The 57,671-nt window shown below is 34.2% G+C and carries 49 protein-coding genes (1 of these 49 only partly in view); 32 read left to right on the top strand and 17 right to left on the bottom strand.

The genetic code is table 11. The features are described from left to right. Window positions 1-618 precede the first annotated feature (618 nt). From ACGH6P_RS07980 to ACGH6P_RS07990, 3 genes are all read right to left on the bottom strand, one after another. A complete protein-coding gene (locus tag ACGH6P_RS07980; RefSeq protein WP_411597209.1) occupies window positions 619-1,245 on the bottom strand; it encodes a LysE/ArgO family amino acid transporter in 627 nt (208 codons plus the stop codon). A 102-nt stretch (window positions 1,246-1,347) separates the two neighbouring features. Continuing rightward, window positions 1,348-2,703, bottom strand: a complete 1,356-nt coding sequence (locus tag ACGH6P_RS07985; protein ID WP_411597210.1) for an APC family permease — start codon at window positions 2,701-2,703, stop codon at window positions 1,348-1,350. 107 nt (window positions 2,704-2,810) lie between these two features. Next, window positions 2,811-3,230, bottom strand: a complete 420-nt coding sequence (locus ACGH6P_RS07990; protein WP_267361153.1) for an OsmC family protein — start codon at window positions 3,228-3,230, stop codon at window positions 2,811-2,813. A gap of 261 nt (window positions 3,231-3,491) precedes the next feature. Between ACGH6P_RS07990 and ACGH6P_RS07995 the strand changes: the two genes are divergently transcribed. The 13 genes from ACGH6P_RS07995 (at window position 3,492) to ACGH6P_RS08055 (ending at window position 19,703) form a co-directional block, all read left to right on the top strand. Beyond that, window positions 3,492-4,298, top strand: a complete 807-nt coding sequence (locus ACGH6P_RS07995; RefSeq protein WP_267361155.1) for a sulfite exporter TauE/SafE family protein — start codon at window positions 3,492-3,494, stop codon at window positions 4,296-4,298. 150 nt (window positions 4,299-4,448) lie between these two features. Continuing rightward, window positions 4,449-4,796: an HIT domain-containing protein gene (locus ACGH6P_RS08000; protein WP_267361157.1), complete on the top strand. Its 348-nt coding sequence runs from the start codon at window positions 4,449-4,451 to the stop codon at window positions 4,794-4,796. 6 nt (window positions 4,797-4,802) lie between these two features. Beyond that, window positions 4,803-5,426, top strand: a complete 624-nt coding sequence (locus tag ACGH6P_RS08005) for a hypothetical protein (RefSeq protein ID WP_411597211.1) — start codon at window positions 4,803-4,805, stop codon at window positions 5,424-5,426. Then, complete coding sequence (gene nagZ / locus ACGH6P_RS08010) at window positions 5,426-6,472, top strand: beta-N-acetylhexosaminidase (RefSeq protein WP_411597212.1); 1,047 nt, start codon at window positions 5,426-5,428, stop codon at window positions 6,470-6,472. The genes ACGH6P_RS08005 and nagZ overlap by 1 nt, the downstream gene beginning before the upstream one ends. Next, a complete protein-coding gene (locus tag ACGH6P_RS08015) occupies window positions 6,453-7,694 on the top strand; it encodes a sigma 54-interacting transcriptional regulator (RefSeq protein ID WP_267361163.1) in 1,242 nt (413 codons plus the stop codon). Before nagZ ends, ACGH6P_RS08015 begins: the two co-directional genes overlap by 20 nt. A 101-nt stretch (window positions 7,695-7,795) precedes the next feature. Continuing rightward, entirely contained in the window at window positions 7,796-8,911 is a 1,116-nt protein-coding gene (locus ACGH6P_RS08020; protein WP_411597213.1) for a glycosyltransferase family 9 protein, read from the top strand. Window positions 8,912-9,777: 866 nt separating this feature from the next. Next, entirely contained in the window at window positions 9,778-10,971 is a 1,194-nt protein-coding gene (locus tag ACGH6P_RS08025; protein WP_267351280.1) for a glycosyltransferase family 9 protein, read from the top strand. Window positions 10,972-11,221: 250 nt separating this feature from the next. After that, complete coding sequence (locus ACGH6P_RS08030; protein ID WP_411597214.1) at window positions 11,222-12,433, top strand: glycosyltransferase family 9 protein; 1,212 nt, start codon at window positions 11,222-11,224, stop codon at window positions 12,431-12,433. A 20-nt stretch (window positions 12,434-12,453) separates the two neighbouring features. Beyond that, window positions 12,454-13,932, top strand: coding sequence for a D-glycero-beta-D-manno-heptose-7-phosphate kinase (rfaE1, locus tag ACGH6P_RS08035; RefSeq protein ID WP_267351283.1), 1,479 nt, complete (start codon window positions 12,454-12,456; stop codon window positions 13,930-13,932). 196 nt (window positions 13,933-14,128) lie between these two features. Beyond that, window positions 14,129-15,865 carry a lipid A export permease/ATP-binding protein MsbA gene (msbA, locus tag ACGH6P_RS08040; RefSeq protein WP_267361167.1) on the top strand — a complete coding sequence of 579 codons (1,737 nt, stop codon included), beginning with the start codon at window positions 14,129-14,131 and terminating at the stop codon, window positions 15,863-15,865. Between the two features lie 28 nt (window positions 15,866-15,893). After that, the gene (msbA, locus tag ACGH6P_RS08045; protein ID WP_267351286.1) at window positions 15,894-17,663 is read left to right on the top strand and encodes a lipid A ABC transporter ATP-binding protein/permease MsbA; all 1,770 of its coding nucleotides are present in this window, start codon (window positions 15,894-15,896) and stop codon (window positions 17,661-17,663) included. A 151-nt stretch (window positions 17,664-17,814) separates the two neighbouring features. Beyond that, window positions 17,815-18,762, top strand: a complete 948-nt coding sequence (locus ACGH6P_RS08050; RefSeq protein WP_267361169.1) for a glycosyltransferase family 8 protein — start codon at window positions 17,815-17,817, stop codon at window positions 18,760-18,762. An 11-nt stretch (window positions 18,763-18,773) separates the two neighbouring features. Further along, entirely contained in the window at window positions 18,774-19,703 is a 930-nt protein-coding gene (locus ACGH6P_RS08055) for a hypothetical protein (RefSeq protein WP_267351289.1), read from the top strand. Between the two features lie 60 nt (window positions 19,704-19,763). Here the strand turns inward: ACGH6P_RS08055 and ACGH6P_RS08060 are convergent, their stop codons facing one another. Beyond that, window positions 19,764-20,771 carry a glycosyltransferase family 9 protein gene (locus ACGH6P_RS08060; RefSeq protein WP_411597215.1) on the bottom strand — a complete coding sequence of 336 codons (1,008 nt, stop codon included), beginning with the start codon at window positions 20,769-20,771 and terminating at the stop codon, window positions 19,764-19,766. A gap of 284 nt (window positions 20,772-21,055) precedes the next feature. On the opposite strand from ACGH6P_RS08060, the gene rfaD reads away from it, so the two are divergent. The 3 genes from rfaD to tsaB all read left to right on the top strand — a co-directional run bounded on the left by rfaD (window position 21,056) and on the right by tsaB (window position 24,919). Next, complete coding sequence (gene rfaD / locus ACGH6P_RS08065; protein ID WP_267351293.1) at window positions 21,056-21,982, top strand: ADP-glyceromanno-heptose 6-epimerase; 927 nt, start codon at window positions 21,056-21,058, stop codon at window positions 21,980-21,982. Window positions 21,983-22,300: 318 nt separating this feature from the next. Next, the gene (locus ACGH6P_RS08070; protein ID WP_267351295.1) at window positions 22,301-24,205 is read left to right on the top strand and encodes an ATP-dependent DNA helicase; all 1,905 of its coding nucleotides are present in this window, start codon (window positions 22,301-22,303) and stop codon (window positions 24,203-24,205) included. 30 nt (window positions 24,206-24,235) lie between these two features. Continuing rightward, window positions 24,236-24,919 carry a tRNA (adenosine(37)-N6)-threonylcarbamoyltransferase complex dimerization subunit type 1 TsaB gene (gene tsaB / locus ACGH6P_RS08075; RefSeq protein ID WP_267351297.1) on the top strand — a complete coding sequence of 228 codons (684 nt, stop codon included), beginning with the start codon at window positions 24,236-24,238 and terminating at the stop codon, window positions 24,917-24,919. Between the two features lie 60 nt (window positions 24,920-24,979). Here the strand turns inward: tsaB and ACGH6P_RS08080 are convergent, their stop codons facing one another. Further along, window positions 24,980-25,246, bottom strand: a complete 267-nt coding sequence (locus ACGH6P_RS08080; protein WP_220216757.1) for a GrxA family glutaredoxin — start codon at window positions 25,244-25,246, stop codon at window positions 24,980-24,982. 379 nt (window positions 25,247-25,625) lie between these two features. On the opposite strand from ACGH6P_RS08080, the gene ACGH6P_RS08085 reads away from it, so the two are divergent. From ACGH6P_RS08085 to ACGH6P_RS08100, 4 genes are all read left to right on the top strand, one after another. Next, the gene (locus tag ACGH6P_RS08085; RefSeq protein WP_267361175.1) at window positions 25,626-26,315 is read left to right on the top strand and encodes a DUF2884 family protein; all 690 of its coding nucleotides are present in this window, start codon (window positions 25,626-25,628) and stop codon (window positions 26,313-26,315) included. A gap of 69 nt (window positions 26,316-26,384) precedes the next feature. Next, window positions 26,385-27,236: a bifunctional methylenetetrahydrofolate dehydrogenase/methenyltetrahydrofolate cyclohydrolase FolD gene (folD, locus tag ACGH6P_RS08090; RefSeq protein WP_411597216.1), complete on the top strand. Its 852-nt coding sequence runs from the start codon at window positions 26,385-26,387 to the stop codon at window positions 27,234-27,236. 75 nt (window positions 27,237-27,311) lie between these two features. After that, on the top strand, window positions 27,312-27,803 hold the full coding sequence (ppiB, locus tag ACGH6P_RS08095) for a peptidylprolyl isomerase B (RefSeq protein ID WP_267361177.1): 492 nt from the start codon (window positions 27,312-27,314) through the stop codon (window positions 27,801-27,803). Further along, complete coding sequence (locus ACGH6P_RS08100) at window positions 27,796-28,548, top strand: UDP-2,3-diacylglucosamine diphosphatase (RefSeq protein WP_411597217.1); 753 nt, start codon at window positions 27,796-27,798, stop codon at window positions 28,546-28,548. The genes ppiB and ACGH6P_RS08100 overlap by 8 nt, the downstream gene beginning before the upstream one ends. On the opposite strand, the gene modC is transcribed toward ACGH6P_RS08100, so the two are convergent. The 3 genes from modC to modA are packed head-to-tail and all read right to left on the bottom strand — an operon-like array spanning window position 28,527 to window position 30,680. Next, entirely contained in the window at window positions 28,527-29,210 is a 684-nt protein-coding gene (modC, locus tag ACGH6P_RS08105) for a molybdenum ABC transporter ATP-binding protein (RefSeq protein WP_411597218.1), read from the bottom strand. The genes ACGH6P_RS08100 and modC overlap by 22 nt on opposite strands. Before the next feature lie 3 nt (window positions 29,211-29,213). Beyond that, window positions 29,214-29,903: a molybdate ABC transporter permease subunit gene (gene modB / locus ACGH6P_RS08110; protein ID WP_411597219.1), complete on the bottom strand. Its 690-nt coding sequence runs from the start codon at window positions 29,901-29,903 to the stop codon at window positions 29,214-29,216. Window positions 29,904-29,915: 12 nt separating this feature from the next. Beyond that, entirely contained in the window at window positions 29,916-30,680 is a 765-nt protein-coding gene (gene modA, locus ACGH6P_RS08115; protein WP_267351311.1) for a molybdate ABC transporter substrate-binding protein, read from the bottom strand. A 324-nt stretch (window positions 30,681-31,004) separates the two neighbouring features. Here modA and ACGH6P_RS08120 point away from each other — a divergent pair, with 324 nt between their 5' ends. The 9 genes from ACGH6P_RS08120 to amtB all read left to right on the top strand — a co-directional run bounded on the left by ACGH6P_RS08120 (window position 31,005) and on the right by amtB (window position 41,175). Then, window positions 31,005-31,793, top strand: a complete 789-nt coding sequence (locus ACGH6P_RS08120) for a TOBE domain-containing protein (protein WP_411597220.1) — start codon at window positions 31,005-31,007, stop codon at window positions 31,791-31,793. A 10-nt stretch (window positions 31,794-31,803) separates the two neighbouring features. Beyond that, entirely contained in the window at window positions 31,804-33,276 is a 1,473-nt protein-coding gene (modF, locus tag ACGH6P_RS08125) for a molybdate ABC transporter ATP-binding protein ModF (RefSeq protein ID WP_411597221.1), read from the top strand. A gap of 395 nt (window positions 33,277-33,671) precedes the next feature. Beyond that, a complete protein-coding gene (gene uvrB / locus ACGH6P_RS08130) occupies window positions 33,672-35,675 on the top strand; it encodes an excinuclease ABC subunit UvrB (protein WP_220216767.1) in 2,004 nt (667 codons plus the stop codon). Between the two features lie 25 nt (window positions 35,676-35,700). Continuing rightward, window positions 35,701-36,051, top strand: coding sequence for a RidA family protein (locus ACGH6P_RS08135; protein WP_411597222.1), 351 nt, complete (start codon window positions 35,701-35,703; stop codon window positions 36,049-36,051). Between the two features lie 143 nt (window positions 36,052-36,194). Next, entirely contained in the window at window positions 36,195-36,695 is a 501-nt protein-coding gene (gene purE, locus ACGH6P_RS08140) for a 5-(carboxyamino)imidazole ribonucleotide mutase (protein ID WP_267351318.1), read from the top strand. Between the two features lie 7 nt (window positions 36,696-36,702). Continuing rightward, on the top strand, window positions 36,703-37,767 hold the full coding sequence (gene purK, locus ACGH6P_RS08145; protein ID WP_411597262.1) for a 5-(carboxyamino)imidazole ribonucleotide synthase: 1,065 nt from the start codon (window positions 36,703-36,705) through the stop codon (window positions 37,765-37,767). A gap of 18 nt (window positions 37,768-37,785) precedes the next feature. Continuing rightward, window positions 37,786-39,279 carry a dGTPase gene (gene dgt, locus ACGH6P_RS08150; protein ID WP_411597223.1) on the top strand — a complete coding sequence of 498 codons (1,494 nt, stop codon included), beginning with the start codon at window positions 37,786-37,788 and terminating at the stop codon, window positions 39,277-39,279. A gap of 262 nt (window positions 39,280-39,541) precedes the next feature. Further along, entirely contained in the window at window positions 39,542-39,880 is a 339-nt protein-coding gene (gene glnK, locus ACGH6P_RS08155; RefSeq protein WP_220216771.1) for a P-II family nitrogen regulator, read from the top strand. 14 nt (window positions 39,881-39,894) lie between these two features. Next, window positions 39,895-41,175 (top strand): ammonium transporter AmtB, encoded by a 1,281-nt coding sequence (gene amtB, locus ACGH6P_RS08160; protein ID WP_267361199.1) that lies wholly within the window; start codon window positions 39,895-39,897, stop codon window positions 41,173-41,175. 106 nt (window positions 41,176-41,281) lie between these two features. Here amtB and ACGH6P_RS08165 read toward each other — a convergent pair whose 3' ends face one another. Together ACGH6P_RS08165 and ACGH6P_RS08170 are read right to left on the bottom strand one after the other, a co-directional pair. Then, window positions 41,282-41,761: a hypothetical protein gene (locus ACGH6P_RS08165; RefSeq protein WP_267351326.1), complete on the bottom strand. Its 480-nt coding sequence runs from the start codon at window positions 41,759-41,761 to the stop codon at window positions 41,282-41,284. A gap of 347 nt (window positions 41,762-42,108) precedes the next feature. Further along, complete coding sequence (locus tag ACGH6P_RS08170; RefSeq protein WP_267351328.1) at window positions 42,109-42,528, bottom strand: hypothetical protein; 420 nt, start codon at window positions 42,526-42,528, stop codon at window positions 42,109-42,111. Window positions 42,529-43,224: 696 nt separating this feature from the next. On the opposite strand from ACGH6P_RS08170, the gene dsdC reads away from it, so the two are divergent. Next, a complete protein-coding gene (gene dsdC, locus ACGH6P_RS08175; RefSeq protein WP_267361203.1) occupies window positions 43,225-44,160 on the top strand; it encodes a DNA-binding transcriptional regulator DsdC in 936 nt (311 codons plus the stop codon). 62 nt (window positions 44,161-44,222) lie between these two features. On the opposite strand, the gene ACGH6P_RS08180 is transcribed toward dsdC, so the two are convergent. The 4 genes from ACGH6P_RS08180 to fdhD all read right to left on the bottom strand — a co-directional run bounded on the left by ACGH6P_RS08180 (window position 44,223) and on the right by fdhD (window position 48,480). Next, window positions 44,223-45,128: an EamA family transporter gene (locus tag ACGH6P_RS08180; RefSeq protein WP_411597224.1), complete on the bottom strand. Its 906-nt coding sequence runs from the start codon at window positions 45,126-45,128 to the stop codon at window positions 44,223-44,225. A 184-nt stretch (window positions 45,129-45,312) separates the two neighbouring features. Further along, complete coding sequence (locus ACGH6P_RS08185) at window positions 45,313-46,554, bottom strand: nucleoside permease (RefSeq protein ID WP_411597225.1); 1,242 nt, start codon at window positions 46,552-46,554, stop codon at window positions 45,313-45,315. Between the two features lie 55 nt (window positions 46,555-46,609). Continuing rightward, complete coding sequence (locus ACGH6P_RS08190; RefSeq protein WP_411597226.1) at window positions 46,610-47,428, bottom strand: purine-nucleoside phosphorylase; 819 nt, start codon at window positions 47,426-47,428, stop codon at window positions 46,610-46,612. A gap of 245 nt (window positions 47,429-47,673) precedes the next feature. Continuing rightward, the gene (fdhD, locus tag ACGH6P_RS08195; RefSeq protein ID WP_411597227.1) at window positions 47,674-48,480 is read right to left on the bottom strand and encodes a formate dehydrogenase accessory sulfurtransferase FdhD; all 807 of its coding nucleotides are present in this window, start codon (window positions 48,478-48,480) and stop codon (window positions 47,674-47,676) included. A 207-nt stretch (window positions 48,481-48,687) separates the two neighbouring features. Between fdhD and ACGH6P_RS08200 the strand changes: the two genes are divergently transcribed. After that, window positions 48,688-49,218, top strand: coding sequence for a DedA family protein (locus ACGH6P_RS08200; protein ID WP_411597228.1), 531 nt, complete (start codon window positions 48,688-48,690; stop codon window positions 49,216-49,218). On the opposite strand, the gene mscM is transcribed toward ACGH6P_RS08200, so the two are convergent. After that, entirely contained in the window at window positions 49,215-51,818 is a 2,604-nt protein-coding gene (mscM, locus tag ACGH6P_RS08205) for a miniconductance mechanosensitive channel MscM (protein ID WP_411597229.1), read from the bottom strand. The two genes, ACGH6P_RS08200 and mscM, sit on opposite strands and share 4 nt — an antisense overlap. 10 nt (window positions 51,819-51,828) lie before the next feature. After that, complete coding sequence (asd, locus tag ACGH6P_RS08210) at window positions 51,829-52,677, bottom strand: archaetidylserine decarboxylase (protein WP_411597230.1); 849 nt, start codon at window positions 52,675-52,677, stop codon at window positions 51,829-51,831. An 895-nt stretch (window positions 52,678-53,572) separates the two neighbouring features. Between asd and ACGH6P_RS08215 the strand changes: the two genes are divergently transcribed. After that, window positions 53,573-56,119 carry an autotransporter outer membrane beta-barrel domain-containing protein gene (locus ACGH6P_RS08215; RefSeq protein WP_411597231.1) on the top strand — a complete coding sequence of 849 codons (2,547 nt, stop codon included), beginning with the start codon at window positions 53,573-53,575 and terminating at the stop codon, window positions 56,117-56,119. A gap of 379 nt (window positions 56,120-56,498) precedes the next feature. Here the strand turns inward: ACGH6P_RS08215 and ACGH6P_RS08220 are convergent, their stop codons facing one another. Continuing rightward, window positions 56,499-57,671: the end of an autotransporter outer membrane beta-barrel domain-containing protein gene (locus ACGH6P_RS08220; RefSeq protein WP_411597233.1), read on the bottom strand. 2,286 nt of this gene lie beyond the right edge of the window; 1,173 of the gene's 3,459 nt are visible here — the last part of the coding sequence; the start codon falls outside the window, past its right edge; the stop codon is at window positions 56,499-56,501.

A 57,671-nucleotide genomic window follows, 5' to 3' on the forward strand; every position in this document is an offset into this window, starting at 1 on the left:
AGTGCCGAATAATCAAGCTCACGACCCACCACTTTCTTTCCTCGTTTTTCAACATAATTAACAAGATAAATTTAAGTAAACCTAAGCGATGAGAACGCAAGCGTTCGACAAATTCGTCTGGAACGAATTTGAACAACACGAAGTGTTGGCCCCGAAGGGGTGAGGCACACGATGTGCCGAATAATCAAGCTCACGACCCACCACTTTCTTTCTTCGTTTTTCAACATAATTAACAAGATAAATTTAAGTAAATCTAAGCGATGAGAACGCAAGCGTTCGACAAATTCGTCTGGAACGAATTTGATATGCATAATATGTAAATTTCATTTGAATTTATTATCAATCCACTAATCTAAACAACAAAATAAGCTAAAGATTTTAATTTTGCAGATATTTAGGTAATAAAACGCATTAGTGCAGGTTTTCATTACAAACATAGTCATTGTTAAAAATGAAAGACCACTATGCTATAGATTAAAAAGGCTGGATTAATCAGGTGTGCTAATAAAATTTGACGAGATTTGCAAATATTTCAACTTAACTTGCAATCATTATAATGATCACAAGTGTTGAAACGATCTTGTTGGTCAATAATGGTATATTAATGGTTTAAGTCAATTAAATACCTTGGTAAACATACATAATTAATCGATAAGCAATATAAAACATTACCAAACCGACCAAGCAATCTAAAATGACCCACATTCTTTTTTGTTTGAATAGGGGGGTTAAAAGTCTGGCGCCGTAACCAATACCAAAAAACCAGATAAATGAAACACAAACAGCACCAATTAGAAATGCTATTTTCTGCTCACTGGTTAACGTGCCTGCAATTCCTCCAACAATAACAACCGTATCTAAATAAACGTGTGGATTGAGTAACGTCACAGCTAAAGTCGCAAGTACGACTTTAAGTAAACTATTGTTTTTTGTATCTTGAGATTCAATTTGCATACTACTTGTGCCTTTAATCGCACTTTTTAATGCGTTAAATCCATACCATATTAAAAAAAGTGCCCCTAAAATGGCAAGAATATTGGTAATAAAAGGATTGGCACTAATAAATGTTCCGACTCCCATGATGCCAATAGACATTAAGGTAAAATCACATATAAAACAGATAGCTGATACAAAGAATATATGATTTTTTAATAAACCTTGCTTTAGTACAAATAGATTTTGTGCGCCTATAGCAATAATAAGACTACCGGAGATCATCGCTCCCCGTAATATTTCCGCCAACATAGTGTAATAATCCCTTAAATGTATTTAATTGTTATTTTGATATATTCCATTCTATTATTCAATACACTATAGCATCGTTGATATAAATTAAAGTTGATTAGGTTATATATTCGCTTTGGTGAATGCCGTTAATTGGCATTTTCCTTGTTTAAAAATCAGAACAACAATGCCTATTGTTAACCAGATAATCCCCACTATTTTGGCTTGATTATCAATATGCAGTAATACCGGTATTAAGACCAAGATACCGATAATAGGCAAACATATATCAAATATAAAAGAAGAAATCCCATAGTTGAAATTCTGTTTTTTAAACTTGAAATAGCCGATCACTGAAAGGTGTAGCATAATAAATGCAGTGAGTGCACCAACATCAACAAATGAAATTAAAGTTGGCAATCCTTTTGGACTGATTGCGGCAATCGCTGCCAAGCCTAAATTAAAAATTGCTGCAAATAAAATTGCGATAGTAGGTACACCGCTTTGCTTACCGACCTTTGCAAACATTGCAGGTAAGCGTTTATCTCGACCCATACTAAACAGTAAACGGCTTGAAGCAGCTTGTCCGACCATGGCAGCAAATGATGCACCTATTGCTTTCATTAAACCTAACGCCCATCCAAGCCATAGACTTATCTCTTGGTTAACAATATTGTAAAAGGCTTTTCCTTGTAATTCTGTATGCGTTTGCAGATATTCGGGAGAGTAGGGACTGAGTAATGAACCGACATAAATTTGAATAACAAACAGTAACCCGGCTATGAATAAACAAGTTAGGATAGCTTGACTGACTAAATTGCGTTCACCTCGATTTTCTTCAGAAAAAGTTGCGATGGCGTCGAAACCTAAATACGATAACACGGCAATGGATACCGCTGTAAATAATTTTTCCCAAGTAAATAATTGTCCTCCTGTAAATGGTCTTAACCAGTCTCGTTCAATATCACTTGTTAATAATACCCACATTCCCACCGCTAAAATCGCTAATAAAATTAAGACTTCAAGAATTAATATAACTAAAGTGATATTAATCGATTTTTTAATCCCTATTAAATTCAGTGCTGTTGTCACAATAACCGCTAAACCCGTCCATAGCCAAACAGGAATATCAGGCATAAGAGCATTGAGGGATATTCCACTAAATAAATAAGCCACAGCTGGGATAAACAAATAATCAAGCAATAATAACCAACCGACTAAAAAACCAGCATGAGGATGAATTCCCGCTGAACAGTAAGCATAAACTGATCCGGCATGGGGTAACGCATTTGCCATTCTGGCATAAGAATATGCCGTAAACCCCATAACTAATGTCGCTACTATATACACTAACGCCGTGGCGCCATCACTCGTTGCATCTAATACCCCAAATAATCCAACTGGGGCTGCGGGTCCAATAAAAAGCAATCCAAGAATGACCAGATCTCGAAATCGCATACTCTTTGTTAACTGCGGCATAACCATTCTCATATAAAATCAAAGCCTACATTCAATATGTTAATGGATGAATGGTTATACAGCTAAGATCAACTTGTTATTTATATATAACTTTTCGATCTATACGATTAATGGTGCTCTCTTATTTCATAGGTGTAACTCATTTTTGCTGTTTTACCTAACATAATTGAGGCACTACAATATTTTTCAGATGCAAGTTTTATGGCTTTTTCGACGGCTTCGTTGTCAATATTCTTACCTGTGACGACAATATGAAAGTTAATCGAGGTGTAAACTTTAGGGGAAGAATCAGCTTGAGTTTTATCGATATCAATCCACAGATCCCGTATATCTTTTTTAGCTGTTTTTAAAATAGCGACAATATCATAAGCCATGCAACCAGCAGCACCATGCAGTAATAGTTCCATTGGACGAGCACCACGATTGCGACCGCCGTGTTCAATGCCGCCATCCATGATTAAGGCATGACCGCTTGCTGTTTCGCCCATAAAACAAAATTCATCAACCCATTTTAATCGATCTTTCATGATGTACTCCTTACCATTTTAATTTTTAGAAATTTATTTTATTCATTGATTTTCTATTAACATAAGCGATTTTTTGTCATCTGTCACTATTTGATCATGACCAAATACATTGTCATGTTAAACTTAGGTGGTCTGTCAAATATTAACCCTGTAAAACCGTACAATTTCGATGTATAACCAAATGATTATTTGAAATATTATTTAAAATCTGAATTTATGATCTCGATTTTAATGTTAGCTACTAAAACAAAAGGATGCTTTATGATACTAGAATTTATTCTGTTTCTTTGCATTGGGGCAGCAGCAGGTCTGTTAGCCGGCATGTTTGGTATCGGTGGGGGCGCTTTGATTGTGCCAGCGCTAATTTTTACACTCAATCACTTTACCGTTAATAGTGTTTGGACAAACCATATCGCTATAGCCACATCTTTAGCAACAATTATTGGGACGAGTTTGTCTTCAAGCTGGATGCATAATAAAAACCACAATATCGAGTGGTCTATTTTAAAAAGAATGGTTTTAGGTTGTATTATTGGTACTATCGGAGGATCCTACATTACGCCTTTGATACCGGGTGTTTGGTTAAAATGGATTTTTGTCATTTTCATGATTTATGTTGGTAGTCAATTTGTTTTTAAAACCCGTCAAGTTGTGCACAATCACGCTACTGAAGTGGTAAAGTTGAATACTAGTATTTATATCGCAATGGGCGGTGTTATTGGTCTTTTTGCCGCTTTAGTTGGCGTAGGTGGAGGCGTATTAGTCGTGCCTTTTCTAAAAAAATGCGGTATTGGTATGCGTAAAGCAATCGGCACATCAGCGGCTTTTACGCTACCGGTTGCCATAGCTGGCACGATAGGTTACATCATTTCTGGTTGGCATGTCATGCCTCTACCAAAATATTGCGTTGGTTTTGTTTATGTTCCTGCTGTATTAGTCATTATGCTCGCTAGTATTCCTATGGCAAAAGTGGGCCTACTAATAGCACAAAGAATTTCAGTGGATAAACTGATTAAGTTGTTTGGGATGTTCTTACTGGTATTAGCATTAAAATTAATGATTTCTTAGCGTTATACTCTGTTTTTTTGAAATGGTAAACAATTTAGTTTAGATTTTTTGTTTCTGTAAATTGTAACGTTATCTATACACTTTTATAATAAAAATATGTTATGCTTTCTCTAATTTAACTTTTATCGGGTTTTATATAAGGAAAATATAATGGCAGAAGAAACTATTTTTAGTAAAATTATCCGACATGAAATTCCTGCAGATATCGTATTTCAAGATGATAAAGTGACCGCTTTTCGAGATATCTCACCGCAAGCCCCCACTCACATTTTAATCATTCCAAACAAACTTATTCCAACTGTTAATCATGTGACTGAACAAGATGAACAGTTACTTGGACATATGATGATTGTGGCCGCTAACATTGCTAAACAAGAAGGAATTGATGAAAGTGGTTATCGATTAATCATGAATTGTAATAAAGATGCGGGACAAGAAGTCTTTCATATTCATATGCATTTATTAGGTGGAAAAAATTTGGGGCGATTAATAGGTTAATTTAATATGAGAAAAATTATAAGGTTATTAGCATTTATTGCATTTGTCAGTTTATTGGTCGGGTGTCATCTTCTTGATTCTAAAAAAACAGTCGATACTCCTCCAATTGACAATTCACCAATAGGCATTATTGAAACTCCGCCGCAAATTGTTAAAAAAACAGATTGGCGAAGTATTTTATCGCCATTTATTACTAAAATACTACAATCCTCATCAATCCCTGAAGGCAATAGAGTATTATTGATCAGTGATATACAAAATCGCACAGGTGAATTTGTCGCAAATAATCAAATTGATGAAGCGCTACACCAGTTAATGAGTAAGCAACTCATTTTTTCTGTTGTTAATAAGCAATCAATTAATCAAGCTAAACAAGCAATCGGTATTGGTTCAGATGATAAATTTGTGTCTCGAGGAAAAATGATTGGGTTAGCTAAATCAATAAATGCGCAATATGTATTGTTTACCACACTTTATCAATTACCTAATGATGATAATGGCACAGTTGCTGATCTTTCAATAGAATTACTTTCTACCCAAAATGGCGAAATTTTAGAGAGAGTAGCTTCAAAAGATTTTGCTCAGCCAAAGACGCAAACTGATAATAATCAAACTGAGGCAAATGAGTAATGGGACCGCTATTAATTGATTTTGAGGGGACGACCTTAACCAAAGAAGATCAAACGCTGTTACAAAATCCTTTAGTTGCAGGCGTCATTTTATTTAGCCGTAATTTTCAGAATGTAGAACAATTATCAGAATTAATAAAAGAGATTCGTTCAGTATCCCCAGAACGATTATTAATTTCAGTGGATCATGAAGGGGGACGAGTTCAGCGTTTTAGACAAGGTTTTACATTAATTCCCCCAGCACAATCGTATGCGTTGCTGAATGATATTGAACAAGCAAAATCCTTAGCTTTTGATGCCGGTTGGTTGTTAGCAATGGAACTAATCGCCTTTGATATTGATTTGAGTTATGCGCCCGTATTGGATTTAGGTCATGAATGTTTGGCTATCGGCTCACGTTCGTTTCATCAAGATGTCGATATCGCATACCAAATTGCATCAGCAATGATTGATGGTATGCATAGTGCTGGAATGAAAACAACTGGTAAACATTTTCCGGGGCATGGTCATGTTATTGCTGATTCTCATAAAGAAACGCCAGTTGATCATCGCAATCAATCATTAATTGAACATGATATGCAGATATTTTCCAGATTAATTGCTGATAAAAAACTTGATGCAATTATGCCTGCGCATGTTATCTATCCAGCGTTTGATGATAAACCAGCGAGCGGTTCAAGCTATTGGCTTAAAACAGTGCTTCGTCAACAATTACATTTTGGTGGTGTCATTTTCTCGGATGATTTATCGATGGAAGGTGCATCTGTCATGGGAAATTATGCTGAGCGAGCAAAAAATGCATTAGCAGCAGGTTGTGATCTGTTGTTAGCGTGTAATAACCGTCAAGGAACTTTTGCGATTTTAGAACAATTGGAAAGTTTAGATAAACAACACTCCCTTAGATCAACCAAAGCGCAATCGCTGTTAACAAAAAACAAAATTAGCTATGACGATTTAATCAAAACAGCTGATTGGCAAAATCGATATAATAATTTGATGAAACTAAACGAAAAATGGGCGGATTATAATGCAAATAGCCATCCTTGAAATTGATCATAATAAACGACTGATAGCATATAATGACAAGGCTAAAGCGTTACTTTCATCGACTTTGTTAACGTTACAACAACCTTTTGACTATCAGGCAATATTTCATCTGGATAAGACGCAAGGTGTTGATGAGCTAGATGATACCATTATTGTACTTAATGCACAGTATTATCTGTTGCAAAAAGTTAACGAAACATCAAAAACTATTTTTATCATCCAACCCATAGAATATCTTAAAAAAAGATTATCCAAAATTCATGTTGTGGCAAGTCAGGCTTTTGACATTTTTGCGACCCAAAGTAATGCCATGCAAAAATTAATTGCCCAAGCTAAAGCGTTTTCGATGCAACGTGAACCGTTATTAATTTCGGGAGAAACAGGTACTGGTAAAGATCTGCTTGCTTATGCCTGTCATCAATACAGTCCTCGAGGGGAGCAAACTTTTCTAGCGTTAAATTGTGCTGCAATGCCAGATGAAGTGGTTGAAAGCGAACTTTACGGTCATGCTGCTGGGGCTTACCCAGGGGTAATAGAAAGTAAAAAAGGTTTTTTTGAACAGGCTAATGGCGGATCGGTTCTACTTGATGGTATTGATGAAATGTCTTTTCAAATGCAGACCAAGTTATTACGTTTCATTAATGATGGCTATTTTCGTCGGGTTGGTGATGATAACGAGGTGTATGTTGATGTACGTATTATTTGTGCCACAAAAGTTGATTTAGCCGATTTAGTCGAACAAGGAAAATTTAGAAAAGATCTCTATTATCGGCTCAATGTGCTTTCATTACATCTTCCTTCATTACGCGAACGCAAAGAAGACATTGCTCCGCTAACCATGATGTTTGTCAATGAATTTGCCGATAAACAAGGCATACCTGCTCCTTATGTCGATAATGAAGTTTTTGACTATTTAGCCCGCTACTCATGGCCAGGGAATGTAAGACAACTAAAAAATATTCTGTATTGCGCTCTATCTCAGTTGACATCAACTAAATTGACCGTCAATGATATTGAGTTACCAGTGCAAACTTCATCAAGAATATCTAGCATTGATAATATCGAAAATAAGACATTAGATGAAATGACCAAACAGTTTGAAAAAGAGATTTTATTACAGTTATACGATAAATATCCAAGTTCCCGTAAACTGGCGAAACGGTTAGGCGTATCACATACGGCAATCGCCAATAAATTACGGGATTATGGTATGAATCGATGATTAATTTTGAAAAAAATCCAATTGAAAAATAACGATTGATTTGTTTTATAAGACAAAATTGTTGAACTATTTATTATGGAAAACTGACGAGACAATAAAGAATGATTGAATGCTTCAAACGCCTTAATCGATATAGAAATTTTCTAATTAAAAAGATTAAGAATAATCTTAAAACAAATCAACTTAACAAACGAAAATTAAATCAAACCGTTTTTGATGCTGAAAAATATCACTCATTATTAATAGTCATGTGCGATTTTGGTATTGGTGATGCAATCGTTGCATCTTTTCTTATTAATGAATTAAGACAGAAAAATTATCAAGTGAATGTTGTTGTGGATGAACGGTTAAGCTTTTTATTTAATGGTTTTATTGAAGTCGATAATGCTTACTTTTTTAATAAAAAAGAGATAAAAAAATTTTGCAAAACCGAAAAAAATATCAAGATAGATCTTGCCATTGATCTTTATGATGAAGGTGATAATAGTCTTAGAAGAGTTGAACTTATCTCATCTTTTGACCCGACGCATACCATAGGGTTTAATCAATCTAAATTCTTACAATATGATACTTCAATTGTTTTTAACGAGGTGAACGCTCATATCACTCAACGAAGCTGTAAAATTCTAGATCTTCTGAAAATTAGTTATAATTGTGTTCAATATCATCTCAATATTTATCATGATGAATTATTAACAGCCAAAAAGTTTATTGACGAAGTGTGTAATGGATCGGATAAATTTATTATTGTTTTTAATCCGTTTGGATCGTCTGAAACGAAAAGTTTTTCACATGAACAAATAAAAAGAATTAACGCTTTTCTATCACAACAAACAAATTGTACTACCATTATTGTTGGGGAACAGAAGCAAATTTGTGCTATTGATGAATTACCGAATATTTATCTCAATAGAAATCCATCTTTTATTGTGGCATCAGCGCTTGTTTCGCTATGTCATTTAGTCATTAGTGTGGATACATCAGTTGTGCATGTTGCATCAACTTATAATAAACCATTGATAGCCGTTTATAATAATCGTTTTAATGCGGGTTTTAATCTGAATAAAGTATGGGCACCTATCGGCACGAACGCTAAACTTTTATTTACACAACAAAACAAGATTACAAAGGCAGGTGATCCGATTGCTGAATTAGATATCCAATTGATTATCGAACAGATTAAAGAAACATTAAAAAGTTTCAGACCTTTGGTGTAATTTAAGCGTAGGATAATTTACGCTATCGATAATCGTTTAAATTTAGGTCATGTTGGTTGAAATTGTTAAGTAAATGAATCAATTTTTATACAAACGAACTTCAAAAATCAATATTTACCAACTTTCATTCCCAATTCAGTGACTAATAGTATAAACTTACCGCCATCCAATATTGAGTTTGGAATTATTAGTTAACTTTTTTATAAAAATAATGTTGACCAGTTATCAATTATTAAATATAACACTGTAATAAAATTTAAGTATTAAGAGTCAATAAAATCGTTGTGTCGTGAAATAATCTAAAAATCTTTAGTAGAGTGTGATTTCTATAGATTGGCATAAAAAAATACAGAATGTTGAATTAAGAATTATAATTGAAATAAGGCATTTTGTTTTAAATAATTGGCTATAAACTAAATAACATTAGAAAATTCCAAGTTTGGTTGTGCTTTGAAGACTGATTTTGGTGTTTAATCATGACTGATGTTATTTGACATATGATTGATAAGCTCATTTTAAACGTTATATTATAATGTTAAACGATACAGTATAGAAAAAATGGGATCAGCTTTGTGATAAATGGCACTTGTATGATCAGTATCCCTTTTTTGCGTGATTAAAATATATCAAACCTTTAACTAAAATATTAGCTAATTTTACCAAACGAATAATTGAATGTTTCAACCCAATTGCAAAATAGTACGTAATATAGTGATTAGAAAGTTAGAAAAGCAGTAAATTGTCAATGCTTTTAACGTTCTAATGTAAGCATGTAATGTAGCAACCCATTTAATTGATAGCGTTTATTAAATTACGAATTGTAATGGCTGGAAAAATTCAAATTAATACATGGGGTAATATTAATTATGAGTTATCTTAAAGAGTTACAGAGAAAAGTTAATAAATATAAAACAAAATACAAAGTTAATGATAAGAAAATTGCGCTTAAATTAATTTGGTGGAACATTGTTCAAATAATTAGTTTAAAAACCAGTAAAGATAAAATATCTAAGAAAAATCTAAATAAAATAGCCCTAATTTTATCAGGGGGTATTGGTGATATTTTAATTGGTTTTAATTACGCTTGTTATTTACGAGAATATTTAAAGCCTAACAACATTATTATCGATATTTTTGTTAATAATGCTGGTATGGTGAAATCTTTAGATGGTGGGGCTGAATTTAATATTTTTCCCGTTTTAGAGCCAATAAATGATAAATATCTGTTGAAAATAGGATTAGTTAGATACCCACAAATTTTAGAAAATAATCTCATTTATTCAAAGCATTCCAAAAATAAAAAATTGCTTAAACTTATTGACGTTTACAAAGATTTTTACAAGAAAAATACCCGTTTTTTTGATTACTTACCTTTTATGGACGGCATGACTAATCAGTTTTCGCTTATCAATGGACATAAAAGAATACAACAACCTGATATTGCTAATTTATTAAATATCAGTCGTAATTTTAAGTATACCCCTAAAATATTTCACGAAAACCGAATATTAAACAATTTAAGGCTCAAGCCAGGTAAATATATCACTATCAACAGGGGCGTTGATAATCAAGGTAATGTGATTGAGTCCACTAAACTGTGGAGCTTACACAATTATAATGCTTTAGTGAATCTTATTAAAATCAATTATCCAAATTATAAAATTGTTCAATTAGGCGCATCAACCGATCGATGTCAACTGATTGATAATGTTGATATAAACTTGGTTGGCGAAACATCATTAGACGCCCTTAAAGTATTACTTAAGCATTCTGTACTACATATTGATAGTGAAGGGGGAATGGTACATTTAAGAAAGGCTTTAAATGGAGGGGTATCTGTCGTGATTTTTGGGCCTACCTCTGCCGATTTTTATGGATATGCTGACAATATTAATATTGCTTCTAAAGCTTGCCCATTTAGTTGCGAATGGTTAAATGAAACATGGGCAAAAACTTGCATCAATAGTCTTAACAACCATATCTGCATGAAATCTATAGATACAAATTTTGTTTTTGAACAAGTCAAAAAATTTTTAAAGCATGATGAAAGTATAAATTAATTATTATCAATAGTCGCTTTATTGGAAAGGTCAAAGACTAAACTAGCATAGTTAAATAACACGATTGTTTACTCAAGTTATAAATATAATTACTTATTTATTCAGTTTTTTTGCTATAAAAATAATTTTAATTATTAGAAATTTTTCTAAAAATTTTCCTTTATTTTAGGGTATAATACCCCGCCCAAAAGCTAGGTTAATGTAAATATATTTTAATATTGAAACTATATGAGTAAATAAGAAATCAATTATGAACTATTTTGATAAATTACAGCAAAAAGTTAACAAATATAAATCACTTTATTCCAATAAGTATAAAAAAGCTGCAATCAAATTGTTGTGGTGGAATTTGTGTAAACTTTTTGACTTTAAATCAAACAAGCAAAAATTTGATCCGATTACTAATGAACCCTATGAAATTGAATATCGCTTAGATCGTTTATCTTTTTTCATTACAGGGGGAATCGGTGATATCTTAATTAATCTTAATTACTGTAGTTATCTTTTGGATTATTTGAAAGATGAAATTAAAACTATCGATATTTTCGTAAAGAATACCAAATTAGTTAAAGAATTGATTGGGGAATCAGTTTTTAATATCTATCATAAAGATGAGTGGAATCAAGATCGAGTAGCTTACTTACTTGATTTTAAAATAGATCGTTTTCCACTAATAGTTAAAAATAATTTAGTTTTACTCCCGTCAAATGTAAATTTGAAATTAAAAAAATTGGTTAAATTGTATGAAGAATTTTATCGAATAAATGGTAAAATTGTGTACGATCCACCTAAAATTGACTCATTAAGTATTCAGTATTCTATAATCAATAATCAAAATAGATTGCAACAGCCAGATATTTATGGTTTTTTAAATATTGATCGCAATAATTATAAATTTTTACCAGCACTATCTGATGATGAAAAAGTTTTAAAAGATCTAAAATTAGCCGATACAAAGTTTATTACGCTTAATCGTGGGGTGGATGGGACAAATCCTCAAAGTGAATCCACAAAATTATATCCGCTTGAATACTATGATGAATTAGTCAGGCTGATAAAAACAGCGTTTCCAGAATACAAAATTGTTCAATTAGGTGTATCGACAGATAGATGTCAGTTAATTAAAGGTACGGATTTAAACTTAGTTGGAAAAACGACGTTAAATCAGTTGAAAGCTATTTTGAAAAATTCCATGTTACATATTGACGGAGAAGGTGGAATGGTTCATTTAAGAAAGTCTTTACAAGGTGGTGTTTCAGTCGTGATTTTTGGTCCGACCTCTGCAGACTTTTATGGTTATTCAGATAATGTCAATATTTCTTCCAGTGCGTGTCCTTTAACATGCGAATGGATAAATAATAAATGGGCATCATATTGTATCAATAAAAACAACAATCATATCTGTATGAAAAGTATCAAACCAAATTCGATTTTCGAAGAAATTAAAAAAATATTGAAATAGCATAAACTGGAAATATTAATATGAATCAATTTTATTCTTACCTTGATAGATTTAGAAATACTAAAGTAACGGTCATTGGGGATATTATGTTGGATCGTTTTTTGTATGGAACGGTAGAGCGGATTTCTCCTGAAGCACCCGTACCCATTTTCAGATTGGATCATGAAGAGGTAATGTTAGGTGGGGCAGGTAATGTGGCGGCAAATTTAGCGTCTCTTGGCTGTAAACCTACTTTTTTAGGATTTGTTGGTTTAGACACAAACGGTAAGCTTGTTACTTCACTTTTAAAAAATGCAGGAAGCCATAGTCATCTTTATCGATTGAAAAATCATCCAACTATTATCAAAACACGATTCATCGCTAATCATAATCATTTACTTCGTGCTGATGCTGAAAAGCTACTTCCGTTTGTACCTGAATTACTCCCTAAATTTTCTAAGTTAGTCAAGCAAGCCATTAAGATGACCGATATTGTTTTGTTATCGGATTACAATAAAGGTATTTTTAATCAAGAAACCACTCAGATGATTATTAATCTTTGTAATAAGTTTAATATTCCAGTTATTGTTGATCCAAAAGGTAATGATTATTCTAAGTATCGTGGTGCAACATTAATTAAGCCAAATATCAAAGAATTTTTTGATGCAACAGGTATTAAACTCAATCCTGATAGTCCACAATTTGATGATGAATTGAAACAAGGTGCTGATATTTTCTTAAAACAATATGGTATTAAAAATATTATTGTGACCTTAAGTGAATATGGAATGGCTTATATTTCATGTGAAAATAAAAATTTCATTGTCAAAATACCAACAGAAGCTAAAGAAGTTTTCGATGTTTCTGGTGCAGGAGATACCTCTTTAGCCACATTAGGTATTGCTTTAGGTGCAAAAGCACCAATTGCCGAAGCGATGCAATTAGCCAATATTGCATCAGGAATTGTGGTTGGAAAATTAGGCACAGCCACTGTTTCTTTTAATGAATTAAAAGCAAAATTAACGACAAAAAAATGTGAAATTAAGTGTACTCGAACAAATAAAATTATCAGTTTATCCGATGCTAAGCCAATTATTGATGAATTAAAAAAACAAGGTAAAAAAATTGGATTTACAAATGGCTGTTTTGATTTGTTACATTTAGGGCATTTAAGTTCTTTGCAACAAGCTAAAAATGTTTGTGATATTCTCATTGTGGGAGTGAACTCAGACGATTCGATAAAAAAATATAAAGGTGCTGATAGACCTATTCAAGATCAAAACACTCGAGCCACGTTACTGGCTTCACTCGAATTTGTTGATTATGTCATCGTATTTAGTGAAGATAATGCGTGCCATATTGTGGAAGAACTTCGACCTGATGTGATTGCGAAAGAAGGCTACACCATTGATAATTGGCCTGAAGCGCAAAAAGTAGTCAGTTATGGTGGCGAGGCCATTATTCTTGAACGTATAGAAGGTTATTCAACCTCTCAGTTAGTCGCTAAATGTAAAAAATAATCGACGATTGGGTGATCTAAATGCATATCGAGTAGATATGCATTTTTTTTGATGCGAAGATTCTATTCTATTTTAAATGAACGAAGTTTTATTGTAGGAATAATTAACTAAGACTCTTTTAAGCATTTATTAAACTAACGAGACATCGTTATTTGTAGTATAATACCTATTATTTTGATAATTTTTAATTAACTTTATGTCGGACAAATATACCTCTTGGAAAACACTTAGACTGCTTTGGCCTTTTGTTGCACCATACAAAAAAGCATTAATTGCGGCCGTGTTTGGATTGCTATTAAATGCCGCTACTGATGCTACGCTAATTTCTCTTACAAAACCGTTATTGGATCATGGTTTAATGGGAAAAAATTATTCGTTATTGATGATCATTGCTGGATCGATCATTGGTTTAATACTGTTAAGAGGATTGTCAAACTACGCATCGACCTACTGTCTATCGTGGTTGTCGGGCAAAGTTGTCACCAAATTTAGGCAGTTAATCTTCAATCATCTTGTTAAAAGCCCCGTTAGCTTCCATGATAAGAGTTCTGTGGGTGACCTTGTGTCAGTTATCACATTCAATACACAACTCTTATCCAAAGCTTCATCTGATGCATTAATTATATTGGTTCGAGAAATTACCTACGCCATTGGACTTTGTTGTGTCATGTTTTATGGTAGTTGGAAATTAGCATTAGTGCTATTTATCATTGTTCCTTTAATCATTTTTATCGCACAATTTATTGCCAAAAAATTTAGAGAAACCATTAAATCGATGCAAAAAGGGATGGGTGAAATTACCACCGCTGCCGATGAAATGTTAAACGGTCATAAAGAGGTATTAATATTTAATGCCAAGGATTACGAAAAACGTAATTTTAGCCAGATAACGGATACTGTGCGACGTGGCGTATTAAAAATTGAATTTGTTTCAAGATTGTCAACACCAATCATCCAGTTGATTGCAACTTTAGGTTTAGGGGGCATCTTGTATCTGGTTGCCAGTGAAAGTTTGGATATCACGCCTGGATCTTTTACCGTTGTATTTTCTGCTATGGTTGCGGTTATGCGCCCACTTCGTGAATTAACCAGTTTACATGTTGAATTACAAAAAGGTGCGGTAGCTTGTGAATCATTATTTGGGATCTTAAATTCACCATTAGAAGAAGATGAAGGTAAAATTGAGAAAGATAAAGTTAATGGTAATATAGAGTTTAGACATGTTACCTATACTTATCCTACTCGAAATACACCCTCACTCAATGATATCAGTTTTACGATAAAAGCGGGGCAAACGGTTGCATTAGTTGGACGGTCTGGAGCCGGTAAATCTACCATAGCCAGTTTAATTCCTCGTTTTTATGATGTAACAAACGGCGAAATTCTGTTAGATTCGATTAATATAAAAGATTACACATTAAAATCATTACGAAGCCAGATTGGATATGTATCGCAACGCGTGCATTTATTCAATGGAACAATAGCCGATAATATTGCTTATGGAGAGAAAGGAAAACATTCTCAAGAAGCCATTATGCACGCTGCAAAATTAGCAAATGCTTTAGAGTTTATTGACAAATTAGAACAAGGTATTAATACTGAAATTGGTGATAACGGCGTATTGCTATCAGGAGGGCAGCGACAACGGATTGCAATTGCCAGAGTTCTGTTACGTAATAACCCGATTTTAATTTTAGATGAAGCGACTTCAGCATTAGATAATGAATCCGAACGATTGGTACAGGAAGCGATTGAAATTTTGCAAAAAAATCGTACATCTATCATTATTGCTCATCGATTATCAACCATTGAAAAAGCCGATCGAATTTTAGTTATTGATGAGGGAAAAATCGTTGAAGATGGCGATCATGAATCACTTTTAGCGCTGAATGGTATTTATTCTCAAATGCATAAAATGCAATTTAATGCGTAATATCATTAATTTATTTATGAAGAACAATATGACTAAAAAACATCAACAAGAAAAGCATGATCTCGATAAAGATTCATCAACATGGCAAACGTTTTTGAAACTGTGGCCATATATTATTGAGCATAAACTCATTTTATTTGTCTCTGTATTATTACTTTTCTTAAGTGCATTTGCCGATACATCACTCATTGCAATATTAAAACCCCTTTTAGATAGAGGGTTTAGTGATGGTGATAAAAGTTTTTTACTTATGGCTCCCCTCTATATTTTTGGGTTGGTTTTATTACGAGGTATCGCTAACTACGGCTATTCGGTTTCGTTAGCATTTATCTCTGGAAAAATTGTCATGCGGATTAGACAAAGGTTATTTAACCATTTTGTCGATGCGCCGGTTAGTTATTACGATCAAAATTCGAATGGTCGATTATTGTCTCGTATAACTTACGATACCGATCAGGTAGCCTCGTCATCATCCGATGCTTTAATTATCATTATTCGGGAATCAGCGTTTATTTGTGGATTATTTTATACGATGTTTTATAACAGTTGGCAATTATCATTGTCACTGATCATCATTACTCCCATTGTTATTGGTTTAATTACGTTTATTTCTGTGAAATTCCGACGATTAGCTAAAAATATGCAAAATTCAATGGGTAATGTCACCATGTCTGTTGAACAAATGTTAAAAGGACATCGTGAGATCATCGTATTTGGTGCACAAGACGAAGAGTCGAACAATTTTGTTAAAATAAGTAATAAGTTTCGTCGTGACGGTATGAGACTTGTCTCTATTTCAGCGCTCTCTACCCCAATTGTTCAGTTAGTTATTTCATTTGCAATTGCTTTTGTTTTATTAACGGCAAGTAATCCAGATTTAAATATCACAGCGGGTGAGTTTACGGTTGTTTTTTCTTCCTTAGTTGCGCTTATGCAACCTATTAAAAGTTTGACTAGTGTGAATGCGAGTTTTCAAAAAGGTATGGCGGCATGTCAAACACTCTTTTCCATTTTGGAGCAACCTGTCGAAAAAGACACGGGTAAACTTAACATTGAACGTGTAAAAGGGGATATTGAATTTAAGCATGTTAGTTTTGGTTATGAAACCCGACAACAACTTGCGATCCAAGATATTAGCTTTACTGTTTCGGCAGGAAAAACCGTGGCTTTTGTTGGGCGTTCGGGTTCAGGGAAAACGACGATCACAAATTTACTGACACGTTTTTATGATATTTCTGAAGGTGAAATATTGATTGACGGACATAACATTCAAGACTTAACTCTATTTTGTTTAAGAAACCAAATTGGATTAGTTTCGCAAAATGTTTTTCTGTTTAATGATACCATTGCCAATAATATTGCATATGGTCGACTTGATCAGTATTCACAAGCTGAAATAGAAGCAGCCGCTAAAAAGGCTTTCGCTTATGATTTTATTATGAATTTTGAAAAAGGTTTTGACACCAAAGTTGGGGAAAGTGGCGTATTATTATCAGGTGGTCAACGCCAGCGGATCGCTATTGCAAGAGCATTATTGCGTGACAACCCTATTTTAATCTTAGATGAAGCGACTTCTGCATTAGATACGGAATCTGAACGTGCCATTCAAAAAGCGTTAGATGAATTACAAAAAGGCCGAACATCTTTAGTGATTGCACATCGACTCTCAACGATTGAAAATGCCGATGAGATTCTAGTCATTGATGATGGACATATTATCGAGCAAGGTAATCACGCAGCTTTATTAGAGAAAAAAGGAATATACTTTAATTTATATACAGGTAAACAATTCCAATAAATTAAGTGAACGCAAACTATAATCAAAAGCTGTATTAGTCAAACCGGAAAAGTCGCTACTATTGGATTTTTGAGGGTAAAAAGAATAATTGCAAGATATTTAATTTAAAAATATTATTTGTAGTAAATGGTGCATCATGGAAATAATTTAGATGAATAAACAGAATACGATTAACATCGCTTTTTGCTCAGATAAAAATTACTTAAAATATGTAGCGATAGCTATTCAATCAATCTATTTTAACAATTTGAATAATGCGTTAAAATTTCATGTTTTTCTTTATGATGTCGAACAAGACGATATTGATCAATTGAGTCGTTTAAGCTCAGATATTATCGTCTATCCTATACCTGAAGCATGTTTGGACAAATATGATAACGAACATGCGATAAAGCATCTTAATCGTTCCATGTTTATTCGACTACTTGTCCCGCGGTTATTAAATGGAAAAGTGGATAAATTAATCTATTTAGATGCTGACATCCTTTGTTTCAAAGATATATCTGCAATAAATAATATTGACATCGATAATGTCGTGTGTGCGGCCGGTATTGATTCATTAAATAATGAAAACGTTTCTAAAAATATTCAACGATTAAACTTGTCGACTACACATTATTTTAATTCAGGTTTTTTATACATTAATGTAAAAAATTGGAATGATTTTAACACCGAAGATAAAGTAAATACGCTTTTATTATTGCATAAAGGTCAGTTGCGTTATCCTGATCAAGATGCGCTTAACATGGTATTACAAAATGATGTGTTAATCGTTGATCCTAGTTGGAACTACTTATTCACATGGATTAACGAAAAAAATAAAGATAAGTTTTTTGAAACTGAAAAAAATTTACCTTACTTTATTCATTTTACGGGAGCGAGAAAACCTTGGTACCATGAGCATGTGGGTGCTGCCCAGAATTGGTATCTTTTTTATAAACATTTTACGCCATGGCGAGATAGTTGTTTAGACAGCTATCAAGATAAAATGAGACCAACTGATTGCCGTGTCTATGCAAAAAAATTCTTTAAAAGTGGTCATGTATTAAAAGCCTTAAAATATGCATTTATGTATATTAAACTTAAAAACAAAAAATAAAGTTAATCAAAATGAAATTAAGTGATGAATTGTTTAAAGTAATCTATCGACTAACGCACTCTAAGCGTTATAAACATAACCGTAAACGTTGGCCTCATGTCAAAATCTCTCGTGGGGATTGTGGGCAAATAGTCGATTTTGCTTATAAAGGGATCTCGATTCCTATCATCGATCTTAAGTCATTAAAACATGCCTTTACCGGTCAATTAGTCATGGTTGCTTCTGGGCCATCCATTAATCAAATAACGTTTAAACACTCTCCATCGGTATTAACTTTAGGGGTAAATGGCTCATATTGTCTAAAGGACAAGATAAACTTTAATTTTTACGTTATCACGGATATTCACTTTTTTTCTCAACGACCTGAGATTGTAGAACAAATTATTGCTAACCCAGATCTTCTCTTATTTTTGCAAGTTGATGGTTTAGTGAAAATCATAAACCTTTTCGGTAACCAATCCATCTGTTGTAAAGTTGCGTTAATTGAAGATGCGTTCAAACTGACTTATCAACCAATCCAAACATTGTCTGAAATTGAAAATGATCCTACCCGAAATAAAAGTATTTACTTCTATCATAATGATCATCGGGAACATGAGCCGTTAGCCTTTGAGACAAATATTGTCAATGGCGTATTTCCGGCTAAAACTGTTGTTTATTGGGCGCTTCAAATAGCCGTTTACTTAGGTTTTAACCAACTTTATTTAGCTGGTGTTGATTTAAATAATTTCCATTTACCTCGATTTTATGAAACACCAGACAATATCACCTATTCACAATTAGCATCTGATTTTGAAAAAAATATTCTCCCTGCTTTTGAGCACGCAAGTTCTGTCATGAAAGCGTTAAAAGTAGAGGTTAAAAATATGTCTTTAGATAGTGCTCTTGATACGGATATTTTCGAAAAACAGGCTTATAACGATGTTTTTAATTCATTATAACTGAGTAAGCTTACGCTATATAAACTTCATGACAATAATATTTTTTAAGTGAAATCTGATTTAAAAATTTATTGTCAGCTGATCTATATAGTGCTTTAAGTTCATTATATCTAAATTTTGGGCTGAGTTTTCGGGTGCAATGATCTGTATTGCATTTTCATAATTAGGTTTATACACATCGTTATTTTTATATCGGGGATCAAAAGTATCAATCTCAGAACTATAAACACTAATTAAAGGTTTATTATAAGCATTGGCAAGATGTACAATAGAGGTATCAACCGAAATAACAAAATCACAATGTTTAATTAACGACGCAGCATGAAAAAAATGATTGAGTGGATTAATTACTATATTTGGTGATGGATGTAATTTACTGATTTTATCTGGCAAACCAACGACAATGGTTACTATATTGGGGTAACTCGACATAAGATCTATAATATCTTGTGCCTGTTTGCTTGAAAAACTTCGGCGATCTGAGGATGCATAAGGATTAAAAATACAGATCTTTTTAGATGGATAATTAGATAAAAGACCTTCAACTTGTAAATCATATTCATCGGAATAATGAAGATCATATTTGTAATCATTTTCGCTTGTTTGTATATTAATTCTATTTAAAATATACCTAAATCTTTGACTAAAATGTGCACTAAAATCCGTATAGGTGATGATTGAGTCATATACACGGTAACAATTGGGATAGTTAAAGCCAATAGTATGTTTAGGTTTTATTTTCTTGATGATCTTAAAAATCCAATTGGAATAACTGGTTCTATTGTTTGGATCAATAAATAGATCGCATTCTAAAGATTTTAAAACACGAATCTGTGATTTGGTTAATGGTCTGTCAAGACAAATAACTTGACTGACATAGGGATTAGATTCAAATAAAAAAGCATTGGATTTTTTTGTCAGCACTGTCACTTCAAAACCGTGAGTGGCGAGAATTTTAGGCAGTCCTGATATGATAACAGCATCGCCAAGTCCATTTTTACATGCTTGAATGGTGACTTTATCTATTTTTGATAAATCTAATTGAGACCGTTTCAGCTTAAAGGACAAAATAAAAAGTTTTACATTTTTGAATAAATAATTTCGTTTTCTGTTTAATTTGCTAATTGTATTGATAATTTTTTTAAGCATCGGCTAGGTCTAATTGTTTTGTCTTGATTTTTTTATTGTACCAAAATTTGTATCAGTAAAACATAACCATTAATAAGATAAAATGTTTTTCAAATTATGAAAAACAAATAAAGAATATTTAAATCTGATTGAATAAGAACACTCGAAAATAACGATATTATACAATATAATATCTTTATTCATTAATTAAAAAGGTAATTATTATGATTGTTGTGACCGGTGGAGCAGGATTTATTGGTAGTAATATTGTAAGAGGTCTAAATAAAAAAGGATTTAAAGATATCCTTGTTGTTGATGACTTAAAAGATGGGACAAAATTTTCAAATCTTGTTGATCTCGATATTGCTGACTATATGGATAAAGATGATTTTATTGTCGCCATTTTATCCAACGAAAATTTAAATATCGATGTCATTTTTCATCAAGGTGCATGTTCCTCAACGACTGAGTGGGATGGCAAATTTATGATGGAAAACAATTATCAATATTCTAAAGATCTACTACACTACTGTTTAGAATTTGATATACCATTTTTATATGCTTCTTCTGCTGCAACTTATGGTGGTCGTAGCGACAACTTTATCGAAGATAGAGCTTATGAAAAACCGTTGAATGTATATGGGTATTCAAAATTTTTATTTGATCAATACGTAAGACAAGTATTACCAACGGCTAAATCACAAGTATGTGGTTTTCGCTATTTTAATGTTTATGGGCCTCGTGAAACACACAAAGGTAGTATGGCAAGCGTTGCATATCATCTTAATGAACAGCTTCACAAAGGCGAAAAACTTAAATTATTCGCCGGAAGTGATACTTTCAAACGTGATTTTATTTATGTGGAAGATGTGGTTGATGTTAATTTATGGTTTTGGGAAAATAAAGTATCAGGCATTTATAACTGTGGAACTGGTAAAGCTGAATCATTCCAAACAGTAGCTGATGCGGTACTTAACTATCATAAAAAAGGTGAAATTGAGTATATACCGTTCCCGGAACATTTAGAAGGACGTTATCAACGTTTTACCCAAGCTGATTTAACCAAATTTAGAAATTCAGGTTGTCCGATTCAGTTCAAATCGGTGACCGAAGGTACGACCGAATACATGAAATGGTTAAATAACCAATAAAGTTTACGCTTTTTGGGCAATAGCATTTTTAATCATATTAACAACATCGTCCCTTAATAAACCGTTTTATCGTCATATCATTAAGGGGCGGGTTGATTAAGTAATTTTCCTCAAGTTTTTAATAATATCTAGTGCTGGCTGTAAATAATTGGTATAGTATATTGGTTATTTAAGTTACGGGTTGTTCAATTCCAATACAATCAATTCATCCCTTTTTTATGAAAATACTATGTTTTCTTTATATTGAATTATTCCTTAAATAAACTTTCTAGCGTTTACATATAAACTGAATTATCTTTTTAAATTAGGTGCATTTAAGTGATTGATGATTTTTCTGAAAATGGTTTGCTTGCTCAAACTATTCAAGGCTTTGTGGCAAGAGAGCCACAACGACATATGGCAAGTAAAGTTTCTGAATCAATTAAAAAACAAAAATCATTGGTTGTTGAGGCGGGAACGGGTACCGGAAAAACATTTGCTTATTTAGTTCCTGCGCTACGGAGCGATAAAAAAGTTATCATCTCAACCGGTTCGAAAAATCTTCAAGAGCAGTTATTTAGTAAAGACCTGCCCATTATCAAAAAAGCATTAGACTACACCGGTAAAATTTCGTTATTGAAAGGACGAGCAAATTATCTTTGCTTGGAACGATTATATCATCAATACGCGGCAGCCGGTGACCTTGATAAAGGATTACGGGTTGATTTAGCTCGCGTTAAAAATTGGTCAATCAAAACTAAAGATGGTGATATTAGTAAATGTACGACGGTAACAGAAGACAATGCGATATGGCCTATATTAACCAGCACTAATGATAGTTGTTTAGGTAGTGATTGTGAACATTACAACGATTGTTATGTGGTTAAAGCGCGTAAAAGAGCCATGAACGCTGATATTGTCGTTGTGAATCATCATCTATTTTTAGCCGATGTTGTTGTGAAAGATACCGGTTTTGGGGAGTTAATCCCTAAAGCGGAGGTAATGATCTTTGATGAAGCACATCAATTACCCGATCTTGCTTGTCACTATTTTGGGCAACAACTAACCAGTCGACAGCTTTTTGATTTAGCTAAAGAGATTAATCTTACCTATCGAACTGAAGTTAAAGATATGTCGCAGTTGCAGCAGTGTGCCGATAAATTGCAAAAATGTACGCAAGATTTACGTCTTGTGATTAATCAACAAGCACCTAAAGGAAATCTGCGGTTTTTATTCAATCAAGAACCAGTCAAAAAAGAGATAGCTTACCTTTTTGATACGTTGAATTTTTGTCATGAGGTTTTATTATTAGCGGTCGGACGATCATCAACTTTAGATAATTGTTTTGAGCGTGTTAATCAATATAAAACGTTGCTTAATAGATTAACTGAAACCCATGTGACTGGTTTTAGTTATTGGTATGAAAGCACTCATCATCATTTTGTCTTTGCTTTAACGCCATTATCTGTCTCGGATAAATTTACGGAATTACTAACAGAACGCAAAGGGAGCTGGATATTTACGTCAGCAACCTTGTCTGTAAATAATCAACTTGACTATTTTACCCAGCGTTTAGGGTTAACAAATGCGGATTCGTTAATATTAGAAAGTCCGTTTGATTATTTGCACCAAACGATAATGTGCGTTCCTCGTTATATGCCTTCACCCAATGAACATGGCATTGCAGAAAAATTGGTAGAGCTACTGTTACCAGTGATTGAGGCGAATAATGGGCGATGTTTTTTTCTGTGTACATCCTATGCGATGATGAATGCGTTAGCCAAGCAGTTTCGGGAACTGACAGCGTTACCAGTATTAGTTCAAGGTGAAACCAGTAAAGTTAAACTTCTAGAACAATTTATTAATAGTGGCAATGCGCTATTGATTGCAACCAGTAGTTTTTGGGAAGGAATTGATGTTAGAGGGGATACGCTTTCTTGTGTTATTATAGATAAATTACCTTTTACATCACCGGATGATCCCTTGATTAAAGCTCGCATGGAAGATTGCCAATTACAAGGTGGCGATGCTTTTAATGATGTGCAATTACCCGAAGCGGTGATCACGCTAAAACAAGGGGTAGGGCGATTGATTCGTCATCATGATGATCGAGGGGCAATCATTATTTGTGATAATCGTTTAGTCATGAGACCTTATGGCGCAATATTTCTTAATAGCTTGCCACCGTCGCCACGAACACGTGATCTGAACAAAGTTATTGATTTTTTGCTTGCCAAACACTAGCTTTTAAAAACGGACTATTTTGGAAAAAAAATGAGTACTATTTTAGCCATTGATACCTCAACTGAAGCGTGTTCAGTTGCGCTATTATATCAAAATGAAATCACGCATGATTTTCTTGTTTCTGCTCGAGATCATACCAAGCAGATACTGCCTATGGTGGATAAAATATTAAAACAATCCGATTGCCTATTATCACAAGTTGATGCTATCGCTTTTGGACAAGGTCCTGGTAGTTTTACGGGTGTAAGAATAGGTATTGGCGTTGCTCAAGGATTAGCGTTAGGCATTGACAGACCGATGATTGGTGTCTCGACATTGATGACGTTAGCCCAAGGCGCTTTACGTTTGAATCAAGCCAAAAACGTAATTGCCGCAATCGATGCCAGAATGAACGAAGTTTATTTAGGACAATATCAATATGTTAATGAGCAATGGCAAGCCATGATCGATGAATGCGTGATTGCTCCTGAAAAGGTCGCTGATAAAGTCAAACGAAAATGTACAGCTGGCTATTATAGCGCAGGTACCGGTTGGCAAACTTATCCTGAAATGTTAACAGATATTAAAAGCAGCGATCTTTTGTTACCTCATGCACAAGATTTGATTGTTATTGCCAACCAAAAATGGCAAAGACAAGAGTTAGTGAATGTTGAAGATGTCGAACCAACTTATTTGCGTAACGAAGTTACTTGGAAGAAGTTGCCAGGGCGTTAAAAAAAATGCCACTGAAACGGTGGCATAGTATTAATAACCAATCAAGGAAAAGTGTTTAAACTACTCTTTAAATAATCCTAAGTGTGCTTTAGCATAAGCTTCAAAATCAGTACAACCGCCAATCGGTTTTTCATCAATAAAGATTTGAGGTACTGTTTCAACAGGTTTGCCAACACTTTTTGATAAATCTTCTTTAGTGATACCTTCTTCATTGATATCGACATAACGATAAGAAAAATCATCTCGCTCTTGAGACAGTTTTTCAGCTAATTCTTTTGCCCGTACACAATAAGGACAGCCTGAACGTCCAAAAATTACAGTAAACATTGGTCACCTCGGTTATATGTTATTTAATAATAGTTACTATACTTAACTTTTCTAGAAAAAAAAGCACTAAATCATATTTAATTTTATAGTTTAAACCTATTAATAATTTATTATTAGCTGTTAAAATTAATGAATACGTCTGATTTTAAATTAATTATTTCTAACAACGGTTAATTATTAAAAAACGTGTTTACCTAGTTTTAAACTAATATTGTTTATAAAGATAAGTTTCGTTGTTATTATGCTAAATATGGTTTTGTTAATGGCGTTTTTTTATGTCATGTAATTGATCATTTTATTATGGCAAATAAAAATTTTGTTATGTTTTTTATTTAAAGTCTGGTTATAATTTAACTAATCTTAATATATAAAAGTTGATATGTTAAAAAAACTATTGTTTTTATTATTGTTTAATTCATTCACTGTTTTTGCTGCTAACCAAGAATGTGCAGTAAAACCCAGCTATGACATTGTAATAAGTAAACAGAATGTCCATATTTTTAATGATAAAAATGATTTATTGATTTCACCAACAGGAAAGATTATTTTCAATAATCAGTCGGTTTCGCCTTCTCCTCAATTGAAGCAAAATGCATTAAAATTTCAGCGTGCTTTACGTCAACAACTTCCAGAATTAGAACAACAAGCATTGAACTTGTTAGATGAAGTTAATACAACCTTCAAAAAAGCCATTATTACAAAATTGGATGATGATAGCGGATTACATGAACAACTCAAAAAATTATATAAACGATTAGTAAACTTATTACACCAATCGATTATCACTGAAAATAATGAAACCCATTTTTATTATAAAAATTTTAATAATTTAAAAAAAGATGGTGAACAGATTGGGCAACGAATTTTTTATAATATTGTCGGTAATAGTATTTTGCATTTTCGCCTGTTCAAAAATTATGGGGGAATTAAACAAATATCGAAAAATGAGTGGAAAACTCAAAAACCAAAATTAAAAGCTTTTGATAGTAAAATTTGTTCGGTAATTACAAATGTTGATACACAATATAAACAGATATTATCTGAACTTAGTCAAGCAAACGATAAGTGAATAGACATTAATAACAACTTTTGCGAAAATAAAGACTTTAGTGTTTAAAATAAGTAAGTATAGAAGCTCATGACTGCACATATAATTAATGGTAAAGCGTTAGCACAACAAATACGAAACGAAATTGCTAATAAGGTAAAAGTTCGGGTTGAAAATGGGTTATCTATTCCTGGGCTTGCTGTTATTCAAGTCGGTTCAGATCCTGCATCAAAAATATACGTAAACAATAAGCAAAAAGCTTGTGATGATGTTGGTTTTGCTTCATTTGCTTATGATTTTCCCACATCAACAACTGAAGCATTATTAGCATTGATAGATGAATTAAATCAGCGATCTGATGTGCATGGTATTTTGGTGCAACTTCCTCTCCCTGAAAATATTGATAAAACTAAAGTGCTTGAACGAATCGATCCGAATAAAGATGTTGATGGTTTTCATCCGTATAATATTGGTCATTTGTTACAGCGTGATCCACTTTTACGTCCATGTACACCCTATGGTGTGGTTAAAATGCTTGAATCGACCGGTATCAATTTATCTGGATTAAATGCCACTGTGGTTGGTGCTTCAAGTATTGTTGGTCGTCCCATGGCGTTAGAACTGCTTTTATTGGGTTGCACAACGACAATTACACATAGTAGAACGGTCGATTTAGCAAAGCATGTTAATAATGCTGATATTGTTATCGCTGGGGTCGGAATTGCCAATTATGTGAAAGGCGAATGGATTAAACCCGGCGCTATTGTTATTGATGTCGGTATTAATCGTTTACCTGACGGTAAGCTTGTTGGCGATGTAGAATTTGATACTGCCGTAAAACGCGCGGGTTGGATAACACCTGTTCCCGGTGGTGTAGGGCCAATGACGGTCGCTATGTTAATGAGCAATACACTTCAAGCTTGTGAAAAATTAAGTAATTGAGTTCAATTAATCGAAACTCATTTAAGGTTTATTTGTTAGATTTACATTAAATAAAAATGAAAATAAGGAACATTTATGATCGTATTTCACACTACATATGGTGATATAAAAATTAATACTTTTGATGATAAAGCACCGGAAACGGTTAAAAACTTTGTCGAGTATTGTAAAGATGGGTTTTATAATAACACTATTTTTCATCGTGTTATTAATAATTTTATGATTCAAGGTGGTGGTTTTGAACCGGGTATGAAACAAAAAAAGACGAAAGCACCGATTCAAAATGAAGCCGCAAATGGATTAAAAAACAATCGTGGTACATTGGCGATGGCACGTACATCAGATCCGCATTCAGCTACAGCACAATTTTTTATCAACGTGGTTGATAATGATTATTTAAATTATCGTTCAGCAGATGTTAACGGTTTTGGCTATTGTGTCTTTGCCGAAGTGGTTGATGGACTTGATGTCGTTGATAAGATCAAAGCGGTTAAAACGGGACGTAATGGTATGCATTCCGATGTTCCAGTCGAAGACGTGATTATTACGAGTGTCACGGTTGAATAATCCTGTCCGTTATTTTATCGCTGATATCCATTTATCAGATAGTGAGCCTGTGGCTGATTCATTTAATATTAGCGCAGGCTTTTTCTCGTTTCTTGACACATTACCTAAATACAGTGAACTTTACATTTTAGGTGATTTATTTGATTATTGGGTGGGTGATGATGTTAATTCTAAATTACAAAATCAAGTTGCAGATGCATTAAAATTACTCTCTCAACGTCATATTAAAAAATATTTTGTTCATGGTAATCGTGATTTTTTATTAGGTAAAAGATTTGCTGAAACTTGTGATATGATCTTATTACCAGATATAAATTGCTTACCAAATCAAAACGGAAAAATTCTATTTTTACATGGCGATTTGCTCTGTACAGATGATCTTCAATATCAAAAGTTTCGTAAAGTTATGCATAACCGATGGTTGCAAAAACTTTTCTTAATGATGCCATTATTCATCCGTTTGAAAATTGCTGCAAAATTAAGACAACAAAGTCGTGAACGTAATCAAGTTAAATCAGCGTATATTATGGATGTTAATCAGCAAACGGTTGACAGTATGATGAAACATTATCATGCAGATATTATGGTGCATGGTCATACACATAAACCTGCTGTTCATGATTTTTTAGTGGACAATAAACCTGTAAAAAGGCTTGTACTGGGTGCATGGCATGATGGTATTTCGTATATTAAACAAGAAAAAGATAGTGCTCAATTAACTCTTTATAACCACTCTTGTAAATAAGCGCTTTGCAAAATAGAATCGGTTTTTCCATAATCTAATAATTTTCCTTGTTCCAAAATGACCACATCGTGAGCGATACGTTTGACTTCGTTTATGTTATGAGTGACATAAATTATTGGGATGTTTAGTTCATTAACCAATTTTTCGATGTAGCTTAACATCTCTTTTTTACGCGGCATATCTAACGCTGATAAAGGCTCATCCATTAATAATAGTTTAGGATGAGTTAATAGTGCTCGACCAATAGCGACTCGTTGCTTTTCACCGCCTGACAACATGGCTGGATAGCGTAATAATAAAGGGCGAATATTGAGTACATCGACGATTTCATCAAATCGTGACATTGTGATTTTTTTTGCACCATAGGTTAAGTTTTTTATGACCCGGTAGTGGGGAAAGAGCAAAGGATCTTGAAATACGGTGCCAATATCTCTTTTTTCAGGCAAAACAAAAATTTTTTGTTCTTCATCATATAAGGTTGTGCCATTAAGTTGGATAAAACCATGGTCAGGTTTAATTAAACCATTAATCAAATTAATCAGTGTCGATTTACCCGCACCCGATACCCCTAATACGGCAGTCACACCTTGACAAGGAATTTGAAGTTTAAATTCAAATAAAAAACGGGAAAGTTGTTTTTTTACATCAAGATTTAACATCATTTATCAGCCTGCTATCTTTTTTTTATGCCAGCGGTTTGATATTTCAGATAAGAATAACGCCACTAGCGATAAGATAATGGAGATAATGCAAAGTCGAAAAGCGGCGAATTCACCATTTGGTATTTGCAATAAAGTATACATGGCTAAAGGCAATGTACGGGTTTCACCCTGTATATTTGAAACAAAGGTAATCGTTGCACCAAATTCACCTAAACAGCGAGCAAAACCAAGAATTATGCCCATTAAAATACCAGGAAAGGCTAATGGTAATGTTATGGTTATAAACACTCGTAACGGTTTTGCACCTAACGTGCGAGCAACTTGTTCAAGGCGGTAGTCAATCGATTCTATCGCCAAGCGAATTGAACGTACCATTAAGGGAAAAGCAACCACGGCTGAAGCTAACGCGGCCCCTTGCCAATTAAAACTAAAACTAATATCTAAATAACGATAAAGCCATTTACCGATTATTCCCTGTTTGCCCATGGTCAACAGTAGCAAATATCCCAACACTACAGGTGGCAAAACTAAAGGAAGATGAACAAAACTATCCAAACAAGATTTTCCCCAAAATTGGCATCGAGCCAAAATCCATGCGGTGAAAATACCGATGGGTAAACTGCAAGCAATGGCTACGCCTGCAATTTTTAAACTTAGCAATAAGGTTTGCCATTCAAAGTCTGTCAGTAGCATAGTGATAATGTGTTATTGCGTGATAAATCCATATTTTTCAAAAATTATTTTAGCATTGGGTGATTGCAAATATTGATAGAAATTTTGTGCTTCAGGTTTCAATAAAGCGATCGGGTACTCAATCGAGGTAAATGTATTGGCAGGAAACGTCCCTACTATTTTCACTTTATTACTTACTTTAGCATCTGTGCTGTAGACAATCCCAAGTACGGCTTCGTTGCGTTCAACTAACATTAAAGCATCACGAACATTACTTGCCGGTGCAAACTGAGGGGATAATTGATCATATACCCCTAAATTTGTTAATGACTCTTTAGCATAAAGTCCTGCTGGCACATGATCGGGATCGCCAATAGCCAGTTTTTCATTTTTAGGCAAAATAGCATTCCAATTCGTTGTAGAATTAATCTCAACTTTATCAATCGAAGACTGTTTTGGTGCAATAAGTACTAAAGCATTTTTGAGTAAGTTATCTTTATGGTTAACAAGATGATGATCAATCAAGTAAGTCATCCATTTCTGATCGGCAGACATAAAAATATCAGCCGGTGCACCTTGTTCAATCTGTTTGGCTAACACGGATGATGAGGCAAATGAAAACACAATCTCAACATTTTTATGATCGGTTTGATATTCATTTGCAATATCTTGCATAACGTTCGTCAGTGAAGCCGCAGCAAAAACAGTTATCTTCTCAATGGCTGAAACAGAAACGCTAAATAGAGTGGTTGCTGTCAACAGTGTTACGGCTAACAATGTTTTTATGTATTTGTTCATCCTCTTCCTCGCTCGATATAGGTTGTTTTAATATGACCTATCATATTGGTTTAACTAAAGTTGTCATAACAGATAGCTAATCGTTATATAAAATATTATATAGCGATGCTATCAAAATTCGTTAATAAAGTACAATTAAACTTTTTGATATTTAGGATTGATTCGACAATCGAAAGCGTGTTTAACGGTATAGGGAAATTGCTAAGTCATTTTATTGCTAATCAATCAATTAGTAAGATCGATTCATTTTTTGGTGGATGGCTAAAAAGCGTTTACAATAACAGAAATCTTTTGGTGACGGGTCGCTTTGAAATAAGCGCAATAATGGCTAACATCATGTTTTATCCTGAAATTTTACTGACATTAAATCTGAATCAACACCGGTTTGTCGATCCTCGTCGAATAGCCTTACTTAAAGCGATTGAGCAAACAGGCTCATTAAGTCAGGCTGCAAAACAAGTCGGCATGAGTTACAAAACTGCATGGGATGCTATTAATGAAATGAATGCGTTAGCCCCGACTCCTTTTTTTATTACCTCAATTGGTGGCAAGAAGGGCGGTGGAACAAAGCTTAGTCCTTATGCAGTAAGATTTATTCAGCTTTATGAGTTGCTAACGCAATTACAGCAAAATGCTTTTAATATATTGAGTGATGATAAAGTTCCACTCGATGATATTTTAAAAACGACAGCAAAGTTATCTTTGCAAACCAGTGCACGTAATCAGTTATATGGTAGTATTAAGCAATTAGAGATCAATGAGGTCGCTGGCTATATCACCGTTCTATTAAGCGATAATCAAACTGAATTGAAAGTTAATATTACCCAATCAAGCGTGCAACGATTAAAATTGAGTCCAAATAAAACTGTTATGTTACTCATTAAAGCCCCTGCCATTGAATTTAATCATCTTCATGAAAACTGTTTATCGGCAAAAGTGGTGCAAATTAAAAGCGATAAACATTGGAGTGAAATTCAATTATTATTGCCCTCTGGGCTTGCCATTTATGCGACCAAATTAACCCAAGAAATAGAAAAATTGGCAATAACTAAAGACAAGAAGATTATGCTGTCTATTGATCCACAGCACATTATTATCGCTACCTTAATATAATATTGAATAAATGGAGGTATCCATGTTACGAATTGAAAATGCGGTTTATAAGATTAGTGATTATCGTGTATTTGATATTGAATCTTTGACGCTCAACTCAGGCAGTAGTTTAGCGTGTATTGGTCGTAACGGCAGCGGTAAATCGGTTTTTGTGAAAGCTATCGCTGGAGAGTTACCCCTATTATCTGGTATAATTGTTAACCAATTTAAATCCATTGCCCATATCTCGTTTGAGCAACTGCAAAAATTGATTGATGACGAATGGAAGCGAAATAATACAGATATGTTAAGTGAAGGTGAGCACGATACTGGATTAACGACTTCGCAAATTATTCAACAAGCCCATGCAAATGAATCTTTGTGTCAGCAATTAGCGCAACAATTTGGTATTAGCGAACTTTTAAGCCGTCGATTTAAATATCTGTCAACTGGTGAAACCCGCAAAGCATTGATTTGTCGAACGTTAATGGTAAAACCCGATTTATTGATTTTAGATGAACCCTTTGACGGATTAGATGTGCAATCACGTGAAAACTTATCTCAAATCCTTGAGGGGTTGGTCAAACAAGGAATTACTATCATATTGGTTTTAAATCGATTTAATGATATTCCCCCATTCATTGAAAATATTGGACTATTAGCCGATTGTCAACTCTTGAAAATGGGTAAAAAAGATACAATATTAAAGGATGAAATAATCCAGCAGCTGGTTAATTTGGAAAATCTGCCTGATATGTCATTACCAGAAGCAGATGAATCACCTATTGAACTTGCCGATCACTTAGATCGTATCATTTTAAATAACGGCTATGTTTATTATGACGATAAAGCGGTGATTAATGGATTAACTTGGCAGGTTAAAGCGCATCAAAATTGGCAAATTATCGGGCCTAATGGTGCCGGTAAATCGACACTATTAAGTTTAATCACAGGCGATCATCCTCAAGGTTACAGCAATGATTTGACACTTTTTGGGCGTAAACGTGGCTCTGGTGAAACCATTTGGGACATAAAACGTCATATAGGCTATGTCAGCAGTAGCTTCCATTTAGACTATCGAGTGAGTACCAGCGTTAAAAATGTCCTTTTGTCCGGTTATTTTGATTCTGTTGGGGTTTATCGAACAGCGAGTGATAAACAAAATAAGCTAGCGGATAAATGGCTACAACTACTTGGTTTATATTCTCAGGCTAATAAACCGTTTCAATCGCTTTCTTGGGGGCAACAGCGCTTAGTTTTGATTGCCAGAGCATTGGTTAAACATCCTACATTATTAATATTGGATGAACCCTTACAAGGATTAGATTATTTAAATCGAGAATTAGTCAAACGTTGGATAGATTGCTTAATTGTTGATGGGCATACACAATTGTTATTTGTGTCTCATCATGCTGAAGATGCCCCTAAATGCATCACTCATCGATTAACTTTTGTACCTACAACTGATGTTAACTATCAATATAAGATTGAAGAGATTAATTAGTTTGTTAGTTTTTTGCTATTAAAAACTATTTAAAAATAGAAAAAAACAATTAAATAAAGGCGATTTAATCCCTAAATTTTTTGTTGAAATTTGAAAAAATTTTAAAAAGACTATACTTATGGAGTTATCCCCCAACCCTGTGGGTAACTCTGTGAGTAGTTTATTCAAAACAGTAAAAAACTCAGTTTCTATAAGGTTTTGTATTGAACTGTTTAGATTGTAAGCGTAATGGAATGAAATTAATAATATCAATAAGTTATCATAAATCAAGTTGTCATTAGTAAGCGGCGATTAATTGAATTTATGTTAACTGAACAAAAAATATAACATTTTAAAAGGTCAAGCCCTTTTGGGGATAATTTTTATTAATAGGTAAAATTTTAGGTTACGACGTAATGAAAAAATTCAAATTGTGTTCCGATTTTAAACCTGCCGGCGACCAGCCAGAAGCGATTAAAAGGATTAATCAAAATCTTGATGACGGAATAGCACATCAAACATTATTAGGCGTGACTGGCTCAGGTAAAACGTTTACGATGGCAAATGTCATTGCTAAACATAATCGCCCAACGATTATTTTAGCGCCAAATAAAACACTTGCTGCACAGTTATATGGCGAGATGAAAGCTTTTTTTCCTGAAAATGCTGTTGAGTACTTTGTTTCTTACTATGATTATTACCAGCCAGAATCTTATGTACCTTCAACCGATACATTTATTGAAAAAGATGCATCGATTAATGAACATATCGAACAAATGCGACTTTCGGCAACAAAATCTTTATTGGAACGTCGTGATGTCGTCATAGTCGCTTCGGTATCAGCGATTTATGGCTTAGGTGCGCCAGAAACTTACATGTCAATGATTTTGCATTTAACTAAAGGTACGATTACCGATCAGCGCTCGATATTAACCCGTTTGGCTGAATTACAATATACGCGTAATGACCTTGGATTTAGTCGTGGTACTTTCCGAGTTCGTGGTGATGTCATCGATATTTTTCCGGCTGATTCGGATGAACTTGCGGTAAGGGTAGAACTATTTGATGATGAAGTCGATCGAATTACATTATTCGACCCATTGACAGGTAATAGCGTTAATGAGGTATCACGTATAACTATCTATCCAAAAACCCACTATGTTACACCAAGAAACATTATGGAAAATGCGATTGCTCAAATTAAGCTCGAACTTAAAGAGCGTCAGAAAGTACTACTTGATAATCAACGACTGTTAGAAGAACAACGTTTAACGCAACGTACGTTATTTGATATTGAGATGATGACCGAATTAGGCTACTGCTCGGGTATCGAAAACTATTCACGGTTTTTATCACAGCGCAAACCGGGCGATCCGCCGGCAACGTTATTTGATTATCTACCGGCTGACGGATTATTGTTTATTGATGAATCCCATGTTGCTATTCCCCAACTAGGTGCAATGTATAATGGCGACCGTTCACGTAAACTTAATTTGGTTGAATATGGTTTTCGTTTGCCGTCAGCGTTGGACAACCGTCCATTGAAATTTTCTGAATTTGAAAATATTATGCCGCAAACAATTTATGTATCGGCAACACCGGCAAAATATGAAATCGAAAAATCGGGTGGCGAAATCATCGAACAAGTGGTTAGACCAACAGGCTTGCTAGATCCTATTATTGAAATAAGACCGGTGGCAACGCAAGTTGATGACTTGCTTTCGGAAATTAAAATCCGCATGCAAAATGAAGAGCGGGTATTAGTTACCACCTTAACCAAAAAAATGGCAGAAAATCTAACCGATTATTTATCGGAGCATAATGTGAAAGTGAAGTATTTGCATTCTGATATTAATACGGTTGAACGCATGGAGATTATTCGGGATTTACGGTTAGGCAAGGTAGATGTGCTTGTTGGAATTAACTTATTACGTGAGGGATTAGATATTCCTGAAGTCTCGCTTATTGCGATTTTAGATGCTGACCGAGAGGGCTTTTTACGTTCTGAAAGTTCTTTAATTCAGACAGTAGGACGTGCCGCGCGTAATGTAAATGGTAAAGCGATTTTGTATGCTGATAAAATTACGCCAGCAATGCAAAAAACCATTGATGAAACCGCTCGACGTCGAAAAAAACAGGAAGATTTTAATACTGCACATGGCATTACACCAAAATCAGTACGTAAAGAGATTAAAGATATTTTAGAAGCAGGATTAAGCACTAAAAAATCAACGGCGAAAGTCCAAGCTTTTGAACCAGGTAAACCGTATCATTATGTCTCTGTCAAAGAGGTTCAAGCCAGAGTGAAAGAGCTAGAAGCAATGATGTATGAAGCAGCACAAAATCTTGAATTTGAAAAAGCAGGTGTGTTGCGTGATGAAATAAAAAAATTACGTGCAGATTTTATTAAGGTTTCTTAATTAATCATCTTATAAGGAATAAATGATGACAATAACACGAATTGATCCAGCTGAACGTTGGTCTGAAGCGGTAATACACAATGATGTAATTTATTATACCAGTGTACCGACTAATTTAATCGACGATGCTTATGCACAAACTAAAAGTGCACTGGCTGAAATAGATAATATGTTAGCCAGAGCAAATAGTGATAAAACACAGCTTTTAGATGTCACCATTTTTCTTGCCCACAAAAGTGATTTTATCGCAATGAATAAAGCATGGGATGAATGGGTAGCAAAAGGTAGTGCGCCCGTTCGTTGTACGGTACATTGTGCGCTGATGGTAGAAGCGTATCTGGTTGAAATAAAAGTTATTGCTGCGGTTAAAGCGTAAATTAAAATTGATGCACATGCTACCTTTGTTATGTAGGCAAGGGTGGCATGGTGTATATCCTTAACGATCCTTTTTATCCCCATTCATAAAATTTTAGTGTATACTTTATCTACTTAATCTTTTAAATATTCATACAATTTTCTATGCGTATTCAACCTAAAATTGCTATTGTTATGGGCTCCAAAAGTGATTGGGCAACGATGCAACATGCTGCTGACGTGCTCGATATACTCAGTCTTCCTTATCATGTTGAAGTCGTATCTGCTCATCGTACTCCAGATAAACTGTTTCAATTTGCTCAGGACGCAAAGCAAAAGGGCATTGATGTGATTATTGCTGGTGCTGGCGGTGCAGCTCACTTACCGGGTATGTTAGCGGCTAAAACGCTTGTCCCTGTACTGGGTGTACCTGTTCAAACCGCAGCTTTAAGTGGGGTAGATAGTCTTTATTCAATTGTGCAAATGCCTAAAGGCATTCCTGTTGGTACGCTAGCGATTGGTAAAGCTGGGGCAGCAAATGCCGCTTTACTTGCGGCGCAAATTCTTTCCTTGCATGATGCCGATATTTTCCAACGATTATCCCTTTGGCGATTAAGTCAAACGGATGATGTCCTTAATCATCCCGATCCGCGAGTTGAAGATTAACATGACAATGAAAACGGTATGTGTACTTGGAAACGGGCAATTAGGACGAATGTTAAGACAAGCGGGGGAGCCTTTAGGGATAAAAGTCTATCCTGTTGGCATAGATGTTGAACCCGATTCAATTCCTTATCAACAGTCGGTGATTACTGCTGAAATTGAACGTTGGCCTGATACGCCTTTTACCAAGCTTTTAGCTAACCATCCTCAATTTGTTAATCGCCATGTATTCCCTATTATTGCCGATCGTTTAACGCAAAAACAGTTACTCGATGGACTTGGTCTACCAACAGCGAAATGGCATTCACTTGAACATCAACAACAGTGGACAAATCTGTTTGCACAGTTAGGACAACGTTTGATTGTTAAACGTCGAACAGGCGGATATGACGGTCGTGGTCAATGGCGGATTAACGATGAAAATAACGTCAATATACCCGATGAAGTTTATGGTCATGCGATCGTTGAGCAAACCATTAAATTTGAAAAAGAAGTTTCACTAATTGGGGCACGTAATGCCAATGGGGACAAAGTTTTTTATCCGTTGACTAACAATTTACATCAAGACGGTATTCTAAAAATGAGTGTTGTCTTACAGGATGAATACAAAATATTACAGTCAAAAGCTGAACACATGTTATCGGCTATTATGGATAAACTAAATTATGTGGGTGTCATGGCGATGGAGTGTTTTGTGATGGGTAATGATTTGCTCATTAACGAACTGGCGCCTCGTGTGCATAATAGTGGACATTGGACACAAAATGGTGCTTCAATTAGTCAGTTTGAACTGCATTTAAGGGCTTTATTAGGATTGCCACTACCTAAGCCAGATGTCTTTACCCCTTCAATTATGGTGAATTTAATCGGTACAGAACTCAATAAAAAATGGTTATCGATTGATTTAGTGCATCTGCATTGGTACGAAAAGGAAGTCCGAGTTGGGCGTAAAGTAGGGCATATCAATTTAACACATGATAATCCAGATAAATTAAAGCAATCTTTAGCTAGTTTGATATCGTTATTACCAGTGGAATATCAATCGGCTATTGAATGGGTGAAACAGAAATTATAATAATATGAATACAAGGGATTGAGTGTGATCGACTTCAATAAAAAAATTAACTATCAACGTAGCGCAAGCAAAACCCGAGAAAAGATAACCAATCTCTACTCAATAATTCGTTGTTTCGAAAGCGATCGAGGAAGGATCCTTAACTCTGCTGCGATTCGCCGTTTACAGCAAAAAACACAAGTTTTTCCATTAGAGCGTAATTCAGTTGTCAGAACACGATTAACCCACTCCATGGAAGTACAACAGGTAGGGCGTTATATTGTTAAAGAGATCATTCATCGTCTTAGCAACGCCGGAAAACTGGAACAATTGGGATTAGAACAAGTTATTATGCCGATTGAAAGTTTGGTTGAAATGGCTTGTTTAATGCATGATATTGGTAATCCTCCTTTCGGACACTTTGGTGAAAAAGCAATTAACCAATGGTTTGGCTCACGATTAAAAATTCATGCATCATCTTATTATCCTGTGCTTGAAATACAAAAAACGGATAATACTGAGCTTCAGGAGTTGAAAAGTAAAATCCGTCAAGACTTATGCAATTTTGAAGGTAATGCACAAGCCATACGATTAGTTCATACCATTTTGCGATTAAATCTTACTTATTCGCAAATTGCATCAATATTAAAATATTCCAAACCTGCCTATTGGTTGCGTGAAGTTCCCGCTCAATTTTCCTATTTGATGAAAAAACCGGGATATTACTTATCTGAAGATCCTTTTATCAAAGAGTTATCTGAACAACTTGATATTGAACCTTTTCACCGTTATCCACTCACTTATATTATGGAAGCAGCAGATGATATCTCTTACTGTATTGCCGATCTTGAAGATGCAGTTGAAAAAAAATTATTTTCTGTACAACAACTTTATGAATATTTAAAGGACGCTTGGGGGCCAACCAAACCTGGTGATCTTTTTGATAAAGTTGTCGAGCGTTCATATGAAAATCTAAGACAAAATCAATTTAATGCGATAGCTATTGGGCAATTTTTCATGTATTTACGTGTTAACACTATCACAAAACTCGTCCCTCATGCTGCTGAACGTTTTATTGAAAATATCGAGGAGATATACCATGGTTCATTTAATAATGCGCTCTTAGAAGGTAACGGGGCTGAATATAAATTATTAAATATCTTTAAAACGGTTGGGGTCAAATATGTTTTTAATCATGAATCTGTTGAAAATATTGAATTACAAGGTCACCGAATTATCAGTGGATTGTTAGATATCTATAGTCCTTTACTCGATATGCCAACCCATGATTTTTTAAAATTAGTAAAAGACGATAATCACAAAGAATACCCGATTGAAACACGGCTTTATCATAAACTTTCCGCTAAACATCGGGATGCTTATCAACAAGCTATTAAGAATAAAGATGAAACGAAAGAGACTTTTCAAAGTTGGGAGTTCTATTATCGTTGTCGTTTGTTGCAAGATTATATTAGCGGCATGACTGATCACTTTGCTTTTGATGAATACCGCAAGTTAATGGTGACCTTCTAATTAAATTAATGAATAGATTAAAAGGCACTACAAAAACGCAATAGCACCAGATTAGTGCATCAAACGCTATCGAGTTAAATTTTCTTGATAACCCAATAGAGCTTATCAGCTCAATCATTTGTTATACAATTCATGTTTTATACCTGCATGATAACGCTTCATCATTGCTTATCTAAAATCACAACAAATTAATCTTAATCAAAGCTGGCATAACCTTTGCATTATGTTGATTACCCATAGTAAAAGATGAGGAGTTACATAGATGAAATTAGTGACTGTTGTGATTAAACCTTTCAAATTAGAAGAGGTCAGAGAATCACTTTCAAATATTGGTATCACTGGATTAACTGTTACAGAAGTAAAAGGGTTTGGGCGGCAAAAAGGTCATGCCGAACTTTATCGGGGTGCAGAATACACTGTTAATTTTTTACCTAAAGTGAAAATAGAGTTAGCGATCAGTGACGATCAACTCGACGAAGCTATTACCACAATTTGTCAGGCAGCTTATACCGGCAAAATTGGCGACGGAAAAATTTTTGTTACGCCATTGATGCACGTTGTTCGGATCCGAACGGGTGAAACCGATGAGTTAGCACTATAAATAGGGATAATATTATGTTAAAAAAATTAAGTTTAGTGTTTGGATTATTGGTTTCTGGTTCAGTATTGGCAAATGAAGTTCCTATTGCTAATAAAGCGGATAATGGTTTTATGATGATTTGTACTGCACTGGTACTATTTATGTCCGTACCGGGTATCGCACTCTTTTATGGTGGATTATTACGTTCTAAAAACGTGTTATCCATGTTGTCACAAGTATTGGTTACTTTTTCATTAATCACCGTGCTTTGGATAACGTATGGCTATACCTTATCCTTTGGTCAAGGAAATTGGTTTTTTGGTAACTTCGACCATTTTTTATTAATTGGCGTGAAGATAACGGACTTCTCGGGAACGATTTATGAGCTGATTTGGATCGCTTTTCAAGGCTCTTTTGCCTGTATAACCTGCTGTTTAATACTGGGGGCTTTTGCGGAACGTATTCGTTTTTCAGCAGTATTAATTTTTATGGTAATTTGGTTTACATTCGCCTATATACCGATGGCTCATATGGTTTGGGGCGGGGGTATATTAGGGGATGAAGGGTCATTAGATTTTGCTGGTGGTACGGTGGTTCATATTAATGCTTCAGTTGCCGGATTAATTGGCGCCTATCTGCTTAAAAACCGTATCGGTTATAATCGTGAGCCCTTAAAACCTTTCAATTTACCTTATGTGTACTTAGGGGCAGCAATTCTTTATATTGGCTGGTTTGGTTTTAATGCGGGATCGGCAACACAAGCCGATGAGATTGCCAGCTTGGCTTTTATTAATACGGTCGCAGCAACGGCAGCCGCCGTTTTAGCGTGGACCATTGCCGAATGGGTATTGCGAGGTAAACCATCATGTTTAGGCGCTGCTTCAGGGGTTATTGCTGGATTAGTTGGCATAACGCCAGCCGCTGGATTTGTCGGCGTTGGTGGCGCAATGTTAATTGGTTTGATTTGTGGTTTTGCCGGTGTTTGGGGCGTATCTTCTCTTAAAAAAAGGTTAAAAATTGATGACACCTGTGATGTGTTTGGAGTACATGGCGTCTGTGGTATTGTAGGTTGTCTGCTAACAGGTATATTTACAGCAGAATCGTTAGGCGGCATTGGTTATGCCCAAGGCATGAATATGCTAAGCCAATTAGGTATCCAATTATTGAGTGTGATTACCTGTGTTGTTTGGACAGCTATTATCGCATTGATTGGTTATAAAATTGCCGATTTGTCAGTTGGATTACGTGTATCAGAAGAGCATGAACGTGAAGGATTAGATATTAACAGCCATGGTGAAAGTGCCTTTAACAGTTAGCACTGATAAATATTAGTATTTGTTCTAACAAACCTATTAAATAAATTACAGGGCTTATACCCTGTAATTTATTAGACCTAGTATTAATTATTGTTAAAACTATTTTTTAATCATCCCAAAGCATAATGGCATTATCTTCAGTTAAGATTAAAGGTGGAGCAAACAAATGTTCTTTTATTTGTGTTGGGATCACATCAACATCACTTAGATCAAGTTCAACATCTGGGTATACTTTAGCCATCTCTTTCAATCGAGTACCAAGTAATTCCTTTACTTTATTGGACTCTTTAGCCAAAGCTATCTCATCTTTTAACATACCGATTTGTTTCTCATGGTGTTCGGATTCAAATATTTCCCCAAATATAAATGAAAACTCTTTATTTTTACGAAAAGTATTTTTTTCGTTGTACTCTTTTTCTTTATACTCAGTATGATGTAATTTAAGCTCCTTAATACGTAATGCAATGATTTCATCTACGCAATCCGGATAATTTAGTTTAGAGTCTAAATAGCTTAAAGTATTTTGTTTTGTTACTGATTCACTGTTTTGTACTAAGGTAAATAATGGTTTTTTATGTGTCTTCATTCTATAACTTCCTTTCTATTTCAGGACAATAATATAACAATGTGTCGGACAATGAAAAAAACGATTGTTACTTGTTTTCTTAAGATACTTCTTGTTACGGTGCTACATCAGTATAAAATAACTAACTTCCAGTTTTTTTGTAATTTCCTTATAACAAGTCGATTAAATGCTATTCAACAATTAATAAATCAAGTTAAAAAATTATTATTTACTTTATTTTTACAAGACGAAAATTAAAATTTAATGCCTCCTGTCATTACTAATACGCTTTATAATGGATAAAACTAACCAAGAACTTAACACTAATTTCGAATAAAAATACCAATAAAATTACCAATTCTGTTCGGCTAACTCGTTTTCATATCACTCTTTAAATCAAATTCAGCTTGATCTCCATAATGAGAAAATATCGACATAGGTATAAGCTTTCCTAAGAAAATAACTATATTGTTAAGCAAATAATTACTTAAACTGTCGAGATGATAGTGTTTTTCTGGAAATAATGTTGTGTTCGATATGATAATTTTATTTGGCTTAATAATTCCTTTTGTTACAGCCGCTTTTGGAGATGATTTCTCGTGATAAGAAGTACTTCTTACTAGTTGTTGATCACATTCCATTACGCCTATTTTTGTTAATACTTGAAAAAATAATTTTTGAGTTAAAACGGTTATTCTTCGTTTAGACCAAGAAAATATTGCCAATTTAACAAGACTAATCACTAAATGGTGGCTTAGTAGACGTTTTTCAAGGTCTTGAAACATCATAATCCTATTCCTCTATATTATTTTATTGATTTAAAAAATAAAAATGTAGAAACAAGTATAACAAATCAAACTATTAAGGTTACAAAAGTATAGAAATTGTTCATTGCAATAAAGATTGTGGAGGAATATGTTTAAATTAAACATAAAAAATGGATAAGACATTTTGCTAGACGCATTTAAATTTAATATTTATTCGATCTTATTCACTCTCACATTCTTATTAAAATATTAGGATGACTATATAGCAGTAACTTAAATTAACGGCTAAGTTGTCTAACCAATATTGAATACAACAAACTCATTACATTCATCTTAATTTTATCGATCACCATTCTTTTAAGCCGGTTTAACTCACTAAATAGGCTAATCAGACAAGATGAATGAATAACAATTCACGACAAAAACTTCAATCTACGTTATACTAATGATTAATTTAGTAAAAATTATAAATTTTGAATTAAAAATGCCGTCTTTTTAAGCTGTTAAATACTGTTATTATTAGATGTTTTTGATTAATATTTGACAAATGATAAATAAACAACTTAACATGAACTGGATTCATCTAAAAAAGTAATTTAAAACCAGCAAGTCCTTCTTTTCAATACTTGTCCTACATATTATTGTTTGTAAATGTAAAGATGAAAGTTGAAAAACAGCTAACTGAAGTTTGACCGTCGAAGTACAGGAGAATTACAGATGTATGATGAAAATAAATATTTGGCACAAAGCCGTATCGTTAATCGTTATCAATTAGCTAAACTACATACTTTTGAATCAGCAGCTCGCCATTTATCATTCGCTTTAGCCGCAGAAGAGCTTTGTATTAGCCCAAGTGCTGTCAGTCATCAAATCAATAAATTAGAAGATGAGCTAGGTTTTAAGTTATTTCAGCGTTTTCATCGTCGTATTGAATTGACTTATAATGGCAAAAATCTTTTTAGTGCAGTAAAAAATTCGCTTCGTAATTTGAATCAAGAAATTCTGGAAATAACGAATCAAGAGGCAGCTGGAACATTAACGGTCTATGCAAAACCGTCATTTACTCAATGTTGGTTAGTCCCTAAACTTGCTGAATTTACTCGGCAGTATCCGTATATCAGTTTGAATATTTTGTCCGGTAATGAAGTGAGTAATTTTAATCGTCATCATATTGACCTTGCCATCTATTTTGATGCGCTACGCTATGAAGAAGTTCGTTATGACCATTTGATGAATGAAACCATTATTCCAGTCTGTAGCCACGCTTATGCGCTTAAACAGGATTTATATGGTAATGTGGATAAATTGACCAATTGTACTTTATTGCATGACGGACAAGCTTGGGGACATGACTCCAACTTAGAAGAGTGGAAGTCATGGGCAAATAATTTTTCATTACCTTTTGAACTTAATGATATCCCCAAAATCATCTTTGATCGTTCTGATTTAGCTATTATTGCGGCTATTAACCATACCGGTATTGCCATGGGACGAAAACAGTTAATTAGTAAATATTTGGAAACGAAAGAGTTGGTTATGCCTTTTCCTGATATGGAATTATTATGTAAACAGCGTTATTACATTTTAAGACCACAAACCAAATATAATCCGAAAGCGGATATTTTTATTAAATGGCTTAAACGTTATGTTTAAGCCTTGATGTCAGAATTTGTATATATAAAGCGAATTAGTCTTATTCGTAAATTATAACGCCGTTATGAGCCTTTCTTAAGATTTTTCAGATTTAACAATGCAATGGCTGATAGAATAATGATGACGCCGATCCATTGCGTTAACAAGACAGATTCTTTCAAATAGAAATAAGAACAGGTCACGGCTATCGGAAGCTCAGCTGCCGATAATATCGCACTAAATGAAATGCCAATTTTTGGCATACCAACCGAAAATAAAAAGGGCGGTAAAACGGTTCCTAATAACGCCAATAAGAATCCTAATACATAAAGTGGGTCTGAAATACTGTATTTAAAAAAGAATAACGGTGGAAAAATTAAAAACGTAATAATACATGCACCCGTTATCATTAAGGCACTTTTTTCAAGCTTTGGTAAATCGTTACCCACATTACTACTGGTAGTGATAAAAAGGGAATACATTAAAGCGGCTAAAAATCCAAATAAACAGCCTGAAAAATTTAAATGAATGTCTTGATTAAGAACGCCTGCTGCTAAGCAACTACCGATGATGATAATGCCTACTGTCAAAAGTTGAACGCTACTGGGTTTATTTTTAAATATGACAAAATCAATAATGATACTGATCCATAAATATTGCATCAGTAGAATAATGGCTATTGATGCCGGAACTAATTGAACACACTGATAGTAGCAGATACCAACTAAGCCGGGAAAAATTCCAACAGCACACACTTTCCATTTTGGGGTAGAAGGAGAATGTTTAACAGGGGTTGCTTTGGGTTTATTTAAGCTTTTAACGATTAGGTGACTGCCCCATAGTATCAGCATACCCAAAAAACATTGCACACCGGTAACTTCACCTAATGTATATCCAGCTTGATAAGCGGTTTTTACAATAGAAGAGAGGACACCAAAACTACATGCCCCTAAAAAAACTAGAAAACTGCCTAAAAATTTTTCTTTCATATTTGAATCTCAATACTTTTGTAACAAAAAACTTCATCGATAATTTTCGATGTAAAACATAATTACAGGGGGATTAGCCCTGTCGTTTATTCAAGTTCATTAAATGAGTGATGATAATGAATACGAATTGATTCGATTTAGAAGATAAACATGTTGTTATAATCCATTATATGAGTTGACTATCCTATTGTTTAATCTGTTTATTGCTTGTATGGTCATCATGAAAACTAAAGTAAAACACGATAGCTAAAATGAGTGCATAAGACGCAAAAATTAACCATATTACTTGCCAATCTTTTACATTATTATGGGTACACATATCGACAACTAAACCACTGATAATTGAACCTAAATAAGCCCCGACACCGTTTACCATAGTCATAAATAAACCTTGTGCGCTGGCTCGTATACTTGCATTAACCTCTTTTTCAAGAAAAATTGAACCGGAAATATTAAAGAAATCAAATGCACAACCATAAACAATCATGGATAACATGAGTAAAACAAAACCAAATGGTGTTGGGTCACCAAATGCAAATAGTCCGAATCTTAAAGTCCAAGCGATTAAGCTTATCATTATGACCTTTTTTATCCCCAATTTTTTGAGAAAAAATGGGATAGTTAAGATAAAGGCAACCTCTGCCATTTGTGAAACTGAAGATAAAATAGCCGGGTACTGTGTAATTAGACTATTTTCAAATTGCGGAATCTTATTAAAATCACGCAAAAAGGTGGTACCAAAAGTATTGGTTATTTGCAAAATAGCGCCTACTAATACCGAAAATAAAAAAAACACCGCCATTGTCGGTTTTTTAAAAAGTACAAATGCGTCTAATCCTAATCGAGAATACCATGACTGTTTTATTTTTTTATGAATCGTTATTTTAGGTAGTGTCGAACTGTAAATGACAAGTATGATTGATGCGATACTGGCTACATAGAGTTGTGCATGACTCTGTTCTAATTTAAGTAGGCTTATTATCCACATTGCAATAATAAAGCCTACGGTACCAAAAACCCTTATTTTAGGAAAAGCTTTTAATGAATCAATATTATTGTTGTCTAAACAGTGATAACTGATTGAATTCGATAAAGCGATAGTGGGCATAAATGCTAAAGCATTCGCTAACATTACCCAAAATAATGGATTAGGTTGAGTGATTGATGCTGCATAAAAAAGTGCAATGGCACAGATTGTATGACATAGCATGAAAAGGTATTTAGGTTGTAAAAATTTATCTGCAATAATGCCGATAATGCATGGCATGATTAATGCGGCAAGTCCCTTTGAACTAAACACTAATCCTATTTCAGTCCCTGAAAAATGGAGAGTATGACTCATATAAGAGCCAAAGGTAACCAGCCAGCTTCCCCAAATAAAGTATTGGAAAAACAACATTATTTTCAATCTATTGCTTATGTTCATTACAGATACCTACAAAGTAAACCCTTAATACAACATCAACACAATAAAACAGTAATTAAAAGCGTGCTATCGTTTTAGTAATTAATTGTAAAAACGTTGATTTTACACGTTCTGCTGTTTCAATCACTTCTTCATGCCCTAATGGTTGATCCAAAATACCACAAGCCATATTCGTTAAACAGGATATGCCTATCGTTTTAATTCCCGAATGATGAGCAATAATGGCTTCAGGCACAGTGGACATACCGACTGCATCTGCACCTAATACCCGAATCATTCTAATTTCTGCTGGTGTTTCATAAGTTGGCCCTGTCCACCAAGCATAAACGCCTTGGCGTAAGGTAATATTAAGTTCTTTGGCAACGTCTAAAACGGTTGCACGTAATTGTTTATTATAAAGTTCACTGACATCTAAAAAACGTACACCTAGTTCATCGTTGTTCGGGCCAATTAAAGGATTATTTGCCGTCAAATTAATATGATCAGTGATCAGCATTAAATCACCAGGATTAAAACTGGTATTCACTGCACCACAAGCATTGGTAATAATCAGTTTTTCAACGCCCAGCATTTTCATGACTCGCACCGGAAAGGTCACTTGATCTAACGAAAATCCTTCGTAGTAATGAAAACGTCCTTTCATGGCAACTACTGTTTTATCGCCGCATTGACCAATAACTAACTCATTAGAATGTCCCACAGCAGCTGATTTTGCAAAATGAGGGATTGTGTCATAAGGAATATGGATTGCATCTTCAAGCGTATCGGCAAAAGGGCCTAATCCTGAACCTAATATAATACCAATAGTTGGTTTTTTATTGGTTTTTTGTTGAATATAGCTGACCGCTTGTTGAATATCAGATGTTTGATGCATGGATGTATCCTTAAATTGTCTGTAGATGTTTGTAAGAATAAATTTTGATGAAGCTAATTCATCTTTTCAAGATTAATGTATTATTAATAAATTCATTTTGAGAATATGTGATGGCGTTGTTATTTTTGGCACATTCTTAAAATCGCCGTAGTATGTCATATCTAAAAAAATAATTAATCATCTTTTTTTTAAAACGCGAAAAAGATCACATAAAAATTTATCGTTAAACTCGCATTGTTCACCTTTTAACGTATTCGGTGACTAGCTGAATAAATCACACCTTTATCATTTTTGAAAAAACCGATTAAGGTAAGATTACTTTTCTTGGCCATATCGACTGCCATCGAGGTTGCAGCGGATACTGCCATCAATATTTCAATTCCACAATGAATGGTTTTTTGTACCATTTCATAACTGGCTCGACTTGAAACAACAATAATACCTTGAGGAAAATTCGGATTTTTTTTAAGTTGTGTCGCTCGAAAGCCTAACAATTTATCCAATGCGACATGTCGACCTATATCTTCGAAACCAGCAATAAAATTACCTGCTAAATCAAGTAATATTGCAGCATGCGTACAACCCGTTTGTTCACCAACAGTTTGAACACGTTTTAATGCTGACAATGCTTGATTAAAATAGGATAACTCAATGAAATGAGTGGATGACAAGGTAGGCAAGATGTTACAGACTTGTTCAATCTGTTCCGTGCCACAAATACCGCAACCTGTTCGACCTGTTAAGTTCCGGCGCTTTTGTTTAAGCTCAAAAAATCGCCGTGATGATAGCTCAATGTGCACTTCAAAACCATTTGTCACTTTGATAATGTCAATGCTGTAGATGTCATCTAGGGATTGAATAATTCCTTCTGTTAATGAAAAGCCGATAGCAAAATAGTCAAGGTCTTTAGGGGTTGCCATCATGACAACATGTGAAATACCGTTATATACCAATGCAACAGGGGTTTCTATAGCTAAAACATCATGTTCTGAATGGATAGGTTGATTACTGTTAAATTTTTCAACGGTAATATGTTCTAAACCGATTGTCATAGACTTTCTCTGGCTATCTGTCTTTTATAAAACGTTATGGCTAAGTGATTAGCTATTATACGCTATCTGGATTTGTTGAAAATAGGGTATTAGCATACTTAAAAATAGTTGTAAGATAATTCATAATGCACTGATAACTTAACGCTAATACTTACTTATTATGATAAAATAGGTCACCATAATCAATTGAAAATTTGTGATGCAATTATGTCATTAAATGAAATTACACACACCATAATGCAATTTATTGAAAATCATCAAATCTGGGCTTTGCCCATTATATTTTTATTAGCATTTGGTGAATCGCTTGCCATTATTTCTTTAGTGGTTCCAGCAACGGCTATATTATTAGGTGTAGGTGCATTTATTGGAACAGGTACACTCTCTTTTTTACCGGTATTGATTGCTGCTTCGCTAGGAGCCATTTTGGGTGATTTAATTTCATATTGGTTAGGTAAACATTATCATCATCAAGTTATCCATTCTTGGCCACTTAAAAAGTATCCTAAATTGGTTTTTCGAGCAGAGCAATTTTTTCAACGTTATGGTGCGTTAGGGGTTTTTATCGGGCGTTTTTTTGGTCCGTTAAGAGCCGTAGTGCCGTTAGTTGCTGGCGCAATGCATATGCCAACAACTAAGTTTAATTTAGCTAACATCACCTCAGCACCGATATGGGCATTTGTTCTGTTAGCGCCAGGCGCCTTTGGCGTGCCTTGGTTAGAGACACTTTTTGGTTAAATGGTTCCTACAGTATAACTACGACGCCCACTTTTGCGACCCAGTGCCTCTAAATTGGTTTGTAATGGTGGGAAAGGGAGTGTCAGACCGTTTTCACGGTAGGCTTCTAGGATTAATTTATGGATTGCACTTCGTAACACCATGCGATGTCCCATTTCAGCAGCAAAAACACGCAGTTCAAATAATTGAATACCTTCTTGAATATCCACTAAAAAAACTTGCGGTTCAGGGTCTTTAAGCACATATTCACATTTATCCGAGGCTTTTTGAAGTAATTCAATAACCAGATCACTATTGGCATCAATTGTAGCCGGTATAGTGAGTACAATTCGTGTAATAGAATCTGACAATGACCAGTTAACGAGTTGTTCGGTGATAAATGCTTTATTCGGCATCACAATCTCTTTTCGATCCCAATCAACAATAGTGATGGCTCGAGTGTTAATTTTGGTGATATTACCAGTCAGATCCCTGATTGTTACGGTATCGCCTATTCGGACTGGTTTTTCGAAAAGAATGATTAATCCCGAAATGAAATTTGCAAATATTTCTTGTAAACCAAAACCTAAACCAACACCAAGTGCCGCTATAAGCCATTGTATTTTCGACCAATCTATCCCAATAAATGAAAAGGCCATCATGGAGCCAATCATTAAAATGATATATTTTGATAAGGTTGATATTGCATAACTGGTGCCCGGTGCTAAATCTAAGTGTTGCAATATTCCCAATTCCAGTAAGGCAGGTAGATTTTTAACTAATTGGACGGTAATTGTCATCACCAAAATAGCAATACATACCGCGCCTAAAGTAATATATTGTTCAACTTCGGTACCATTGATGATCGTGGTAGTTCCCCAAAGTTTGATATTATTCATAAATGCGAATGCTGAATGTAATTCAGACCAAAGTAAAATCATACTAATTAAAGCAATTAACATGATGATAGAACGCACAAGTTGTAAAGATTGTGCACTAATCACATCTAAATCGATAACAGGCTCATCAACGTTGTCAGCCAGATCTTCTTCGGGTGTTTTAGCGCGTTGCAGACGTTCAAGACGGCGTTGTTTAGTTCGTTCAAATTCGATACGCCGTTTTTGTATCCACATCCAGCGACGAATCATAAAATAGATAACGAGAAGTCCACACCAAATCACGACCGATGCTTCAAGACGACCTAATAAAACTTGTGCCGTTGATAGATAACCCAAACAAGCAGCAATAATGGCAAGCCATGGCGCACTAAGAAGTATTAGCCAAACGATACGGCTTAATAAATTTTCGCCCGATCCTTTTTTATCAATATAAAGTGGAACGCCTGCTCGGTGGATAGAGTTAGTCATAAACACTAACGCAAAGCAAAGAATGATAAACGCAATACGCCCAATGGTTGCGGCAAATTGACGATTACTGAACTGATCAAAGCTCATGACAACCATTACCAATGGTATGACAAGCCATACCGATAATTGATAATATTTCATGGCTGCACGGACTTTTTTAGATGACCAACCAAAATGACTAATAAACAAGCCGTTTTGTGATGCCAGATGTGCCGTGATGATAAATACCCATAAAATTGGAGCAGCAGCATTAACACCGTATCCTAACGCAACGGCAACAGGATAATCCCAGTTGAGTTGTAATGCATAGCCAAAGACTGCCCATAAAATAGGAACCGGTAAAGCCATAATTAAAGAATATATGACAACTTCTAAAGTTAATGAAAAGTTATCTTGCGTTACTTTACCCACACGGGAGGCAGATTTATTCAAAAATGCGTAATATTTTTTACGCATTTTAAAATGCACAACGACAAATAATATCGATAAAATCAGTAAAAAAAGCGTTTTCGGGGTCGTCAGTATTTGGATTCCCGCTTTATATAATTGTGAAAGCGAGTCGATCGAAAAAATAACATAATTGACGTCTTTAGCTAATTGTAACGGAAAACTCAATGATACGGGATTTACATCAGCAACCCAGAAGAAATATCGATGAGCAGCATCATTCACTTCGTCAATAGCATTAATTAATTGCTTATTGGCAATTTTTAATTTGGTTAATTCTAAAATCGTGGTATCTGTACCTGCGATTAACGTCTTAAGTAACTCGCTTTGTTCACGTAATAGACGGCGATATTGCGAGCCTTGTTTTCCAGCGTTAATTTGATTAGATAAATTTGGATAATTATCCAAATTTTTAAGAACATTACTGTAATTAAGTTGTTGAACTTTTGCTTTGGCTATTTCTGCGTCGAGCGCTAAAGATTTTGGTTTTTCAGGTAAACGTAATAATTGTTGACGTAATGTTTCACCTAATGCTGTTGAAAAGCTTAGCCACTCCCCTTGTTCATCGAGAGTAGCTAGGGTATTTTGAACATGAGAGATTTGCGTTGATATATTTGTCTGTTCGTTAATTATACTGGTTAAATGAATCTTTTGGCTTTCCATATTTTGGCGAAGATCTTCATTAGTTTCGTTGAGTTTATCAACGATTTCAGTAAGTTGTTGAACATCATCAATAGTCGTTATTTTTTCTTCAGCGAATAGGGTTGAAGAAAAAACCATTAATAACAAATACAATAATCCACGCATCCACATATTGTTAAATCCTTTCAGCTAATTTTTGACCTACACGTGTTACATCCCCAACTTTAAGATCGTTTGAAAATTCAATCGCATTTGAAGCAAATAATGTAATAACGGTTGAACCTAATTTGAAACATCCCATGTCTTGACCTTTGCTGAGTTTAATTTCATCAGAATATGTCCAACGTTTCATAATTCCTTCACGTGGTGGTGTGATTATTCCAGCCCAATCTACTTCAATACTTCCGACGATCGTAGCCCCGACTAATATTTGTGCCATTGGCCCCAATTCTGTTTCAAAAAGGCATATAACACGTTCATTACGCGCAAAAATATTCGGAATGCTTTCTGTTGTGGCTTTACTGACTGAAAAAAGTGAACCAGGCACATAGATCATCTCGCGTAATGTACCGTCACATGGCATATGGAAACGGTGGTAATTTTTGGGCGATAGATAGGTGGTGGCATAAGATCCATTTTGGAAGTACTTAATCATATCTGGATGACAAGCAACCAAAGATTCGAGTGAATAAAAATGTCCTTTTGCTTGTAATAATTGGCTATCTTGAATTGTACCAAATTGGCTTAACACGCCGTCGGCGGGCATGATAATTGAATTTTCAGCCGTATCAATTTCGCGAGCATCTTCTTTTAATTCCCGCGCAAAAAAATCATTAAATGTTTTATAGTCTGTGGCATTAGTGAACTTTGCTTCACTTAAGTCGACTCGATATAACTTACAAAAGCCTTTAATCATCCATGTTGTGACTTTTCCCAACTGTTTTTTGGCTAACCATCCAAAGATAATTGTTAAAAACTGTTTTGGAAGAAGATACTGAATAATTGCTTTAAGCTGATTTAACATAAGTCACTCTCAAATTATTGTAAAAATAGGTCATTATAACAATAATTATTATGAAAGTATAAAACGAACTAAAACCAAAACTGAAGCCTTATTGTTTATTCGCTTTATTATGAGTAATAAAATGATCGTTTTTGCATGGATTAAGAAAACATATTTGAACTTAACCAGACGTTTTATTTAAAGCCTCAAGCAGGATGAGCTATTACGCCTTTAAATAAAAATTTGCTAATGAATGTTGATGGATGCTGGGGTAAATTCGCTGTCAATTTAAAACAGTTATTGATGAAATAGTTAAAAGTTAAAAGGTTAAAATATTCATGTTAATTTAGTTGATGCTTTTAAAAAATGCCTTTTTTTGCGTTCATCATTTAGTTAAAAAAATGACTGTAATTTTTATTATAAACTCAATTGCAACCTCATTTTGACATGCGTCAATATAAACAACTTATCTTTTCTAAAATGATTTTTGGGAATTATTGTGATTATCTAAATTAAATAATTGTTAATGAATTAACATAATCTATACATAAATAAATAATTATTTACAATCATTAGAGTTTGATATTAAATTCTATTTATAAAAAAAGTAAATATTTTTTTATAGCATATAAAATTTGGATATTAAGTTGTCATTACTGATTCATTTTTCTCAATATCAATAAAATTTTTTTATTTGAGTTAAAAATATCATGTAAATAAAAATAGGTAATGTAGTATTCAGTGCAAAGTAAAAAATAAATATCAATCAGTTGGTTATAGTTTTAAGAGGTAAGTTGAAAAAAAACATAAAGAATTTAAGTGTTATGACCGATATATAAATAAGCTTAAGGCAAGATGGAAATTTTGTGTTTTACACAAAATTAATTGATGGGATTAAATGAGAGTTGTTTTAAATATGGATCAAAAATATAGATTAAAGTGGAATGTTGCACTACAACGTTGGATTATGACTTCGGAAGTATTACGACATGGAAAATCAAAATTTAAAAAAATATTAGTATTAACAGCATTAATGGGCGCTCCCTATATTTCTTATGCTGATTGTTATGCCGGTAACAAAGCGTATGCTAACCAAGGCTCAACATGTGAATTTTCAAACGGTGATTACTACGGAACTAATTTATCACGCATTGAAGGTGAAAATACAACAGCAATATTTACCGCTGATAAGGTAAAAATGATAAGCCCTTCTTATTCAAGTAATCACACGCTAGCGATAGGTGGCGGTAATGGCGGACCTCAAGTAGAAGGCGGGACAACAATATTTAATGGTGATTTGGAAATTATTACCGGTAATAAAGTTTCTCGTGGTATTTATATGTACAATAAGGGTACCCTTTTAATTAAAGGTGATTTAACGATAACTAAAAAAACCCCTACTGGTGCACCACTGGAAGTTGTAAAAGATAACAATGTGGTAACGGTCAATGGTGTTGCAACGTTTAACACTGATGGAGCAGATGCGATACGTAATGGTGGAAACATTACCTTTAATAATGATTTAATCATTAATAACAGTCAAGTCAGTGGTATTGGAATCAGCCTAGGCAACAAAGATGGAAATGAAAAATATTCTGGTAATCTAACATTAAATAAAAATACGACAATTACTACTGCAGGAAAGGGTATCCATTTATGGTACGGAACCTTAACGAATAATGGAATTATCACCTTAAATTCAAATAATGATGTATCAATAGTCCATGCAGCTGTCATGGGTGATGATACGACAACATTTAACAATAATGGAACACTTAGAGCTGATCCCGCTTCGACATCAATTGAACATATGTTTATTCATGAAGGAACAGGAACGTTTATTGTGAATAATAGCAATAATGGGGATCTTTCTTTTGAAAAAGGTTCATTATTTAAAAATATCACACCAGGTACAATTAATATTAATAATGCAGGTAAACTTAGCGGAACAATGGATGCTAATGTAGGTATTATAAATCTTGATAATAGTGGTCAATGGTATATTAATGGCGACTCAAATTTAAATAATGTCATAAATTCAGGTCTCATTTCATTTGCTCATAAATCACCAACTGAATTTCATATTATGGATGTGAAGGGTGATTATGTTGGAAAAAAAGGTATCGTGAAAATGCGTACTGTATGGGGAGCTGCTGATAATGAAAGCGATAAAAATATTCAATCTGATACAATAAAAATTGCCGGTTCAGCTAAAGGGCATACCGTTGTTGTTCCTGTTTCTAATGATGGTAAAGAGAATATTATTGATGGTGATATAAAATCAATCACTAAAGCGATAAATACAACGCCTGTCATTTATGTTGCCGAAAGTAATAACGAAAAAGCCTTTAGTGGCACAGCAAAAACGAATGGCGTTGTTGAGTTTCAGTTAGCCAAACGCACAACAGAGAGTGGCGATGAATACTTTTGGACTATGGCAGCTAATTCGAAATCAGGCAAAGATGCTCAAAATGCTAAATTTGATAAGTTAATTTACGCAAATCCAGTGTCAGGTTATACATTGATGCCTCGTGTCAATTTAGAACAAGGGTATTCTAGTATAGCCAGCTTCAGAGAACGTCGAGGTGACATAACTTGTTATGATTGTAGTGAAATTAATGGAAATCATTCTTGGGGACGTTTTTTTGGGAAACATCATAAACAAGATGGTAAACAACGTTTAAATCTTGATACAAATATTTATGGTTTACAAATTGGTCATGATTTTTTTGTTAAACAGACAGATAGTCAAGATGTTATGATGTTAGGTGCTTATTTTGCCTATAGTAATGCCAATACTGATTTTTCAGATAAATATCATGCAAAAGATGGCGTTATCACACATGATAAAGAAACAGGTAATGGTAAATCAGAAAGCTTTAGTTTTGGCTTAACGAACACTTACTATACCCAAGGTGGGAGTTACTTAGATTTAGTAGGTCAATTATCTTATTTAACTAACAAATATCATGCTAAAAATAGCCATAATCCAGATAGTCAACATGGTTGGGCTGCTGCTGTTTCTGCTGAAGTTGGGCATGCTATTTCAGTGTTTGATAAAAATTGGTCAATAGAACCACAAGCACAATTGATTTACCAACATATCAATTTAAGTCACTTTAAAGATGGTATTCGTCATGTTGATCAAAATGGACAAGACGGTTTACGTAGTCGTTTAGGCTTAAAGTTATCCTATCATGATGATAACCAATTTAGTCAACGCAAATCTTTTTATGTTATTGGAAATTTATGGCATGATTTCGTGAATCCAGAAAAAACCAATATCGGTCGTAATCATATCAACGAAAAGTTTGCACGAACTTGGGGAGAAATGGGTATCGGTATGCAGTTACCTATAGTGACCAACATGAATCTGTATAGTGATGTTCGATATGAACATAACTTTGGTAGTACTCATCGTCAAGGTCTATCAGGGAATGTTGGAATGATGATCCGTTGGTAGTATGGAATATTAACGATTAATAATTAATAATAAAAAGGATCGTACATCATTGGTTTTATAATGTTGTACGATCCAGTAAAGTAAAATTTAAAACGATTTAACACCGCTAAATTTGTCTTCTATCCTTCATATCCTAAACAACAGTATAAATAGATTACTCTTACCGATTGCATAGCCTATAACTTAGGTTAAATTGACAATTTTTAATATTACATCGTTTTGTCTGTCATTATTGGTCATCGTTAACCAATTTTGATGACGTCAATAAGCCATTTTTTAAGGCTAATCTTAGTTCAATTAATTCTAGAAAATTAAGCGTTGAATATTCTGCCACATAAATTCAACATTACTTTCATGTGGCAGAATAGATTGATGATAATTACCAGTTTATTTTTAAACCGATGTTACCACGAAAACTTTGATGTTTACTGCCACCAAAATTGTGTTCGTAGCGGACATCACCATATAGTTCACTTTGGGTAGTAATTGGAATATTTAAACCTAAACCAATTTCTCCCCAAGTTTTATTGAACTTCTCGCTAAGTTTATCACGTCCAATTTTTACATCATCAGGGCTAAAGAAATCATGCAAGATATTTACAATACCATATACTGACGTTTTTTGGTCTTCTGTATCTGTTGCATTATACGCAAACATGACACCAACACGACCACGTAATGTATCAGGATTATTCTGATCGACATGGCGAATATGATCATTAAAACTGTCAAGTTTCAAATACTGATATGTCAGTTGTGCTTGAGGTTCAATAGACCAATTCGTTCCACTTAATGGAATTGAATGACCTGCTTCAGCCGATAGCGCTACACCCCAACCATCTTGAGTGGATGGATTTTTACCTGTGCGAGCATTATATTTGTTGCGTAGATAAGATAATTGACCGACTAAGTCAACATAAGTGCCAGTACCGGTATAGTAGGTATTAGTGATACCCAAGCTGAAGTTATCTGATTCGCCTTTCCCTGTTTTTTTGTTACTGATAAGGATACCGTCTTTAGTACGATATTTATCAGAAAAATCAGTTTTAGCTCTGTTGTAAGACAGATAACCACCAAATAAATTCAGACCATTATTTTCTAACGATGTGATGGCGAAGTCGTGCCCAATTTGGAAACCATAGATATTGGTTTCAAAATTGAGGCGATGTTCACCATCTTGTTTTTGATGTTTACCAAAAATTCGAGCCCAAGTATTTTGACTATCGTCAGTAGCACAGTCCAAGCAATAGATTTCTCCACGACGTTCCCTTAAATTAGCTAACGTTGTGTATCCTTGCTCAAAGTTGACACTCGGCATAAGTGCATAAGCCGCAATTGGATCGGCATAAATAGTTTTATTGGTTTCGACAAGTGATTTGGTTCTTGCTTTCATTGTCCAATAGTATTCATCTCGATTATCGACGGTACGTTTAGCTAACTGAACTTCTGTCAATCCGGTCGTTTGAGCTTTACCCGTAAAGGCAACTTCTGATCCGCTATTAGCAACATTGACAACTAAAACACTATTCAAACTTTTTTCAATTTGCTTTAT

Origin of the sequence: Gilliamella sp. CG25 (assembly GCF_046635705.1) — a bacterium.
GTDB classification, from domain to species: Bacteria; Pseudomonadota; Gammaproteobacteria; order Enterobacterales; family Orbaceae; genus Gilliamella; species Gilliamella apicola_I.

Coding starts and splice junctions, on each gene's coding strand:
- ACGH6P_RS07980 (WP_411597209.1), bottom strand. CDS start 1,245: ATGTTGGCGGAAATATTACGGGGAGCGATGATCTCCGGTAGTCTTATT.
- ACGH6P_RS07985 (WP_411597210.1), bottom strand. CDS start 2,703: ATGCCGCAGTTAACAAAGAGTATGCGATTTCGAGATCTGGTCATTCTT.
- ACGH6P_RS07990 (WP_267361153.1), bottom strand. CDS start 3,230: ATGAAAGATCGATTAAAATGGGTTGATGAATTTTGTTTTATGGGCGAA.
- ACGH6P_RS07995 (WP_267361155.1), top strand. CDS start 3,492: ATGATACTAGAATTTATTCTGTTTCTTTGCATTGGGGCAGCAGCAGGT.
- ACGH6P_RS08000 (WP_267361157.1), top strand. CDS start 4,449: ATGGCAGAAGAAACTATTTTTAGTAAAATTATCCGACATGAAATTCCT.
- ACGH6P_RS08005 (WP_411597211.1), top strand. CDS start 4,803: ATGAGAAAAATTATAAGGTTATTAGCATTTATTGCATTTGTCAGTTTA.
- nagZ (WP_411597212.1), top strand. CDS start 5,426: ATGGGACCGCTATTAATTGATTTTGAGGGGACGACCTTAACCAAAGAA.
- ACGH6P_RS08015 (WP_267361163.1), top strand. CDS start 6,453: ATGCAAATAGCCATCCTTGAAATTGATCATAATAAACGACTGATAGCA.
- ACGH6P_RS08020 (WP_411597213.1), top strand. CDS start 7,796: ATGATTGAATGCTTCAAACGCCTTAATCGATATAGAAATTTTCTAATT.
- ACGH6P_RS08025 (WP_267351280.1), top strand. CDS start 9,778: ATGAGTTATCTTAAAGAGTTACAGAGAAAAGTTAATAAATATAAAACA.
- ACGH6P_RS08030 (WP_411597214.1), top strand. CDS start 11,222: ATGAACTATTTTGATAAATTACAGCAAAAAGTTAACAAATATAAATCA.
- rfaE1 (WP_267351283.1), top strand. CDS start 12,454: ATGAATCAATTTTATTCTTACCTTGATAGATTTAGAAATACTAAAGTA.
- msbA (WP_267361167.1), top strand. CDS start 14,129: ATGTCGGACAAATATACCTCTTGGAAAACACTTAGACTGCTTTGGCCT.
- msbA (WP_267351286.1), top strand. CDS start 15,894: ATGACTAAAAAACATCAACAAGAAAAGCATGATCTCGATAAAGATTCA.
- ACGH6P_RS08050 (WP_267361169.1), top strand. CDS start 17,815: ATGAATAAACAGAATACGATTAACATCGCTTTTTGCTCAGATAAAAAT.
- ACGH6P_RS08055 (WP_267351289.1), top strand. CDS start 18,774: ATGAAATTAAGTGATGAATTGTTTAAAGTAATCTATCGACTAACGCAC.
- rfaD (WP_267351293.1), top strand. CDS start 21,056: ATGATTGTTGTGACCGGTGGAGCAGGATTTATTGGTAGTAATATTGTA.
- tsaB (WP_267351297.1), top strand. CDS start 24,236: ATGAGTACTATTTTAGCCATTGATACCTCAACTGAAGCGTGTTCAGTT.
- ACGH6P_RS08080 (WP_220216757.1), bottom strand. CDS start 25,246: ATGTTTACTGTAATTTTTGGACGTTCAGGCTGTCCTTATTGTGTACGG.
- ACGH6P_RS08085 (WP_267361175.1), top strand. CDS start 25,626: ATGTTAAAAAAACTATTGTTTTTATTATTGTTTAATTCATTCACTGTT.
- folD (WP_411597216.1), top strand. CDS start 26,385: ATGACTGCACATATAATTAATGGTAAAGCGTTAGCACAACAAATACGA.
- ppiB (WP_267361177.1), top strand. CDS start 27,312: ATGATCGTATTTCACACTACATATGGTGATATAAAAATTAATACTTTT.
- modC (WP_411597218.1), bottom strand. CDS start 29,210: ATGATGTTAAATCTTGATGTAAAAAAACAACTTTCCCGTTTTTTATTT.
- modB (WP_411597219.1), bottom strand. CDS start 29,903: ATGCTACTGACAGACTTTGAATGGCAAACCTTATTGCTAAGTTTAAAA.
- modA (WP_267351311.1), bottom strand. CDS start 30,680: ATGAACAAATACATAAAAACATTGTTAGCCGTAACACTGTTGACAGCA.
- ACGH6P_RS08120 (WP_411597220.1), top strand. CDS start 31,005: ATGGCTAACATCATGTTTTATCCTGAAATTTTACTGACATTAAATCTG.
- modF (WP_411597221.1), top strand. CDS start 31,804: ATGGAGGTATCCATGTTACGAATTGAAAATGCGGTTTATAAGATTAGT.
- uvrB (WP_220216767.1), top strand. CDS start 33,672: ATGAAAAAATTCAAATTGTGTTCCGATTTTAAACCTGCCGGCGACCAG.
- ACGH6P_RS08135 (WP_411597222.1), top strand. CDS start 35,701: ATGACAATAACACGAATTGATCCAGCTGAACGTTGGTCTGAAGCGGTA.
- purE (WP_267351318.1), top strand. CDS start 36,195: ATGCGTATTCAACCTAAAATTGCTATTGTTATGGGCTCCAAAAGTGAT.
- purK (WP_411597262.1), top strand. CDS start 36,703: ATGAAAACGGTATGTGTACTTGGAAACGGGCAATTAGGACGAATGTTA.
- glnK (WP_220216771.1), top strand. CDS start 39,542: ATGAAATTAGTGACTGTTGTGATTAAACCTTTCAAATTAGAAGAGGTC.
- amtB (WP_267361199.1), top strand. CDS start 39,895: ATGTTAAAAAAATTAAGTTTAGTGTTTGGATTATTGGTTTCTGGTTCA.
- ACGH6P_RS08165 (WP_267351326.1), bottom strand. CDS start 41,761: ATGAAGACACATAAAAAACCATTATTTACCTTAGTACAAAACAGTGAA.
- ACGH6P_RS08170 (WP_267351328.1), bottom strand. CDS start 42,528: ATGATGTTTCAAGACCTTGAAAAACGTCTACTAAGCCACCATTTAGTG.
- dsdC (WP_267361203.1), top strand. CDS start 43,225: ATGTATGATGAAAATAAATATTTGGCACAAAGCCGTATCGTTAATCGT.
- ACGH6P_RS08180 (WP_411597224.1), bottom strand. CDS start 45,128: ATGAAAGAAAAATTTTTAGGCAGTTTTCTAGTTTTTTTAGGGGCATGT.
- ACGH6P_RS08185 (WP_411597225.1), bottom strand. CDS start 46,554: ATGAACATAAGCAATAGATTGAAAATAATGTTGTTTTTCCAATACTTT.
- ACGH6P_RS08190 (WP_411597226.1), bottom strand. CDS start 47,428: ATGCATCAAACATCTGATATTCAACAAGCGGTCAGCTATATTCAACAA.
- fdhD (WP_411597227.1), bottom strand. CDS start 48,480: ATGACAATCGGTTTAGAACATATTACCGTTGAAAAATTTAACAGTAAT.
- ACGH6P_RS08200 (WP_411597228.1), top strand. CDS start 48,688: ATGTCATTAAATGAAATTACACACACCATAATGCAATTTATTGAAAAT.
- mscM (WP_411597229.1), bottom strand. CDS start 51,818: ATGCGTGGATTATTGTATTTGTTATTAATGGTTTTTTCTTCAACCCTA.
- asd (WP_411597230.1), bottom strand. CDS start 52,677: ATGTTAAATCAGCTTAAAGCAATTATTCAGTATCTTCTTCCAAAACAG.
- ACGH6P_RS08215 (WP_411597231.1), top strand. CDS start 53,573: ATGGATCAAAAATATAGATTAAAGTGGAATGTTGCACTACAACGTTGG.